The following is a 55152-nucleotide window of genomic DNA, read 5'->3' on the forward strand; positions in this document are numbered from 1 at the left end:
TCCTCGCGCTCCGGGCTTAGTTTATGAACTGGCTTACGGGGATCGTTCATAGGAATTGCTCCTGCTGAAATGACCGGCCGCGATCAAAGGCGTGATCCGGTTCGTTCATGATGCGAAGGGCGTCCAACATGCAGAGCGCTTCCGCTTCGTCATCGGTGTTGTATGACCAGCCCTCGCGATCGCAATAAGCTTTGGCCTGCTGCTTGAACCACTTGGTTTTCTCGGCCTGCTTGGCCTTCTTCATGCTGTCGGGAACCCGCAACTTGCCGTGGGTCTTAGAACGCCAAGTGGGGATTGCGATGAACTGCGGCTCCCTCAACCCCATTGAGTGGCATAGCGTCTGGGCGTGCGTCGGCCAGCCCGAAGAGAATATGACTTGCTGCGCATCGATGGCGGACTTGCCATCTTTCCCGTGATCGACAATGGTCATCAGTTCGATGCCCACCAGAGGGTCCGGAAGGTTGGCGAGCGTGCGCTTCAAGTATTGAACGAAGTTGGCAAAGGCCTCGCCGTGACATTCCTGGGTGAACTTCCACGTTCCATGGCGAATGTTCTCCCCTCCCGCCAGACAATAGGCGTACCCCATGGATCTGCCTGGATCGAGAACGAGGTAAGATTGCGGAGCCTTACTCATTCCGGACGCTCCGCATAGAGAAGGCGAGCTGGAGCGGGGAACAATGGCTTCGGTCCCCATACATACCAAGCGTGGTCCTCGGTTCCCGTCTGGCCATTGCCCTCCCACGAAATCCGGTCGACGAGAACGATCTTCGCGAGGAAGCGAGGGTTCTCGGCAAACAAGTGCTTGCGGGTTTTGCCGCTGTCGAACTTGGCGGTGAGAAGCAACGCAACATTGCCGGCGCAACGGGACAATGCCTTTCCGGCAAACTTGACGGCGATGCGGTTCTGCTTCCCGTAAGGCGGGTTGGTCACAATGGAATCGAAAACTTCGTAGTCGTCACGATCTGAAAGGAAGTCGAAGATTTCGTCGTGTTCGCGAGTGTAGGTCGCGATGTCAGAGGTGTGGACCTCAGCGCCGTTCGCTCGAAGCACATCAGCCATCTTATGGTTGCCTGCTGCCGGCTCCCACAAATTATATCCATTCACTGGAAAGAACTTGAGCAGGGCTTCGGTAGCCCATGCCTCTGTCTCGTACAGCTCATTGATTTTTCGGTCATATCCAGATGCCGTTACGGTCATATCTTCCTCCCGACGGCGCGCATCACGCGCTTTTCCATCAGTGCTAATCGTTTGTTGAGTTGCCTGGAGAACCAGACGAGGCGGTATCGGATTGGCTCGCCGGATCTCGGTTCGCTGATGAGCCGCATGAAAATGGCGTAGGGCGTTGAACCCTTGAGGCGATTGCAGGGAGCACACGCCGCAGCGATGTTGTCCTTGCTATCGAGACCTCCGGCAGATCGCGGCTTGATGTGCTCGCGGGTTGCCTGTTTGACTGTCAGTGGATCGAGACAGTAGATGCACTTGCCGCCTTGCTTTTTCAGCGCTGACTCTCGGTCGGCTCGGGCAAATGCTGCATCCAATTTGGATTGCTGGTACTTGGAAAGACGCTTCTTCGACATGCTTCACCATCGAATCCGTCGAAGAGCGCGAGGGTACGTATCCATCGCGAGAACCTTTCTAGGGAATGTGCAGGGTGTTCCGGCTTGGCCGGTAAGCTACGGCGCCGTAGCGCCGAGCTATCTCTCAGGTGGCATATTTGCCGGGTCGATATGATAAATCAGGCAGCGCGAAGGGCGCTCTCACCCCACCAGCTTTCCACCTGCCGTCCGTCGCCTGCCTTATAGCGGACCAAGTAATGCGGTTCGGTGTAGGTGTATTGTGCGCGGGCGATGATCTCGCCGGTCTCTTCACTTTCAACGAGCTTGACGCGATCGCGGAGATTAAAAACCAAAGTGTTCATCGTAATTTTCCTTATGTTGGCATGATTGCCGGGTGGTCGATTGCGTTCGTCTATATCAGTCGGGGGCTTGCTCGCTCACAGCCGCCGAGAGATCTTTGTTGGCGAGTTCAGTGCCGTCGTTCATGCCCTTTTGCCAGTTCTGGAACTCCTGAGAGCCAGGCTGATATGGATTTGTCGCGCTTTTGCGGCGACGACCAGAGGCGAAGCCCTCATCATAGGCACGATCTTCCTGCGGCGTGCGGTCCTTGTCGAGAATATCGAGCTGGCGACCGAGCTGGTGCCCAAACATCTTGGCAATGCGCAGCTTACGCTCGAAGTCGGCAATGACCTGACCAACATCCTTATCCTCAAGGGATTTCGCGAACTCGAAATCCTTCTTGGACCAGCCGAGGTCTTTCATCCGCTTGTACTCGGCGTTCATATCGCCCTTCGTGCCAGCCATTTCCGACTCCAATCCCTTCAGGGTTTGGAATCCTTCAAGGAACTTCTGCTCTTCGTAAAGTTCCTGATCTGTCTTGGTGTTATGGTCTCGCGTGTTCATGATTAGCCTCTGTCCTTCTTGATTTTCAGGCGGCGGCGAGCCTCGTCTATTGAAACCCCTGATTTCAGAAGGTCGTAGTAGGCGGACTCTTGGTGTTCAGGGACGTGAAAGCCCCTGTGAAACTTCTTGTAACTTTTGATATGCAAAGGAGGTTCGAACGACTTCTCGCAGCCGTCATCTGCTGCCAGTCCAAGCTTTTTTATACGCCTGATTACCTGGATTCTATGCAAGCCAAGCAGGTTTGCGATGGTGCGCTGAGGTGTCTTCTTGCGCACGAGGGAGCGGAGCTCACGGTCGAGATCTTCCGTCCAGATAAGGTTGCCTTTGCCAACCATCGGGGATCACTCCCCGTCAACGTTACGCAAATCAGCATCGCTAGGGATATCGAATCCTATCTCCTGCGCTGCAGCAAGACATGACAAAACAATGAGCCCGGTGCACCTAGTATCTCGTTTCGCCTCGGCCCTGAATATGGATACCTGCGAACTTCCAATACGTTCTGCGAAAGCTGTTTGGCTTTCGCCGAGCTTATTTCGAACGAACTTTATCTGACGTCCAGTCAGCATAAGCTGCTCAACTTCCGCCATAACTTGTTTGTATCGGGTCAGGATGTCGTGAAAATTGGTGGTGTTATCGCGCATTGTTATTCACTCCGTGTTAATTATGAAATACAATGCGAATTGACTGTGGTAAATACAAAACGTATTTAATTTGTCAGGAGACTTCGATATGAAGAATGCAGGACCGCATATCCGCCTCAAAGAAGCTCGCCTAAACGCCGGATACAAGTCGGCGACCGATGCTGCGCGGAGTATGGGCGTAAAGGTTGTTACATACACAGCGCATGAAAATGGCGGACGAACATTTGACCGCGAGCTGGCCCGTTTATACGCAAAGCATTACGGCGTTGATCCGGCGTGGTTGATCTTTGGGGAATCCAAGGCCGCTGAAGACGCTGCTAAATCCGATCCGTTCTTTCGACCTGCGCCTGAGCAAGGGTCTTCAGATCTCGACTCATTCTGGGAAATGCCGGACCACTTTCTTTCAAGTGGACTGGACATCGCTGGCCGAGGCGCTCGGGTCATGGAGATAATCGGCGATTATATGTACGACCCATCAAACCCAACCGCTCCAGGTTCTCTCTTCCCGGGTGACCGCGTCATTATTGACACGAACGATACACGACCGACGCCTCCAGGAGCGTTCGCGGTATTCGATGGCTCAGCGGTTTCAGTTAAAATGGTTGAAGTTATTCCGTCCGAAAACGCCTTGAACGTTCGTGTCACCGGTAGAAATCCAAGATACGAAAGCTACGAAAGGAACGCGAACGAGGTGCCAATTGTTGGCCGAGTAAAAGCAAAGGTGACGATGTTGTGAGCAGCTCACTTTCGTTTTCTTTCGTTTCGCTGCATTTTTTTCTGGAATGACCATTTAGATTATTAATTTTGAAGGCTTGAGCACTCCATATGCTCTCACTTGTATGCCTATCTATCCTTCACATACCTTGGAATAATTCTCTATGCTCGATTGAGAGATCGTCGTGACTCCCACAGACCAAGAACCCCGCCATGAAAATCATGGAAGGGTGCCTGGAGTAGGAGGGGAGAGTCCATGCCCAACCGAGCCGACCGCCGCTTATCCCACAGGTAACGGCGGTCTTGCTCGCCTTACCATCTTGGCCTCTTTTTCGTGAACACCCACGTCGATCAGGGCAGACCACCAGCATAACGCCGCCAGAAACCCTTTGAGCCAGATCGAATCCCGTTCCTTGCTCAAAAATACCTACTGTAGGGCCGAACCGGTTTCCGTCATACCCTGCAGCAGACTGGTCTGTGATGTTCTGCTTGAAAAAATACGTGACGTATGATACTCAAACGTCACTGGATTTTCTCGTCGGCAAAACGAATTTTTCCATCCAGTCGCGGCCCCGAGCATTTGGTAGATGCTGCGGGGCCTTTTTCTTATGCTCCCTTTTTTTATCGTTCGTCAATACGTTTCGTATTTTTTATGTTGACACATACGATGCGAATAGTATTAATCAATTCATACCGTAGAAATTTCGAGCCGACGAAATGAACATCAACATTCGAGAAGCAGCACGACGTGCGTCTGAAAGGCGCGCGCTGATGGAAGACGCCATTCGAGCATGGCACCGGGGGCAGAAGCTCACTCCAGAGCAGATGGACCTGGTTCATGAAGCCGGGGTGGTGACGTTTGCTAACTCGTTGGGACTTCACTTGTGACTGAAGAGCAGGAAATTCGAGCCGGCTTCGAGATCTACAAGCGCTTTATCCGCGATGGTTTTGGTTCCTGCATGGAGATCACCGTCAAGGGAAAAAAGATCCGGGAGACACCGGAACAGGCGTGCGTCCGCAGATGGCGCCGTCTCACAGATACCGTCCGCGACGATTTTATCGCGGAAGGCCGGGAAGCACTAAGAAAACTTGAGGTTTAATAATGAAAATTATCTCTTTGCAGGCCGAGAATATAAAACGCCTCGTTGCCGTTGAGATCAGGCCCGAGGGAAACCTCGTCGAGATCACGGGGAGGAACGGGCAGGGTAAGACCTCGATCCTCGATGCTATCTGGTGGGCGCTCGACACGAACAAAGTCGTTCAATCTAAGCCCGTACGAGACGGAGCTGACAAGGGCTTTATCGAGTTGGACCTTGGCGATTACATCGTCACGAAAACCTTCAAACTGAAGGACGACGGCGATGTCACAATCTCGCTAACGGTGAAGAACAAGGACGGCGCCAAGTACGACAGTCCCGTCAAATTGCTCGAGGGCTTCATTGGTGATCTTACCTTCGATCCTCTCGCTTTCTCCCGCATGCGACCGCAAGACCAACTGGTCGCGTTGCGTGCACTGGTGCCAAACTACGATTTCGCGGCAGCTGACAAGCTGAACAAGGATGACTTCGATGCTCGCACCGATGTCAATCGTACTATTCGCGATCTGAAAGCCCGCATCGAGGCAATCGTTGTGCCGGAAGATACTCCGGAAGAACGGGTAAGCGCTGAGCAGTTGATGGCGGATCTGGCATCCGCGATGGATCACAATGGCAAGATCGACGCTGCAGTTGTGAAACGCGACAACATTGATCAACGCATCAAGTCGGTCGAAAACATCAACGCTTCGCGTAGGGAAAGTATTAAATCGCTGGAGCAGGCAATTGCCGCCGACGAATTGGCGATTGAAGAACTGCGGGATGAGCTCGACGGCATCGATGTCAGCGGTGAAAAGAAGGACATCGACTCCATCCGTCTGCAAATAACGCAGGCCGAGGAAACCAACCGCTACGTCGAACGTAAGCAGCAACGCGCTACCTTGTCTGAGGAATTGAAGAGCGCCGAGGCGAAAAGTTCGGCCTTCACCAAGGCTATAGACGATCGGAAGGCTGCGGCTTCAACAGCCGTAAGGGAAGCGAAGCTCCCCGTCAGTGGCCTTGAGCTCACCGAAGACTCAATCCTTGTCAACGGCCAGCCTTTCAATCAGGCGAGTGATGCGGAACAACTCCGCGTGTCAATTGCGGTGGCTGGCGCCATGAACCCGAAGCTTCGAGTGATTCGTGTCCGCGATGGTTCGCTACTCGATGCGGATTCCATGGCTCTTTTGACTGACTATGCGCAAGAGAACGACCTGCAGGTGTGGATCGAGACCGTATCGTCCGGCCGCGAGAGCGCAGTTATGATTGAAGAGGGCCTCGTCGTCTCCAATTTGGAGGCAGCAGAATGAAAATCATCGCTGCAACAAACGGCGCGTACCTCGTTGAAATGACAGCGAGCGAGGTCGCTAAGGCTGCCGGGTTCTACGCCACGCACACCGACGGGTGGATCAGCCAGAATAAGGGTCAGCGCGAGCCGATCATCGGCTCTGAAATCAACGTCATGGCAGCCTACGACTTCCATTCGCGGATCTCGTCGGCACAGGACAAGTGCACGCAGTCGGCCGGTTTCCTTAGAGGCCTGGCTGACATGATCGAGCGATCCCTGCCAGACGTCATCACCCATCCGCAAGAGGCGGAAGCAGAGGAGGCGCAATCGTGAGCACCCTCAACTTTATTCCGAATGCCGATGGCACCTACACCCTTCCGCCTGGGATCTACTTCGACCTGCCGGAAGGCATCTACCACGCTGATACGGCGCTTGGTTCAACGTCCATCAAGGAGCTCGCATCCAAGCCGTGCAAATGGCAGTACGACCGCCTGCGTCCTCGTCAGGAAAAGGAACAGGAGTTCCTTGTATGGGGCAGCGCGTGGCACTGCCGCGTCCTTGAGGGCAAAACAGCTTTTGAGCAACGCTATGCAAAACCACCGAGGCCCGAGGATTACCCGGAAGCTCTGAATACGACGGATCAGATCAAAGACATCCTGCGTATGCACGGACAAAAGCTCACCGGAAACAAGCCCGAACTGATTGCGCGAGCGAAGGAACTCGACGAATGTCCACCATTCTTCGATGACATCCTTGCTCACTGGAAACTTGAGCATCCCGATTACGTCGAGCTCACCGAGCGGCAGGTGGTTGAGATCGAGGATTCCGTGGCGAACATGGAACGTGATCCAATCCTCACCTCTGTCATGACGGCCGGATCTCTGGTCGACGGCGCAGCTGAAATGTCCATCATCTGGATTGATGAGCGCGGCATTCGTCGAAAGTGCCGCTTCGACTATTCACTTGCTCCAGCCGGAAGCCGCGTCAAGTCTCTCATCGTCGACCTGAAATCGTTCTCGTCATACCGGGGCGGGTCCGACGAAGAGGCGGCAATCCTGAAGGTCCACGACATGGCGTACGACGTGCAGGTCGCGGCCTATATGGAAGGATACTTCGCCGCCCGAGCACTGCTCGAACAGGGCATGGTCTTCGGCACTCCGCCCCGCGACCTCTACCTGCAATCCTTCCTTCTCGCGGATGGAATCGATTGGGTGTGGGTGCTGATGCGCCGGGATAATGGCATGGTTCCAATCATCCTTTCCGTCGATACCGAAGACAAGATGTTCGACCACGCCAAGCGGATCGTGGCCGACGCCCTCGAAACCTACCGCTTTTACATGGACCTGTACGGACCGGATCGTCTGTGGACGCCGCCGCCGAAAGCCCCGCTGCGTCTGAACCACACCGTCATGCCCACTTACAACCGAGGAATCCAGTATGAGCAACCTAACCATCGCTAATCAGGCGTCGGATCTTATCGAGTCCGTCCGCGCCGACATCGAACCTTTGGTGATGGATAGCGGAAAGAGCTTTGACCGACTGCGTGCGGTGTTTGCAATTGCAGTCCAGCAAAACCCGGACATCCTGAAGTGTTCGCTTGACTCAATCCGTCGTGAGGTTGGCAAGTGTGCGGCAGACGGGCTCGTGCCTGACAATAAGGAAGCTGCGATGATCCCGTACAAGGGGATCTTGCAATACCAGCCCATGGTACACGGCGTTATTAAGCGCCTGCGCGAACTCGGTGGCGTCTTCTCCATCACGTGCAAGCTCGTATATGCCCATGACCAGTTCATTCTTAACGAGGCAGATCCAGACAGCCTTGTGCATAGCTCCGATCCCTTCTCCACGGATCGCGGAGCCATCGTCGGCGGATACGCCATCTTCCGTGATGACCAGAAGCGCGTTCTCCACCTCGAAACCATGTCTCTCGAAGAGTTTGAGAAGGTGAGGAAGGCATCGAAGGCACCAGACTCCCCGGCGTGGAAGAACTGGAAGGAAGAGATGTACCGCAAGGCCGTCCTTCGTCGCGGCTCCAAATACATCTCGGTCAACAACGACAAGATCCGTGCACTCCTTGAGCGCCAGGACGATATGTTCGACTTCAGCCAACCGCGTCAGACTGAACGCTTCGACCCATTCACCGGTCAGGTGATTGAGCAGACAGCGCAACCGGCCATCCAGCACCAGCCGCAGCAGACGGTACAGATGGACAAGGCGGCAGCCCAGGAAGGCGAGAAGGTAGAGTCGGCCAAGGATCAGAAAAAGGGAAATGTTTCATCGAAGCAGGCGGCGGCTCAACCGAATGGTGGAAAGCAGGACGCCGACCAGAAAGAAAAGCAATCTGGACCTCCTAGCGCGCCTGAAGACATTATCATCCAGCGTGAACACCACGATGTCATCCTTGAAGGGTGTGAGAAGTTGCTCGGTATCGCACTCGATATGGGCATCGATGCCCCTGATCGTCGTGGCGTTCTGAAGCAAGCAGCCCAACACTGGTCATCCGCAACACCGGAATATGCGAAGCCGCTCATGAAGGCGTGTATCGACATGTCGGATTGGTCGATCAAACGGGATGCCGATGGCGTTGCATGGACTGCGGACCACGCAATGTTCGTCCACAAGGTTAAAGATCTTCTCGGCGTCGAGAAGCTTAACGTCGGCAAGTACCCGTAAGCATTGCAGCCAATCGTGGCGCTGCCGAACGGCGTCACGGTAATTCCTTCAATATTGCCTTGAACAACGATTAGGACTTACCCATGAATACTTTCGGACAAGAGGCCGAACGCCTTGCGAAGGAAGTCTCCGACAGAGAAGAAGACCTTCGCTTAATTACAAATCTCAAGGTGAGTGGCGGTCAGTTCCGTCTCGCTGTTGACTGCGATCATACCGATCCAGCGATTGCGGAAGCAGTCCGGCGTGTATCCGATCAAGACACGCTCAAACTAAACCTGATGTCCGCTATTACAAACATCGCTCGTCTCAATGTCGACAAGGCGCGGGTGCGTTTGCGCGACCATGTATCAGCGTCGTCCAAGGTGCAGGAGTCCGCTCAATGAAAATGAGATCCACCGATTTTGAGACCACCGGTCAAGCCGACGATAAACGCAAGGGTAAAACCGTCGGTATCGTTGAAATTGGGTTCACCGATGTAGATGGCAGTACAGGGGCGGTTTCCAAACCTGTCTCCGCTCTCGTCAATTGCGGCATTCCAATTCCACCAGAAGCCCGCGCTGTGCATCATATCTCTGATGCAGACGTCGCTGAAGCAATCACTCCGGACAAGGCGCTTGCCATGTTGATGGACGGGATGGAACCGGGCGACATCTTCGTCGCTCACAATGCCGAGTTCGAGAAGACTTTTTTCTCCGGAGGTACATACCCGTGGATCTGCACGCTGCAGTCCGCCAAGCACTTGTGGGACGATGCGCCCGGTTTCAGCAATCAGGTGCTGCGTTACTGGCTTGGCATTGATGCTGATCTCGAATGGCCGGAATTGGCGATGCCTCCGCATAGAGCCGGGCCGGATTCCTATGTCACGGCTCACATACTATCGCGAATGATTAAGGATAAACATCCGTCAGTTCTCATTCAACTGACCAATACGCCGGTTCTTTTGAAAACGGTGAACTTCACCAAGGATCATCACGGCAAGCTCTGGTCCGACATGGATCGCGGATTCCTGGAGTGGTGCCTCGATCCCCGCCGGGAGAACTTATCTCCAGAGATCCGACATACCGCCCGTCACTGGCTCAACAAGTTGACGATGTCCGGAACCCCTTTCGCGTAGGTGCAGTAAAATGACATATCAAGTTCTTCCAGTTTATCTGCACGGTTCGCATGCAGAAACCCAATATTACGTGGCCAATGAAACCGTCACGGCAAAGCAGATCCTTTCGGGCGACGACAGTGGTGTCGTCTGCCTAGTCCTACAGCCGGAAAAGGCTGGACTGATCGCCGAGCTGCTGAATGCCGCCAGTGAGCGAACAACAGAAACTCCGCAAAAGAATACCTGACCGAGTCAAGCTGGAGGCCGCGCTTCGCAGGTTCGGCCTCAAGGTTGAAGACGTACAGTTCGACCACAATCCAGCCCTTGCACTCAGGCCCATCAACGAACTGACCGGCGATACAATTCCGCCGGCCAATGACCCTGCGCACATCGATATGCTCCTCGTCGACGAACACAAGCTCAAGACCTTCGGTCGAGGCGGCGAGAAGCGGATTACCACCGCCGATGGCGACATCGGAAAGATCGCAAAAGTCCGCAGGGTTTCCAAAAAACAAGAGGCGTTCCGACAGCGCCTCCTCGCGAAGGATACCGGCAAAGAACCGGCACCGCGCAAGAGCAAATGGCACAGCCGCCCATTCAACAACCGACGTAAGCCCATCGAGGAGAAGGCAGAAGAATGACGACGTTTCGCGTTCACACCCGGACAGCTGGAAACATCGACGTCGAGGCAGACGATCCGAACCATGCTCGTAAGATCGTTCAGGCGCAGCATCCGAAGGTGATTATCAGCAAAATCAAAATCGTGAAGGAAGGTAACCAATGAGCACCGTGGAATTGGCAGAAACCAAAGCGTTCGCTCCAGCCGTCCTCAGCTACACCAACTATCGCGGAGAAGTATCAATCCGCAGGATCATACCGCACCGAGCATATTTCGGCGCAACCGAGTGGCATCCGGAACCGCAGTGGCTTCTGTCAGGATTTGATGTCGACAAGGGTGCGGTTCGCGATTTCGCGTTAAAGAATTTCGGTCTCTCGATCGACCGCAACAAGTTGGTTGACATGATCGCCGAGCTGCTCAGCGGCAGCTACGACTGCACCCGTGTTTGGGACGCTTGGCGTCATGGCACGATGACGGCAGATGATTTCACGCCGGTTGAGAATAGGGCGGACGAGATCGCCGACGCCATCCTTCTCGTCCTTCAGGCTTCCCCGACACGGGCTCCGGTCATCCCGCGACTTCCTGAGATTGACATCCATGCTGAGGTCGAGGGGTACGAATGGCGTGGGGACGGGGACTACACACCGAATGACCGGGAGAAGGCCCTCCTCGAGGACTTCGGCAACGGCCTGATCGGCATGATCGAAGAGCGTCTCGGCCTTGCGAGCAAGGTCAGTCGCTTGGCCTGCACCGCGGATCTCGGTCAGGCTTTGATAAACGAGGGGCATGCCCGTTACGCGCACCTCCCGCCGCTCCACCTGACCAAGTCGGAGTTCGACGCTCTGGACGAATACAGCGCGACCCTACCGACAGGGACCACCCCGGGCAAGCGGTGGAAGCGGCACGACGGCGCCTTCGACAAGGCCTGCGAAGAGCCGTTCTGGCTGATCGGCGAGTACGATCCGGAGGACGACGGCAAGGGCACGACAATCAAGGTGAACTGGTACGTGCCTGTGATCAGGCTGGATGCGCCATTAAGCGGAGGCTCGAAATGAGACGTTGCACACCGCCATACGTAGCTCGTCGGCTTCGGCGGCTCGTAGCTCTTATCGAGGACGGCACCAGCCATAAGGCTGACGACCTCGCGGTCATTCTCGATACTTCGCCTCGCACGATCTACCGAGACATTTCACTTCTTCGTCGTCACGGTTGGAACATCCCGGGGGAAGCGGGCGTGGGTTACATCTTTAAAGGGAAGGGGTCTTTCGACGTCCTGTCCGCAGCGGGAGGCGCATGATGGTGGCTCATTTAAAAGCTGTTCCCACCCTGATCGTCAATACGACCGAGGGCGTCTGCTCCGTCAAAGTAACCGAGCCGTCGATTGAGACGGTTCTTCTCTCATTTATCGCCGGTTGGCTCCAGGACGGGCAGGCAAGGCTCATTCGCCTTCCCTCGAATGTACTTGTCACTGCCTCAATCGTCGACTGCCCACCCGAGGAGGAGGTTACTCGTGCCTAGATGCGACATCTGCAACGGACACTCTGCATACGTCAACGAGGTCCGCGACATCTACCGGACCGATGAAATCAGAGACATCTGCTCTGGCTGTGAAAAGATCGTCAACAAGCAGCTCGGCAAAATCCAGGACTCGCACGGAAAGGCTCAGCGGTCTTTGCTCAAACGGTTCATGGCGACGTTGCGCGGGAAGAACTTCAAAGGAGTCGACAATGAATCCGAATAACGACGCCTTGCAGGCAGCGTGCCAATGCGTTTCAGTGTCCTGGCCTCTGTCTCGTGATCAGGTGCTCCGTTTGTTCAATGAGGTCACGGCTGCCTTGCAGCACACCTTACCGGACGCAGCCGTTCAGGCGGCAATCCGCGCGTGGTTTGAGGACACAAGACCTGAGACGGTAAATGTAAGCCCTCTGCCAGAACAGGCGCGGCGTATGCGCCTCGCACTTGCTGCTGCAATACCGTTCCTTCAATGGGTGGACTGTACGGATGACCTTCCGTTCCGTCATGACGATATCAAGCGTGGGCTGATCCTTTTCCGCACGAGTAACAACGCACACGGCTATACGAACTTCGTCTCTTTGACAGCCAAGGTCGACGCGCTCCCGCAGGTTGCGAAGGACGAACTGGCATGTCTGATGCGGAATATTGCCAGTGAACTGTCCCCCGTTGCTCCCGTATCGCCGGATGCTACCGGCAAGTGCGGGGAGTTGGCGGCGGTCGATCCACTAGAGCGAAAGATCGGCTTCTATTGGGTCAAGGAAGCAGACGGCTGGGTCGCATGGAAATGGACGCCGAAAGGTTGGACAAACGACTATACCACCGCCTATTTCGATGACGAAGATATAGGCGAAATTGGTCCATATATTCCTTATCCCGACGAACTCGTCGCCAGCTCGCAGGCTGTGGAGCTATTGGCGGCGAAGGACTTGCGGATTTCAGATTACATCGCCGCTCGTGACGCCTACGAGGACGCCACTAAACCGAGCGGAGCATTCGGGCAGCCGAAGCAACTTAAAGCTTGTGATCCTATCGTCGTTCGTTACCGCGAAGCTCGCGCCGCGCTCACAAAGGTGCAGCTATGACAGCCTTTTCCACCAAAGCTTTACAAGCAATCACAACCTTGGCGGGGTCTGTTGATGGCGCTCATAGCATCATGCTGAAACGCCACGAGGGTTTCATGCCAAAGGGCAAGCGTCAACCTTACGAGGGCCCAACCGTTCGCGGCGTCAAATTCGAATGGGTGGATCAAAGCGGCGGCGGTTTCTCTGGAGATGACTTCTACGGAACTGTCACCTTCGAACTCGATGAATTTCACCTGATCGTGAGTTACTCGTCATGAGCTATGCAGAAAAGACAACCGTATCTGTCGAGCGATCCGAGGCGGAAATTAAAGCGACCATCAAGAAGTACGGAGCTACCAGCTTCGCATCGTTCGAAAGCGGCACCGAGGCGCGCATCGCGTTTGAAATGGCAGAGCGGCGGGTTGTATTCCGCTTGCCTCTTCCTGATCCTAAGTCGGCCGCTTTCACGCGCACCCCCACAGGGAAAACCCGGTCAACGGCTGAAGCAATGAAGGCTCACGAGCAGGCGTGCCGTTCCAGATGGAGAGCGCTCCTACTATCGATAAAGGCAAAACTCGAAAGCGTTGAAGCAGGGATCGAAAGCTTCGAACAAGCATTCCTCGCTCATATCCAAATGCCAGACGGTCAGACTGTTGGCGAGCATGTTCAATCTCGTATCGCCGACGCGTACCAGCACGGCACCATGCAGCCCCTTCTGCCAGGCGCCGACCGTCCGTCGAAAGGAGATGCATGATGCAGTGGTCTCCACAACAGAATGAAGCGCTTTCCAAGGCCGGGGCGTGGCTGCGCATGCGGTACGCACCGACCTTCTATCTCGCTGGATACGCGGGCACTGGCAAGACGACACTTGCCATACACCTCGCAGACCACGCGAGTGGTGAGGTTGCCTTTGCAGCGTTCACCGGCAAGGCTGCCCAAGTCATGCGGTCGAAAGGGTGTCGAGGCGCAAAAACCATTCACTCGTTGATCTACGATACTCAGATCGACGAGAATACCGGCGAAGCGAAAGTCACGCTTAAATCACCGGGTGCCCTCGATAAATACTGTCTCATTATTATCGACGAATGCTCAATGGTGAACGAAGAGATGGGAAAGGATCTCCTATCGTTTGGCAAGCCAGTCCTCGTGCTCGGTGATCCTGCTCAACTTCCGCCTGTCTCGGGCGGCGGCTACTTCACGGCACGCGATGCAGATTACATGTTGACGGAGGTGCACCGTCAGGCTGCAGAAAGTCCTATTGTGTGGCTCGCTACGGAGATCCGGGAAGGCCGTTACAGGGGTGACGAAGTCAGCACCGACGGCTTGATTGTCACCACTCGGAAGAATCTTGATGCTCAGCTCGTCACCGACGCAAGCATCGTTCTGGTCGGACGCAATGAAACGCGCCAGAAATACAATCGCCGTCTGCGAGCGCTCGCCGAGAAAGACGATCCATTCCCGCTACGAGGCGAGCCGCTTATCTGTCTGCGGAATGATCGATACGCCAAGATATTCAACGGCGATATCCTGATCGTTGGAAAGAAGAGGGTGGGGAAAAAGGCAGTCCAACTCTGGATGGATGACCCGGAGGGAGGTCGTCCGACTACGAAAGTCACCGTCAGAAAAGAGTTCTTCGAAGACGACGTGGCTGCATCAAAGCTGCCATTCAAAGAACTCCGCGGCACTCAGCAGTTCACGTTTGGGTATGCCGTAACCTGCCACAAGTCGCAGGGTTCACAGTGGGACAGAGTCTGTGTCTTTGATGAAAGCCAGGCATTTCGGGAAGACCGGGACCGTTGGCTTTATACGGCAGTAACGAGAGCGGCCGAGCACCTCACGCTCGTCATATAAAAGGACAACGCAATGACAGTTTTATCTGCACAATCAATCCGTAAGCGTAAAATCTTCGAGCCGTTTCACGAGCGGACTTTGGCAAACGGAATGACCTTCGGACTCGGCCCGTCAGGGTACGACGTACGGATCGCCGAAACGTTGAACCTTGGACACCGTCAGATTGCATCAGTCAGGCACGATCGACACATTAGGTCTGCCCTTGCGAGCACGATCGAGCACTTCACTATGCCGGACGATTGTGTGGCCTACGTGAAAGACAAGAGCACATGGGCTCGTCAGTTTGTGCTTGTGCAAAACACCGTCATCGAACCGGGCTGGCGTGGCTACTTGACCCTTGAGATTACCTATGAGGGTGAGATGCCGATCACCATCGAGGCTGGATCTCCGATAGCTCAGATCGTTTTCCATAAGCTGGATGAACCGACTGAGAACCCGTACTCGGGCAAGTATCAAGATCAGAAGGCAGGACCTCAGCCAGCGTTGGTCGAGATAAGGTAAGCGTGATGGCTGACCGTATCGGATGTTGCATCCCATTCTGCAAGAGGACACGACACAACCGCGACGACACTTCTGAATGGATATGCGGCAAACATTGGCGAATAGTCCCGCAACATTTGAAGCGGCGCAAATACAAGCTCTTTCGCATTTACAAGCGACGGTATGGAGCTAACAGCTTTTGGGCTTACCCCGCCGGATCGCCAAGCCGCATTGCAGCCTACAAGCTCGACAAACTATGCGGTCTGGCGTGGGAGCGCTGCAAAACATCTGCCATCGAGCAGGCCGCAGGACTCTCCTGAAATACTTGAAGGGCGTTTAGCCCTTCGCCCTCTCCAAGTATGGAACAACGGAAATGAAAACGAACAAGCCTGTGACAGCTGAACGCATTGAAGCCGCCCTCGACCGCCTGGCGCATGCCATGGTCGCGGTCGGTGACATAGGGATCAAGGCTCTTCCAATCTACGAACGGCTGGAGCGTGAGCTGGAAACGCTCCGTTCCGCCGATGCAAAGATGGCTTCGGTGCGCGCGCGCCTCACACGATTGAGGGGTCAAACGGAAGGGCAATCTGCTTCATAGCATCGAGGCGCAACTTCAATGATCCGCCTTCGCCGTACTCCGGCCGGTCGATCGAATGACCCATAAGGATCTTTCGCAGCTCGGCATCAATGTGAGCATCCTTCATACGATCCTCGAAGGAATGCCGGAACGAATAGACCGAATGCTTTGTCGACGGCAGCAGCTTATTATCACGGAGGTACTTATTGAGGGCAGCCGAAAGGCTGTCCTCTTTGTCTTTGTACTTCGGGAAACCGTTCGGGTGCTTCTGCATGGCTGCCAGTGCTAAGCCGGTAAGAGGCACGACACGGATAGAAGATTCAGTCTTGATCTCTCTCGGATCATCCGGATCGTCTCGTGGTTCAATTATCAGGTGGGGGATTTTGTGATTGAGCACGATGTGATCTGGCGTCAAGTTGCAAATCTCGCTCGGTCTTGCTCCAATGTCGGCGACAGTAAGGACGATGGCTCGCGCTTGGTCGTTCATGGTCGCGAGATTGCCGGGCTTCAAAATCGTCCCGGTTATCCAGTCCAATGGGAAGGAAGGCCGCTTGCGCTTGCGCTTCGTCTTTTCCCTAAAACTCATTCCGTCAAAAGGATTGCGTCGGTCTGGCTGACCTAAATGCTGGTAATATTCACGATAGAGCACACGCAGATCACCGACCCGGCGATTGCCAGACGAGGCCGTATGCGTAGGTGCACCTTCCTTCGGGGCGATCTTCGCCATCCAGTAGTCGTAGTATTTGCGTGCGTCCTCCCGGGTGATCGCATCGATCATGAGATCGCCGACCACTTCGGTGAAGCTGTCCAGAGCAAGGCGCTTCACATTCGCCCACCGCTTCTTCTGTCCAGCGCTCTTGCCCCGTATCTGATGAGGCGCGATCTTTTCCAGATAGACATTGAAGGCTTCCGAGAGCTTGAGCTTTGGCTCGTCGACGGCGCCGATGGCTGCTTCGATGACCGGCTTAGGTGCACCCGGCCGCAACATTGTTTCGATTCTCTCGAGGATGGTCTCGACTGGCTCACGGGAAATATCGACTGCAGACCGGTAGGAGAAGCCCATAGCCCGCACTCGTTTCACTGCGGCCTGATAGCGCTGATGTGCTGCCCCTACGTCACCGCCACTCGCCATGGAAAACCATAGCTCATCATCTGCAGCTTCGTAGGCATCGCGAAGGGACCGGGCCTTAGCAAGGTCTGATGTCTTGAGGGAGATCTTTATGAGAGGGCCGCGTCCGTCCGAATCACGCAGCTCTGTCGGCACCCGACGGCGGTAATAATAATTGCCGTTAAGGGAAAAAATATAGCGGTCCTGATCCTCTCGGCCTTTGCGAAGGCGGCCCATGTCTCACCCGTTTGTGTACCAGTTTATAGCCTATTTTGTGGCCTAAAAACCAGACTTAATGCAAGTGGTATTTTTTGATAGGGTGATAAAGCGTTTAAATTCAACCGCTTAATAGCAGAGCTCAAAAGAGCTTATGGTGCGGTCGAGAAGACTCGAACTTCCACGGGTTGCCCCACAGCGACCTCAACGCTGCGCGTCTACCAATTCCGCCACGACCGCCCGTGGTAGGAGCCGAACTCCGTCGGCGAGTGGGCATTTAGCAAATCACTTTGGGGTGCACAAGCCCCATCTGCATCTTCCGGCAATCTTTTTGAAAAAGAATGTGAAAAAGCCGGCACGCAATCATCGAAGACATCGTTGAAACCCCGAATTTCCGGGCTTTTTCAAAGGCTTCCGTAAATCAAAAAAAATTCCGAAAAACGTCACCGAACGAGAGTGTAGCGGTGGAACAAAGGGCTGCCAGGGGCAACAAGAGCGAATCCGACGAATCCGATTCATTCGGATTCGCCTCAATCGCCAAAAAATTATCCGGCGATGCCCTGCAAGCGCTTGATATCCTCAAGACGCTTCAGCGTTTCCGTGTATCCGGCGTCGATTGCCTCGGATGCGCGATGGAAATCGGCAAGCCCGATCTGTCCCACAATCGGCATAAGCGTGACATCCGGTGGATCGCCGGCCATGCGGGCTCGCGAGATGCGGTCCTGAATGATGTTGAAAGCTTCCATCATCACGCCCGTAATGCCAAGGCGCGCTTCCTTCTCGCCATGAATTGCCTCAGCCAGACCTTCCTGGCGTGATTGCGCATGTTTGATGACTGCAGCGCGACCATACTGGTCGTAATGCAGGTTCACCGCAAGGACGAGGCGCTGCTCGTAAGCACGGCACACAGATACGGGAACAGGGTTGACCAATGCGCCATCGACCAGAACACGCTCCTGCCAGCGCACGGGCTCGAAAACACCGGGCAGGGCATAGGAAGCACGCATGGCATCAATAAGCGGGCCAGATGACAGCCAGATTTCGTGACCGGTGCGTAATTCGGTGCAGATGGCAACGAAGGGACGGTCCAGTTCCTCGATGCGCAGCCCGTCCAGATGCTCGCGCAGGCGACCATCGAGTTTCATCCCGCCGAACAGCCCGCTGCCGCGAAAGGTGATGTCGAGAAGATTGAACATGCGCCGCCGTGTGAGGCTGCGGGCGAAATCTTCCAGTTCATCGAGCTTTCCGGCCAGATAACAGCCACCGACAAGCGCGCCGATGGAAGTTCCGGCAATCATCTCGATATCGATATTGGCTTCGTCCAGCGCGCGCAGAACGCCGATATGCGCCCAGCCACGCGCAGCTCCGCCGCCCAGCGCCAAGGCTATCCGGCGCGGCTCACGCTTGATTTCAGGTTTTTCAACGATTTCTTCTGTCGGCGGTGCAAGGTCGTTATTCGCAGCCTTCCGCCTCTGCCCCCATGCAAGCATCACGATGGATACCTCTTCGTCTCGATTTGGAGCATTTCCGACAAAAGACTCAAGCGGTTTGCGTCAGGAAATGCACAGACAAATGGCTAAAACGATTCCGACAACTCCGTTTGAATGGAACCGCTTCAGATTAGCGAAACATAGTATCCAAAGAATAAATGCTGCGAATTGATGGCGCGACTCATATTCGCGCCATCACATCCTTTTGACCAAGATTAATGCTCGTGATCGCAAGCGCCTTCAATAGCCAGCGATATATCGCCGTTCTCGGCAACAACCTGCCGATAGAAGCAGGAGCGGCGGCCTGTATGGCAGGTCGGCCCGTCACCGGCGACGCGCACTTTCAGCCAAAGCGCATCCTGGTCGCAATCCGTTCGCAACTCGACAACGCTTTGCAGATTGCCCGACGTCTCGCCCTTCTTCCAGAGCTTGCCGCGCGAACGGGACCAGTAATGCGCAATTCCCGTTTCGAGGGTAAGGCGCAAGGCTTCCTCATTCATATGGGCGACCATCAGTAACTCGCCGTCACGCGCATCGGTTACAACGGCTGTGATGAGACCCGATGCATCAAAGCGCGGCATGAATGCCGCACCTTCCTCGATGGCCTTCTTGTCGGAAGGCTGGACAGGAAAGAAGCTCATAGTCTGCCGCTTATCTGCGGGTCAGGGTCATGAAGCGAACCTGTTCCTCCGCATTCACCTGCATTTCGCCGGTAAAAGTGGTGGTGATGGTCGTCGAACCCTGCTTGCGGATGCCGCGCATGGCCATGCACATGTGCTCGGCCTCGATCATGACGGCGACGCCACGCGGCTTCAAAATGCGCTGGATGCTATCGGCGATTTGTGCGGTGATGCTTTCCTGTGTCTGCAGGCGGCGCGCGAAAATATCCACGACGCGGGCAATCTTGGAAAGGCCAACCACCTTGTGATCAGGCAGATAGGCGACGTGCGCCTTGCCAATGATCGGCACCATATGGTGCTCGCAATGCGAATGGAACGAAATATCCTTCACGAGGACAAGATCGTTATAGCCACCGACTTCCTCGAACACTGTGCCGAGGACTTCTTCCGGGCTTTCCGTATAACCTGCGAACAGTTCCTTATAGGCCTTGGCAACGCGCTTCGGCGTTTCCAGAAGACCTTCACGCTCCGGGTCGTCTCCGGCCCAAAGCAAAAGCGTGCGTACGGCTGCTTCTGCATCGGCCTGCGTCGGCTTGCCATGCAAAAGAGTTACATCTGCCTGCTTGTTCGGCAGGCCGGATTCGTCATCTTCTTTGAGGATGCGAGCGTCCATCAGTATTCTCCAGTAGTCTCCTTCAAGGAGGAGACGAGTTAAACGGACAATACAACGATGCGCTTTGCGAGCGGGCGATGTATTGATCCGGCGCTTGAGGCCACCGGACAGGTTTTCGTGCGACTGCCCCCGGGTCTGTGCTAATGTTACCCATAGCGCAGACGCTACCTGCCTATTATATAGACATTAAATTGCAACTTCAAACCGCAGTCGGACGACAAAATTATGTTTTTCTCCGGCACTGCGGAAGGTTCGCCTCCATGATCGATGATATTTATAACAAACGTATTCTGGAATTCGCTGGAAACATGGAGCGTCTGGGGCGCCTTCCTGAGCCCGATGCCGTTGCCAAAGTGCATTCCAAACTGTGCGGATCGACCGTTACCGTCTACCTGAAAATGGTCGATGGCGTGGTGACGGATTTCGCGCATGAGGTGAAAGCCTGTGCACTTGGGCAGGCTTCTTCGTCCGTGATGGCGCGCAATATCATCGGCGCTTCCGCAGAGGAACTGAAAGCCGTCCGCGATGAAATGTACAAGATGCTGAAGGAAGAAGGTCCGGCGCCGGAAGGGCGTTTTGCCGACCTCAAATATTTCGAACCTGTCCGCGAATACAGGGCTCGCCACGCATCCACGCTGCTTACATTCGATGCGGTTGTCGATTGCATCCGGCAAATCGAGGAAAAGGCCAAAGCTGCCTGATGTGCTCTTGCGGCAAGAATCACGCAGGCGAGGGCGCACCAAAGCGCTATAGCCGGAATTTTACAGATCCGTGGCGCAAGACACCCGGAAGAGTGATCGGCACTTCGTTCGTGCGCTTCTATCAGGTGACATTGTCGTCTCTCATCGGCAATTCCTGCCGCCATCTGCCGACCTGTTCCGAATATGCCTATGAAGCCATTGCTCGCCACGGCCTGTGGAGCGGCGGATGGATGGGGCTTTTTCGCGTCGTGCGTTGCGGGCCGTTCGGAACCCACGGTTTCGATCCGGTGCCGCGTGCACTCTCCAGCGATCTCAAATGGTATCTGCCCTGGCGGTATTGGCGCTGCTCGGCATCTTAGATGCCTGAATCAAAAAGCGGCCTGTGTGTGCGAAAATGGTGATTTTCGAGTACCGGAGCGGAGTGTACTTTTGGGTACATGAGCACCAGCACGCAGATAATCGTCATTTGCAGCCACACAGGACGACTTTTGGAACAGGCATCTTAGGGCGCGATGCGCTTTATCAGAGCCGTCTCCCAGTTTCCCCGAATTACCCCCAGCTGTGAATTCTGACAGTTTTTTGTTAGCTGATTATAATTCATTAAGGATATCAACGTTTCATTGAGAATTGGAATTTAAGGCAGTGCTGTGGTCTTTTTCGGGCCGCAATTTGCCTGCATGTCCCCCCGGCGTCCCTATTCCTGTGAGCTGTTATGCTGAAATCATCGTCCCGTCTTTCACGTCTCATTGCATCCTTAGCGCTCGGTGCGAGTGTGCTTTGTACGTCTGTGGCGATGGCGAATACGTCCTGGGTTGTTTTCGACGCCGATAGCGGGCGAATCCTTGGGCAGGACGATGCGAATGTGCAGCGTGCACCAGCTTCACTGGCCAAGATGATGACGCTCTATCTCGCCTTTGAAGGTCTCAAGACCGGCACGCTGCATTGGGACGATGCAATGCCTGTATCGAAAAATGCGGCTGCAAAGGTTCGCATGAAGCTCTGGCTGAAGCCGGGTGAGACGATTACCGTCCGCGATGCGATCAATGGCATGATTATCGTGTCGGCCAATGATGCGGCGACGGTCATGGGCGAATATATCGCCGGATCGGAAGCGGCTTTTGGCCGGTTGATGACGCAGCGTGCGCGCCAGATCGGCATGAAGAGCACTTTCTTCGTCAATCCGTCGGGACTGACCGCGAAGTCAACCCAGCTGACCACAGCGCGGGATATGGCCGTGCTTGGCATGTCGCTCCGCCGTGACTTTCCGGAACAATATGAGTTGTTCTCGCAGCGCTCCTTCACTTTCCGCGACCGTGTTCGCAACGGCCACAACAATCTGATGTATCGCTATCAGGGCGTCGATGGCATCAAGACCGGCTATACGGATGTATCCGGCTACAACCTCGTTTCCTCAGCCGTCATCAACGACAAGCACCTTGTCGGCGTTGTACTGGGGGCTGGATCGGCGCGGCAGCGCGACGACCAGATGGCGAAACTGCTCACCCGGTTCGGCACGGAAGGCACTGAGGCCACGGGGCAGCTCGTTGCAATGGCAAAGCCGCAGCCTGTCGCCAAACAGGCAGCTCCGGCCCAGCCGAAAGCAGACGCAGTAGCAGACCTGATCGACGATTCCCGTATCGAGCAGGGCGACGGTGGCTTCCTGATCGCCTCAGCCGCTGGAGCATCGGCCTGGACGATTCAGCTCGGCGCTCCACCGACACTTTCCGGTGCCAAGGAGCTGCTGGCCAAATATCGTCCGGCGGTCGACAAAGTCGCACCGGGTCTGAAAGCTGAAATTTCGCCTGCAGAAAAGCGCCGCAAGGTCTATCGTGCGCGTTTTTCCGGTTTCAGGGACTCTGCATCCGCCGAAAAGGCATGCTCGCAGTTGAAGCAGCAGAAGATCGACTGCCTCCCGATTCGGAACTGATTTCATTTCAATTGCACAGATGAGCGCGACCTGACGCTGTCAGTCTGTCGCGCTTTACTGGCTGGGCAAAAAAGACTAGAACCCAACCTTCATTTTCATACGCATGAACCCACCCGCAATCGTTGGCGGGACTGGATAAGGATGATCAGAATGTCGAATACCGTTTCCATGCAATTTCCCGATGGCTCTGTGCGTGAATACGATGCGTCGATGACCGGCGCGGGCCTCGCTGAATCGATTTCCAAATCTCTCGCCAAAAAAGCTGTTGCCTATGCCGTCGATGGCACCGTGCGCGATCTTTCCGATCCTCTCGGCGCTTCCGGCAAGATTGAGATTCTGACCCGCGAAGACCCGCGCGCGCTCGAACTCATTCGTCACGATACGGCGCACGTACTGGCAGAGGCCGTGCAGGAGCTTTTTCCGGGCACGCAGGTTACCATTGGCCCCGTTATCGAGAACGGCTTCTACTACGACTTTGCGCGCAACGAACCGTTCACGCCCGACGATCTTCCGGTGATCGAAAAGAAGATGCGCGAGATCATTCAGCGCAACAAGCCTTTCACCAAGGAAGTCTGGTCGCGTGAAAAAGCCAAGCAGGTTTTTGCCGACAAGGGCGAGAACTACAAGGTCGAGCTGGTGGAAGCCATTCCTGCCGGGCAGGACCTCAAGATTTATTATCAGGGCGACTGGTTCGACCTCTGCCGTGGCCCGCACATGGCTTCAACCGGCCAGATCGGCAATTCCTTCAAGCTCATGAAGGTCGCCGGGGCTTACTGGCGCGGTGATTCCAACAATCCGATGCTGACCCGCATCTACGGTACGGCTTTCGCCAACGACAACGATCTTCAGGCCTATCTCCATATGCTTGAGGAAGCCGAAAAGCGCGATCATCGCCGCCTTGGCCGTGAAATGGACCTGTTCCATTTCCAGGAAGAGGGACCGGGCGTTGTGTTCTGGCACGCCAAGGGCTGGAAGATGTTCCAGAATCTGGTGAGTTATATGCGTCGCCGCCTCGACAGCCATGGCTATCAGGAAGTGAACGCGCCGCAGGTGCTCGACAAATCGCTTTGGGAAACCTCGGGCCACTGGGGCTGGTATCGCGACAACATGTTCAAGGTAACCGTTGCCGGTGACGAAACCGATGACGATCGTGTCTTTGCGCTGAAACCGATGAACTGTCCCGGCCATGTCATGATCTTCAAGCATGGCCTCAAGTCCTATCGCGACCTGCCGATCAAGCTTGCGGAATTCGGTAATGTGCACCGTTACGAGCCGTCAGGCGCGTTGCATGGCCTGATGCGCGTGCGCGGCTTTACGCAGGACGATGCGCACATCTTCTGCACAGAAGAGCAGATGGCTGCCGAATGCCTGCGCATCAATGACCTGATCCTGTCGGTCTACAAGGATTTCGGTTTCGAAGAGATCACCATCAAGCTGTCGACCCGTCCTGAAAAGCGTGTCGGCTCGGATGAGCTCTGGGATCGTGCCGAAAGCGTGATGATGTCGGTGCTGGAAAAGATCCAGCAGCAGTCCAACAACATCAAGACCGGCATTCTGCCGGGCGAGGGTGCGTTCTACGGTCCTAAGTTCGAATATACGCTGAAGGACGCCATCGGTCGTGAATGGCAGTGCGGCACGACGCAGGTGGACTTCAACCTGCCGGAACGCTTCGGCGCCTTCTATATCGACAAGGATTCTGAAAAGCGCCAGCCGGTGATGATCCACCGCGCGATCTGCGGCTCGATGGAACGCTTCCTCGGCATCCTGATCGAGAACTTCGCCGGTCACATGCCGCTATGGTTTGCTCCGGTGCAGGTTGTCGTCGCCACGATCACCTCGGATGCCGACGAATATGCGGCGCAGGCTGCGGCAAAGCTGAAAGCCGCCGGACTGCAGGTCTCGACCGATCTGCGCAACGAGAAGATCAACTACAAGGTTCGTGAGCATTCCTTGCAGAAGGTTCCGGTGATCCTTGTCTGCGGCAAGCGTGAAGCCGAAGAAAACACGGTCAATATGCGCCGTCTCGGTTCGCGCGATCAGGAATCCATGACGCTCGATGAAGCCATTGCACGACTGGTGGAAGAGGCGACCCCGCCCGATCTGCTCCGCCTCAAGAATGGTGGCTAACAATAAAAAGGCCGCGCATTGCGCGGCCTTTTGCTTTTGAAGATAGTTTAAACTCAATCCATGCTGTCTTGAACGGATTCGGATTCGCCATTGGCGACGACTTCGACTTCCTCGTTCTTGCCGGATGAAACCTTGAAATCGCGCTGATAAATGCGGTCCTTGTTCTTGGCGACGGCAACATAATCGCCTTCGATAAGGACCATCGACGAATAAGCGCCAGCACTTTCGCGTACCACGTCGCCGGAAGCGTTCAGAATTGACCATGACGTATCGGCAAGCGCTTCGCCGCCGCGCTCGCGCACAAGCTTCAACGTCACTTCCGCGGCCCGATGCTGAACGGTCGCTTCCGTCAGTTTTCCGGCTTCCACGCGAATATCGGCCCGAATGGTGGCATTGGCCGTGCCATAGTTGGAAACAACATGATAAGTGCCGCTGTTGAGGCGAATGATCGCGTTCGGCTTGACGTCGGGCACGATCAGCGAACGATCATTATTGTCTTCGTCCGCATAGATCGAGAAACGCAGGAGATCGTCATTAATCTTGCCGCCATCCGGCAGAATCGCACTGAGCTTCATCCCGCCCGCATCGAGCATCATCACTTCATGACGGGTCGCGTTGCCCACCGTGATCCGCTTGGTAGCACCGGCGCGCCCATAGGCGACATGCACCAGATAGCTGCCCTCGGGCAGATTGAAAACAGCGCTGCCGCCCTTTGCACTTGCGATCAACGGCAGTTGACCATCCGCTCCGACATCCGGCGAGAACACGCGCCATACAAGCCCCGCCGGAATGTCACCGCCACCTTCACTCAACCGCGCCTTGAGATCGAGTTCACGCGTCTGGACGAGCGGATTGTTCTCCGGGCTGGATGGGGCGGCATAAGTGTTCAGTGTCGGAAGATCGAGCGCTGGCTGCGGCAAGTCTGGCAGGCCAGTCGTGGTGGTCTGCAACTGTGGAATATTTGTCTGCGGATCTAGGCTCTGAGCCAACGATGGCATTGCACTGACGGCAAACGCGAACGCCGTAAAAAACGATCCTCCGCGCAGGGCAATTTTTCTCTTTGGGTAAAACAGGTTCAAGCGATCCGACATGTTGTATTTTTGAGCCCATGCGGGTGGCGAATTCAAGGCCAAATCGCTTCCGGCACCCGCATTTTTCCAACTTCTGTTGATTAATCGTTTCTGGAATTTTGACTTTACAGTACGGATGCAAAGGGCGAGAAGAAGCAGCCCCGAATAAGTGGAGCAATATAAGCAGCATTTTAGTGACGAGGTTATCCGTGGCCCATCCGATCTTCGATTTTCTGGCACAGCGCAGTTCCACACCGATTTCGGCAATTTCCGGACCAGCACCCGAGGGCGAGGAACTTGCAGCCTTGCTGAAAGTTGCAGCACGTGTGCCTGATCACGGACGCCTGACGCCCTGGCGTTTCATCCTGTATCGCGGTGATGCACGGCTGAAAGTCGGCGAGTATCTGGCCCAACGTGCCGAAGAAATTGAAGGTCCGATGCCGGAAGGACGCAAGGAAAAAGAGCTTACGCGTTTCTCGCGTGCGCCGCTCGTCGTCGGTGTCGTGTCGGCGCCTGTCGCGCATGAACGCATTCCGGAATGGGAGCAATTCCTTTCGGCTGGCGCTGTCGCAATGAACCTTTGCACGGCTGCGAACGCGCTTGGTTATGCCAGCAACTGGATTACAAACTGGTATTCGGACGACGCTTCCGCCCGCGCTTTTCTGGGACTGGCACCCAATGAACGTGTTGCCGGGTTTGTTCATATCGGAACGGCGGCAAACAAGATGCCGGAACGCCCGAGAGCCGACATGGACAAGATCGTTACCGAATATTCCGGCCCATGGACGCAAGCTTAGAACTGACTTCAACAAGACTTTCTAATCAGCGGATAAACATATGTTTTATGAACCGAGGGAAGGGCACCCGCTGCCCCATAATCCGTTCAAGGCAATCGTTGCACCACGCCCCATAGGCTGGATCGGGACGAAATCGAAGGAGGGCGCCGTCAACCTCGCGCCCTACTCCTTCTTCAACGCGATCTGTGACACGCCGCCTATGGTCATGTTCTCATCGAGTGGTGTGAAGGACAGCGTTTCATTCATCGAAGAAACCGGCGAGTTCACCGCAAATCTGGTGAGCGATCATTTGAGAACCCAGATGAATGCATCATCTGTCGACGCGCCTCGCGGTATCAGCGAGTTCGAATATGCCGGACTAACCCAGACGTCGAGCAGGCTTATCGCAGCCCCACGCGTCAAGGAGGCCTATGCAGCGTTTGAATGTGTCGCGGTGGAAATCAAACGATTGCAGGACAAAGAGGGCAGGCCGACCGACAATTACATGGTGATCGGTGAGGTTGTCGGCGTGCATATCGATGAACAGGTCCTGACCAACGGTCTCATCGATATCGCGAAAGCCAGACCTGTCAGCAGACTTGGCTATATGGATTTTGCCACGACGGAAAGCGTCTACCAGATGTTCCGTCCAAAATGGGAAGATGAGAAATAGACCGATTGCACATTCCAGCGAAAGTGTGAAACGGTTTTGCGCCCGGAAATGCTTAAAAACAAATAGTTAGAGGCCTTTTTTCTTGGCTTCGCCCCAGATTGCTTCCATTTCATCGAGAGTAGCGGCGTCAAGGTCGCTTCCGGTTTCACCGAGCGTTTTTTCGATGAAATGGAACCGCCGCTTGAACTTCTCATTGGCTGCGACGAGCGCGGTTTCCGCATCGATCTCAAGATGGCGGCCCAAATTGACCATAGCAAACAGCAGGTCACCATATTCCTCTTCGATATCCGCGCGCTCCTTCGCCGCCATAGCTTCCTTCAGCTCTGCGGTTTCTTCGGCGATCTTGTCGAGGATCGGTGCTGCCTCAGACCAGTCGAAGCCGACTTTGGCGGCTTTCTGCTGAAGTTTCAAAGCACGAAGCAGGGCAGGGAAGGCGTGTGGAATATCGTCCAGAAAACCGTTCTTCTCGGCCGTTTCAAGTCCGAGTTTCTCACGCCGTTCGGCCCGCTCGGCTTTTTCCTCAGCCTTGATGCGATTCCACGAGCCCTTGGCCATGCCTGCATTTCTGGCTTCAGCGTCACCGAAAACATGCGGATGCCGACGTATCATCTTGTGCGTGATAGCTTCGACAACATCGCCAAATGCAAAGCTGCCCTGTTCTTCGGCCATGCGCGAATGGAACACCACTTGCAACAACAGATCGCCAAGTTCTTCGCGCAGATCGTCCATATCATTGCGCTCTATGGCATCGAGGACTTCATAAGTTTCCTCAAGCGTATAGGGCATGATGGATTCGAAACTCTGCTCCACATCCCATGGACAGCCGGTTTCGGGGTCACGGAGCGCTGCCATGATTTCCAGAAGGCGATCAATATTGCGGGATGGTTTCATCATCGCTCCGTCAAACTTGGCTGATCTATTGCAACCATTCAAGAGAATCGCACCGGATGGCTTGAAGTCTGTTACTGATTTTGCATAGTCAGCCGGGGATCGCACATCAGGGCGGTATGTTCAACAAGCGGATACATAAACGATGACAATTCTTGTGACTGGCGGCGCTGGTTATATCGGCTCGCACACCTGTGTTCAGCTCATCGAGGCAGGCCACGACGTCGTTGTGGTCGACAATTTTGACAACAGCCACCCGGAAGCCCTGCATCGCATCGAAAAGATTACCGGGCGCACGCCGCGCCGGGAAGCAGGTGATATTCGAGATCGCGCTTTTTTGGAACAAGTGATCCGGCATCACAAATGCACTGCCGTCATTCACTTTGCCGGTCTGAAGGCCGTCGGTGAATCGAGCGAAAAGCCGATGCTCTATTATGATTGCAATGTGGTGGGCACGCTCCGCCTGTTGCAGGCCATGGAAGCAACCGGCGTCAAGACACTGGTTTTCAGCTCATCAGCCACGGTCTATGGCGATCCGCAGAAATTGCCAATCACGGAAGACCAGCCGCTATCGGCAACCAATCCCTATGGTCGGACCAAGCTCGTCATCGAAGACATGCTTCGCGATATTTATAACGGCGACAACAGCTGGAAGATCGCCATCCTGCGTTATTTCAACCCGGTTGGCGCACATGAGAGCGGCCTGATCGGCGAAGATCCAAAGGGCATTCCGAATAATCTGATGCCGATCATCGCGCAGGTCGCGACCGGTCGTCGCGAAAAACTGAATGTCTGGGGCAATGATTATTCAACGCCCGATGGCACCGGCGTTCGCGACTACATTCACGTAGTGGATCTGGCCGCCGGCCACTTGAAGGCACTCAAGAAGCTGGATGAGCCGCAGTGTTTCGAGGTGAATCTCGGCACGGGGCAGGGCTATAGCGTTCTGGACGTCGTGAAGGCCTTCGAGCATGTTTCGAACCGCGAGATCAAATACGAGATTGCGCCGCGCCGTCCAGGCGACGTTGCTGAATGTTACGCTGATCCAACCTTTGCCCGCGATTTCCTCGGCTGGTCCGCAGAGAAGAACCTCCGCGAAATGTGCCAGGATATGTGGCACTGGCAGTCGAAGAACCCCAACGGTTACGAATGAACCAGCTTGGATTGTAAATTGGAAGCCACATCTCAAAAGTGTGAGCTATCGCGCCATATCGGGAGGATTGAAACTCCTCCCGAGAGGTTTATGAACGAATGTGAGTTTTGAATGAAGCGGGCGTCGCGCTCCGCAATGCCTGCAAGATTGGACGATATGATGCGCTTCCTGCCTGACAAATTCACCAGCATGCTGATCGTGACCATTCTGCTTGCGTCCGTGCTCCCCGTGCACGGTGATTTTGCGGACTGGTTTGCGCTGGCAACGAAATTTGCTGTCGGGCTTCTGTTCTTTCTGCATGGTGCAAGGCTCTCGCGTGAGGCCGTCGTTGCAGGCATAACGCACTGGAGGCTGCATCTGGCAGTCCTGTCATCGACGTTCGTCCTGTTTCCGATCCTCGGTCTGGCGGCAGGCTGGACCATTCCCGGCTTGTCGCAATCAGCTTTCTACACAGGTATCCTCTTTCTTTGTGTTTTGCCTTCGACGGTACAGTCGTCCATAGCCTTCACCTCAATTGCAGGCGGCAATGTTTCAGCGGCAATCGTATCAGCATCTGCGTCGAACATTTTCGGCATGTTTCTCACGCCCTTGCTGGTCGGCTTGTTGTTCGCAGTCAAAGGCGGTGGTGGAATATCGGTCGATGCGCTCGAATCCATTCTGTTGCAGCTGCTCGCACCCTTCGTACTCGGACAAATTCTGCAGCCATGGATCGGCAGTTTCATGCGGCGGCACAGCAAAGCACTCGGCTTTGTTGACCGAGGCTCGATCCTGATGGTCGTTTATCTGGCTTTCAGCGAGGCTGTGGTTGAAGGTCTTTGGCGTACCGTTTCATGGCACGATCTCGGCATGATGGTGGGCGTCAACATCGTTCTGCTGGTCGTTGTGCTGCTGGCCACCTGGTACGGCAGCAAGTTGCTCGGTTTCAATCGTCCCGACCGCATCACGATCATGTTCTGCGGATCAAAGAAGAGCCTCGCCAGCGGAGCTCCAATGGCAAGCGCGATTTTCGCCGGTGCGAATGTCGGCAGCATCGTTCTGCCTTTGATGCTCTTTCACCAGATCCAGCTTATGGCCTGTGCTGTGATTGCACGAAAGCTGGCGGATCATAAAGGACAAGACGAGCGCGTCACAGCAGCTGCCGAGTAGGGAACCATCTGATTGCAGCGACCCCGCTTGCGAGATTTTCCAGATAAGCGTAGGAAGCGGGGAGGGATACTCTTGCTCTACGCGCTCGAATGTCCACCAAAGTAAGAAATTATAGATTTTACAAACACTTACATACCGCATCTAACAGATGCCAAGAACAGAAGAAGGGCCGATCTTTATGGCTGAGAATGACCAACCAGCTTTTGATCAGGAAGCGCTTGCAGAAGCCTATGAGCGGGCGCTTGCACTGGAAAAAGCTGGCGATTTCGATGCCGCTGCCAAGGCCTATGAAGATGTGCTGCGGATCGATCCTGATGACCATGGCGGCGCAGCCGTGCGGCTTGCGAGCATGGGACGCGGCGCGGTACCTCTAAAGGCACCGGATGCCTATGTGTCGACACTCTTCGATCAACATGCCGAAATGTTCGACACGATCCTTGTTGACCAGCTCGGTTATGACGTTCCGCTGCAGCTGCGGGAAATGCTCCTCGACATGAACGACGAGTTTTTCGCTGAACGCATGCTCGATCTGGGCTGCGGCACTGGCTTGTCAGCTGATGCGCTCGATGACATGGCCGGACATAAGACCGGCGTCGATATCTCGGAGAACATGATCGAAGTCGCTTACGAGAAAGGCGACTATCAGGTGCTGTTCGTCGGCGAAGCCGTTCGTTTTCTCGAAACCACGAGCGAACAGGATTGGGATCTGATCGTGGCTACCGATGTTTTGCCATATATGGGCGAACTCGACAAATTCTTCACGGGCGTTGCCTCGCATCTGTCATCAGGCGGACATTTCGGCTTCTCCAGCGAGACGCTGGACGATACAAGGCTTGCCGGGCGTGCATTCATGGTCGGAGACTATCAGCGCTTTGCACACGCACAAACCTATGTGCGTGCAATGCTCGACAACCACGGAATGGATTGTGTGCGTTGCGAAGATATCGTCGTTCGCAGCGAACAAGGAGCGCCAGTTCCAGGCCATCTCTATATCGCTCAGCGTCGCTAGTACTCTGGGCTGATATTCAGGGTTCACATCTAAGTCTCGAAGGAGCTCAGATGTCGACAGCGCCGCAAGCGATTGTCGCGATGTTTCAAGACAGATGGATATGGGTTGGTTCCATAATCTATCTTATGTGATCGATGTACGTCACTAAGCATTAGCCGATTGTATCCTGCCCTTCACACCGATTGGACGCGCAGCAGCCTGCTTTACATCGTTGATTTCAATCATTTCGAAGAATCGCGTGACGTGAGAAACACGACCAGTATCACAGCAATCTGTCTTGGCATCTAAGACCAAAGCATGCGTGTACTGTCGGTCCATATAGGCTATTACCCGGGCGGCGCCGTATTTCGCAGATGGTCGGTAGCGATATCTTGCTTTCGAGACGGTGAGCGCCATTTCCGGCTCAAGTCCGGATGGGAAGGAAGGTAGATTTAAAGATGTTGGAAGCACGTATTCGAAACACTTCGCTTCGAGACAAGATCATTACCGCTGAACAGGCCGCGAGCCTTATCCAGGACGGTATGGTCGTCGGCATGAGTGGATTTACCCGCGCTGGCGACGCCAAGGCTGTACCCGTTGCCATGGCTGCCCGTGCTGCGACAGATCCCTTCAAGATCACGCTGATTACTGGCGCTTCCCTCGGCCACGACGTCGACAAGATTCTTACAGAAGCACACGTGCTCTCGCGGCGCATGCCGTTTCAGGTCGACAGAACCCTGCGTGCCGCGATCAATCGCGGCGAAGTGATGTTCATCGACCAGCATCTTTCCGAAACTGTAGAGCAATTGCGCTCAAACCAGATCGGTCCTATCGACTACGCCGTGGTCGAGGCTCTTGCCATCACCGAGAGCGGCGGAATCATTCCCACGACATCGATCGGCAATTCGGCAAGTTTTGCCATTCTGGCCGATAAGGTCATCGTTGAAGTGAACCTTAATCAGCCTATGGCGCTTGAAGGTCTGCACGACATCTATATTCCAACGAAGCGCCCTTCCCGCGACCCTATACCGGTCACGGCGTGCGACAGCCGCGTCGGCCTGCCCTATATCCCGATCCCACCGGAAAAGATCGCAGGCATCGTCATCACGCAGGAAAATGACAGCGCCTCGACCGTGGAACCGGCCGACGGTGAAACAATAGCCATTGCGGGCCATCTGATTGAATTTCTGATGCAGGAAGTCGCTGCCGGACGTCTTGATCTGACGCTCAATCCGCTTCAGGCTGGCATCGGCACCATTGCAAATGCCGTATTGAACGGTTTTGCCGATAGCCCGTTCCACAATCTGCGCATGTATAGCGAAGTGCTGCAGGACAGCACCTTCGACCTGTTCGATGCCGGAAAGCTCGACTTTGCATCAGGATCATCGATCACGCTCAGCCCCACCTGTGGAGAGCGTGTCTTCAACAATATCGACCGTTACCGCGACAAGCTTATTCTGCGCCCGCAGGAAATCAGCAACCACCCGGAAGTCATCCGTCGTCTCGGCATTATCGGTATCAATACAGCGCTCGAATTCGACATTTATGGCAATGTGAATTCCACGCATGTCGACGGCACGCATATGATGAACGGAATTGGCGGTTCAGGCGACTTTGCCCGTAACGCCTTCATCTCGATCTTCGTGACCAAATCCGAAGCCAAGAACGGCGCGATATCGTCCGTCGTTCCGATGGTCACGCATATCGACCATACGGAGCATGACGTGGACATTCTGGTAACGGAACAGGGCCTTGCCGATCTGCGCGGCCTCGCCCCTCGTGAGCGGGCCCGTGTCATCATCGACAACTGTGCGCACCCGGATTATCGCCCACAACTCAACGATTATTTCGACCGCGCTTGCGCACGTGGCGGGCATACACCTCATCTAATTGAAGAGGCTTTCAGCTGGCATCAGCGCCGCCGCGAGACGGGCAGCATGCGTAGCTGAATATCTGAAAAATCTTGCACTGTTCGGCGCCAGTTTGATTTAAGTTATTGCTTACAAAGCGGAACCTTCTTTTCCTTGGAACGTTAACCGGCACATCGTTTTTGGATTGGAGACGATGTGCCGCTAGCAAGAGCCCTGCTCTTTCTTTCGGTTTGAACGGGCTCAATCGGCGGCGTCGAGGAACGGTCGTCGGTTAGGCAACGCAACCCCAAGTTCCGGGAAGGATCAGACCGCCTATGTCCATCCTCATCAGCCTTCTGATAACAATTCTTGTTATCTTCCTCGTACTTTATCTCATCAACATGCTGCCTCTGGATGCCAAGGTCAAACAGATCGCTCAAGTTATCGTGATCATTATTGGCATCATTTCGCTTCTGAAATATTTGGCGGTCTTCTGATTCAAGCCATCAGCAGTCATAGTGCCGGCGAAATCCCGGCCAAAATCCCGGAGTGTCAGGCCGCTCCGGGATTCGTTACAATGCCTAACCCAGGGTATTTCCTGACTTATATTAGCCACTTACGATTTATGTCTCATTGAGACGGTTCTTTTAAACATAGTTGTGCTTAATTACATTTCCTCGTAACATATATTCGCTATGCTACCTGTGATTGTGTCAATAATGGCACTCATAGACAAAAAATTGCAAGAAGCGCATGGTGGTATCTTTCCCCTCTCCGGCGTTCCTTTTATAAGGCCCACAAAATAAATGCCCGTTCTTAATAGGGATCAGGCGCGGGTCGTAGATCATCCTCACTCAGGGTTGGGAGCGCGAGGAAATGAAGAAGACTGCTCTACTAAAAGCAGCCTTGATAACGTTGTCTGTCGTGTTGTTCTCTCTCGGGGCAACCTCGATAGTGGCGTTCACTTCTGGCGTCACGCCTGGCATCGTCGCGCTCGGCCTCAGCGCGGGCATTCCCGCAGCCACGGCCTTCCCTTCTCTTGCCTATATTTTTCATCAACATAGCAAGTTGCAAGACGCATATCTCCAGCTTGAAAAAGCGCATGTCGAACTGCAGGCACGGTCACGGATCGACCACATGACTGGTCTTCTCAACCGTGAAGCGTTGTTCGAAGCCATGAAGATCAGCCGCTCCCGTATCGAAACCGGCACCTTGCTCGTTATCGATGCCGACCATTTTAAGGCGATCAACGATACGTTTGGCCATGGCGTCGGCGACCGTGCCTTGAAGCTGATCGCATTCGCGCTTCAGAATGTGACGCGAAAAGGCGATCTTGTCGGCCGTATCGGTGGGGAGGAATTCTGCGTTTTTCTGCCGGGTGCCAGTGGAGAGACCGGTATGCGGGTTGCACAACGCATACGCGCAGAAGTAGAAAATACGCCGTTTCACACAACGGAGTATCAGGTCTATCCGTTGACGATCAGTATCGGTGTTGCCTCTGCGCCGAAAAATGAGACGAACTCGCAGGTACTCAGCCGCGCTGATCGCTGCCTCTATATTGCGAAGCAGCGCGGACGCAATTGCGTGGTCTTCGATGAAGAAAGTGGGCGCCTTGCCAGCGCATCTGTCGTTTCTATCGTAAGTGCTCGCGAAGTGGCGCGCGGATAGCGCCGCGCTTCATTCCCAGGGTTCTATTACCTCTTCGGACCAACCGACCGGCACGAATCCCATTTTTTGATAGAGTTGCAGAGCACGCGGGCTGTCGAGTGTATTGGTATGGATCGTCACCTTTTCCGGTCCATGCGCCCAGGCTGCGGAAATGGCCTCACTCAGGAAAAACTTTCCGAGACCCCGCCCCTGAAAATCATCGATGAGACCGAAATAGACAATCTCGGCAGCCTCCGGCAGAGCGGTCAAGTCGAGTTCGACAAATCCAGCGGGACAGCCTTCTGCATAGAGAACGTGGATTTCAGTCGTATCTGCATGAATTACGGCTGCAACTTCCGCATCCGTCTGAACACGGCGCATCATCCAGTGATGCTTACGCCCGATCTGTTCATAGAGATAGCGGTAGTAATGGACCGGCATGGCACCCGCGCGCATCATAGCGAGGCGGATACCAGACGGCACCGGCACCTGAACTGCCTGACGGGCAGACATTTCCAGGTGGGTGATGCGGGCGGTCAGTTTTCCGGTCATGCTTATTCAGCTTCACCGGTGACAACTGGTGTATCCTGCCGGCTTCCCCATTCACTCCAGGAACCGTCGTATAGACGATTATCCTTGTGACCGACCGACGCCAATGCAAGCATGATGACCGCTGCGGTAACGCCAGAGCCACAGCTCGTAACGACCGGTTGTGAGAGATCAACACCGGCCTCGTCGAAAATCTTGCGCAGGCTTGCAAGGTCCTTTAGCTCACCGTTTTCAGACAAAGTGCCAACGGGAACGTTGCGTGCACCGGGCATATGGCCGGAGCGCATGCCTGCCCGCGGCTCGGCATCGCGTCCGGTGAAGCGTCCGGCTGCGCGTGCATCGGCGATCTGCGAGCGTCGCTCGTCCACAATTTCGCGCATCTGCACGAAATCGACCACTGCGGCCTCGTCGAATGATGGCGTGAACAGCGTTGGCGCAATCTTTGTAGCTTCTTCGGTCACCGGATAACCAGCCTTTTTCCAGCCGTCGAAGCCGCCATCAAGTACATAGACATTCTTCACACCCATCACGCGGAACATCCACCAGACGCGCGGTGCGGAAAACATGCCGACTCCGTCATAGACAACAACTGTCTCATCAGCCGTAACTCCCATGGCACCGACATGCTGCGCAAAAAGCTCTGGCGACGGCAGGGTGTGCGGCAGACCGGATTCCTTGTCAGCAATCTTGTCCTGATCGAAGAACACAGCGCCTGGAATATGTGCAGCGTTGTATTCTTCCTGCCCGTTGCGTCCAGCAGCCGGGAGATACCAGGAGGCATCGACAATCGCGATGCCCGGCTTGCCGAGCCGTTCTTTCAACCAGTCCCGTGAAACGACGAAGGCGCTTTTCTCTACCATGGGTAAACACTCCTCAAGCATGTTTCGTAAAACCGGGAAACACGCAGAAAAAAATGGGTTCAGGCTTCTGGCAGGGAGCCAAAGCGAATGCGGAACCGGCGGTTTTCCTTGCCCTTTTTCTCGATCTTGCCGATGTGGATTTCACCCACTTCCTGCGTTTCGGAAACGTGCGTACCACCGCAAGGTTGCGAATCCACCACGCCGTTTTCACCGATAAGAACAAGGCGTATGCGACCGAGCCCCGCCGGAGGACGCACATTCTTCGACTTTACGATATCCGGATTTGCAAGGAATTCTTCATCGCTGATCCAGCGAATGGCAACCGCGTCATTGGCATTCACCCGCTCCATGAGCCTTTCGGTCACGAATTCCTTGGTGTAGCTCGGATCGGGAAGATCGAAATCAACGCGACTTTCATCCTCGCCCACCGCAGCGCCGGTAATCGGAAACGGGCAGACAACGGAAAGCAGGTGGCAGGCCATATGCATCCGCATCAGCTTGTAGCGACGCGGCCAGTCAACATGCAGGACCAGCTTTTCACCGACAGTGGGCGAAGCCTGTCCTTCTGCCGGAACATGAATGATTTCGTTCTTGTTTTCGCCCGTAACGGTTGCTGAAATCTCGATACGAGAACCATCCGCGCGCTCGAGAAAGCCGATATCCCCCGGTTGGCCGCCGGAGGTCGCATAGAAGTTTGTCTGGTCGAGAATAATCCCGCCCGTCTCGGTAATGGCGAGTACCGTGCCCTCCGCCGTTGAAAGATAGGAATCTTCGCGGAAAAGCGCTTCGGTCTCGTATGCCATGATTATCCCTCGAACGGTATGTCTATCTCGGTCTTCCTCTCCAGCCATCCCGGCACTGGCAGGTTCTTGCCACGCAGGAAAGCAGGATTGAACAGCTTGGACTGGTAACGATTACCATAGTCGCAAAGCACCGTCACAATTGTGTGGCCCGGCCCGAGATCTTTTGCAAGCCGGATTGCGCCTGCAATATTGATACCCGAAGAACCGCCGAGGCAAAGTCCCTCATTTTCCACGAGATCGAAAACGATATCGAGCGCCTCCGCGTCGGAGAGGCGATAGGAGAAATCGGGGGTGAACCCCTCAAGATTGGCGGTGACACGCCCCTGCCCGATGCCTTCGGTGATCGAGTCGCCTTCGGCTTTCAGCTCGCCCGTCGTGTAGAAGGAATGGAGTGCGGCTCCATATGGATCGGCAAGTGCGATCTTGATATCAGCATTGTGGTCCTTCAGACCGAATGCGGTGCCGACAAGCGTTCCACCTGATCCGACAGCGGCGACAAACCCATCCACCTTGCCGTCGGTATCCCGCCAGATTTCCTGCGCCGTGGTTTCGATATGGGCCTGCCGGTTGATCGGATTATCGAATTGATTGGCCCAGACCGCGCCGTTCGGCTCGCTTCTGGCAAGTTTTTCGGCCAATCGTCCCGACAGGCGCACATAATTGTTCGGATTGCGATAGGGGGCGGCTGGAACTTCAATCAGTTCGGCGCCAAGCAGGCGCAGCGCGTCCTTCTTTTCCTGGCTTTGCGTTTCGGGAATAACGATAACTGTCCGATAGCCAAGCGCTTTCGCGACCATCGTGAGGCCGATGCCGGTATTGCCGGCCGTACCTTCAACGATGACACCACCGGGTTTCAGAAGCCCACGCTTTTCGGCATCGCGAATAATATAGAGCGCTGCGCGGTCCTTCACCGACTGTCCGGGATTGAGAAACTCGGCCTTGCCATAAATTGCGCAGCCGGTAAGTTCGGAAGCCTTTTTCAAATGGATCAATGGCGTATTGCCGATTGCGTCGAGCACCGATTGGAACATGGCTTCCGTCCTTCCTGTTTTGAAGAGGAAATTATGAGGAACGGCCCTGCCCTTCAAGCAAGCATGGAATATTTTTCCAAGCCATTACGCAAATTGAAACCCATCCTGCGCTCATAAATAGAAAAGCCGCCCGAAATGGGCGGCTTTTTGAAAAAATATTCAAGGCAAGCTTACGCTGCGCGCTGTCCGCCATTGCCGTTGGCATTGCGGCGCTTGCGGCGGAACGGACGCTTCGCTTTCGGAGCGGCTTCACCTGCTGCGTGACCGCCTGTACGATGGTCGCCTGACTTCGGGGCTGCACGACGCGGCTTCTGCGCCGTTCCGCCCTTGCGATGCTGGGTCTTCTGCGGGCGTTCGCCCGGAGCTGCCGCACGCGGTGCCGGAGCAGGTGCAAGCTCCACAGGTGCATCCTTGATCGGAAGCTTGTTACGCGTCACACGCTCAACGGCTCTCAGCTTGGATTCTTCCGCTGCCGGATCATAGAGCGTGATCGACGCGCCGCTGGCGCCATTACGGCCGGTACGGCCAATACGATGCACATAGGTTTCCGGCTCGTCAGGCAGATCGTAGTTCACGACGTGGCTGATACCCGGCACGTCGATGCCGCGAGCAGCAATGTCCGTTGCGATCAAAATCCGCAGCGATCCATCACGGAATCCGTTCAGCGCACGCTGACGTGCATTCTGCGACTTGTTGCCGTGAATGGCGGCGACTTCATAGCCATCGCGTTCCAGATGACGGACGACTGCATCGGCACCATGCTTCGTACGGGTGAAGACGATGACCGAACGCATAGCCTTGTCACCCAGCAGCGCGGAAAGAAGACGGCGCTTCTCCTTGGTGTGCACAGGATGCACAACCTGCGTGATTTCAGCAGCCGTCGTTCCCTGCGGAGCGACTTCCACACGAACCGGATCACGCAGCAAGCTTCCTGCCAGCGACGCGATTTCCTTCGGCATGGTGGCCGAAAACAGCGCGGTCTGACGATCAGAATGCGTCGCTTTTGCAATGCGCTTCACATCGTTGATGAAGCCCATGTCCAGCATACGGTCCGCTTCGTCGAGGACGAGCCAACGCGTCTGCGAGAGGTCAACCAGACCGTCACGCATCAGATCGGTCAAACGACCAGGCGTGGCGATCAGAACGTCGATGCCCGGTGCGATGCGCTTGATCTGGGACAGCTTGGAAACGCCGCCCAACACAAGCGCTGTCGAGATATGCGCGTGTTTGGAAACATTGCGGATCGTCTGTTCAATTTGCACGGCGAGTTCACGCGTTGGCGCCAAGATCAGCGCGCGTGCAGTTTTTGGACGGCGCTTGTCGCCGAGGCCGATGATCTTCTGCAGGATCGGCAGGCTGAAAGCTGCGGTCTTGCCGGAGCCCGTCTGCGCGATACCAAGAATATCGCGGCCTTCAAGCTGGTGTGGAATCGCCTGCAACTGGATCGGCTTCGGCTCGGTCATGCCAGCGGCTTCGACGCCCTTGAGCAAAATGCCGGTAACGCCGAGAGCGGCAAAGCCGCCCGTAATTTCTTTTGTCAATTCAATCTCTTTCGGCGGCACCATGATGTCATGGTCCGCATACAAATGCCGGTCAAGCGCAACTTGCCGAACTCTATCTGTTCAATGATAACGACGGGACGCCGAAGCTTATAAACTCCAGGCGACTTGCGCTGCCGTGCCCGAACATTTTCTCGGGTCTCCCCGCTTCCGGACCATTCCGGAAGACAGAGGCGAGACGCAACAAGTCCAATGCCGGGAAAGCCGACGAACACGTCGGCCCATGCGCCTGACGCGGCATATGGGGTGTTTTCGTCGAAAAAGCAACTGATTTCGCTTAAGGCACCGAAATCAGATGATGAAATCAGCGAGCACCTGATTGTCCGTTATGTCCTGATAGGCCCAACCGGCTTCTGCGAATTTCTTTTCCAGAAGCTTGAAGTTCGCCGCGTTCTTCGTTTCGATGCCGATCAGCACAGAGCCGAAATTACGCGCCGATTTCTTCAGATATTCGAAACGCGCAATATCATCTTCAGGACCCAGAAGATCAAGGAACGACCGAAGGGCGCCCGGCCTTTGCGGGAAGCGGAAGATGAAATATTTCTTCAAGCCTTCGAAGCGCAGTGCACGCTCACGAACATCCGGCAGGCGCTCGAAGTCGAAATTGCCGCCCGAAACAACAATGACGATGCGCTTGCCTTTGAGGTCGCTCTTCTTGAAGTCCTTCAACGCATCAATGCCGAGCGCGCCCGCTGGTTCAAGCACGACGCCCTCAATATTGAGCATTTCGATGATTGTTGCGCAAAGCCGGTTTTCCGGAACCGTTATAACAGTTTTCGGATCGAACCCTTTGAGAAGCTTGAAGTTTTCTTTTCCGATCTCGGCAACAGCTGCACCATCGACGAAATTGTCGACATGCGTAAGTTTGATACGCTTGCCTGCTTCAAGGCTCCCTTTCAGGCTCGCAGCGCCCTGTGGCTCGATAAAGCGGAAACTCGTCTTCCAGCCCAGATCTGAAACATATTGCGTAACGCCGCCGGACAATCCGCCGCCACCGACAGGCAGCAGAATAAAGTCGGGCTTCTTTCCCTCCGGCAACTGCCGCTCGATCTCAAGCGCCACCGTCGCCTGCCCCTCGACGATACCGGGATGATCGAAAGGTGGCACCATCACGCCCTTCTGGCTTGCGGCAAACTCCTGCGACGCGGCATAGCAAACGTCGAAAATATCGCCCACCAGCTTGATTTCAATGAATTCGCCGCCAAAAGCGCGGGTCTTGTCGATTTTCTGCTGCGGCGTCGTAACCGGCATGAAAACGACACCCTTGCGGCCAAAATGGCGGCAGACGAATGCAAAACCCTGTGCATGGTTGCCTGCGGAAGCGCAAACGAACACCGCATTCTTGTCGGTCGTTTCGACTGCCTTGGAGATGAAGTTGAAAGCGCCACGAATCTTGTAGGACCGGACCGGTGTGAGATCTTCGCGCTTGAGCCAAATTTCCGCACCGTACTTCCGTGAAAGGTAATCGTTGAGCTGCAGCGGCGTTTCAGGAAACAGCGCGCGCATTGCCTTTTCGGCCTCGGATACGGATTTGACGAAGGCGGTCATTATTCGACTTTCTGCATTTCCTGCTGGTTTTCCGCCCATGGCTACATGGGTTTGACAATGCAGACAAGGTTGAAGCTCGTCAGGTCGCCAAATCAACGATTTAGAGTAAGCATATATTCGGCAATACTAACTGTTGATGTTAACAGGCTTTGTGGCTTGAATTCGTGACACAAATCATGACATAGACGAGGGTAATTGCTGCGGTCGTGGCGAAATTGGTATACGCAACGGACTTAAAATCCGTCGTCTTTTAGACTTGCGGGTTCAAGTCCCGCCGACCGCACCACCTCCTCCTTTTGCGCTCAGTTTTCCCATATCCGCTCCAGGCAACCTCGCCTTGACAATTTGCTGCCCTATCCTCCAGTTTTCCCCTACTCGAAACAGATGCAGACGGAACAATGGAAGAGCAAGCCACACAGTTGATCGCAAATACAAACGCATTCGTTCTCCAGATGTACGACCTTCTCATACGATACTCAGTCTCCACACTCGGTGCGCTGATTATCCTTTGCGTCGGCTGGATACTGGCCGGAATCCTTCAAAAATGGACCATACAGTCGCTGTCGAAAATTCGCGGCTTCGACCAGACTCTGGTCGGATTCTTCGGCGCTGTCGTCCGCTACAGCATACTCGTCATCATTCTGGTCATGGTTCTCGGGCAATTTGGCGTCCAGACCGCGTCCATTCTCGCAGCGCTAGGCGCCATTGGCCTTGCTATCGGCCTCGCCCTTCAAGGTACGTTGCAGAACATCGCAGCAGGCATCATGATTCTGGTCCTCAGGCCATTTCGCGTTGGTGAATATATCAGTGCAGGCACCGTCGTCGGCACCGTGCAAGACGTCGGCTTGTTTGCGACGGAGCTCAAAACCATTGATGGCCTTTACGTGCTGGCACCCAATTCTTCTCTTTGGAATACGCCCGTCACCAATTACAGCCGCATGAAAACCCGCATGCACGAGTTCAAGGTGGGGATTGGCTACGAAGACAATATCGATCAGGCCTTCGCGATCATAAAGAAGGTTGTCGAAGATCAGAAAGGTGTTCTCTCAACACCCGCGCCGGCCTATTTCGTATCGCAACTGGGCGACAGTGCCGTTGTTCTCAGCGCCAACTACTGGATAAACAGCGCCGATTATGCGCAGGTGTCGCGCCACACGATCAAAACGGTGAAGATCGAATTTGACAAAGCCGGGATCAACATCCCTTATCCGCAAATGACTTATCATGTCATTGAAAAAGATAATAAAACAGAAACAGTTAACTGATCTTTCTAAACTCTTTTTTCAGAGAAGCCGCAGATTGAATCTGCGGCTTTTCAATAGCTGCTACTCCGCTCAACTGTTCAGCTTGGCAGTGATTTCCGCAACACGCTTGCCCTGAAACCGCGCCCCGTCCAGTTCCTGTTCCGAAGGCTGGCGCGAACCGTCGCCATCTGCAGTTGTCGTCATCCCATAGGGAGCACCACCGCGCACCACATCATTTCCCATCTGCCCCTGATAGGCATAGGAAAGCGGGACGATAATCATGCCCTGATGCTGCATCTGCCACTGTGTGGAAATCAACGCCAGTTCCGCGCCACCATGCTGCGTGGCTGTGGAAACCATCACCGACCCGACCTTGTTAATGAGGGCACCCTTTGCCCAGAGACCGCCGGTCTGGTCGAGGAAATTCTTCATTTGAGCCGCCATCATGCCATAGCGGGTAGCAGTGCCGATGATGATGGCGTCGTAATCCGCGAGTTCAGCCGGCGTGGCAATCGGCGCATCCTGATCGATCTTATAGTGCGAGGCTTTCGCGACATCCGGCGGAACCAGTTCCGGCACCCGTTTGATCGTGACCTCCGCGCCGCCTTCGCGCGCACCTTCAGCCGCCGCCTTGGCCATTTTTTCCATGTGACCATAGGCCGAATAATACAGCACCAGCACTTTAACCATGTGACGTCTCCATATCCCGATTTGTGAGGCCCCAACCTCGACAGGTTCAATTAGGGGAGCCGCCTTCTTTGGGAAGGCACAACTTCTCGCGCCCAAATAAAATGCTGCAATAAAGCAGTTGCAGCCTTGTCCTGCTGGCGCTTAACTGATGCCAGAAAATGGAGTCTGGATATGACCAACAATCCGCAGCAAGCCGTCAAGGCAGCCATGCTGGCAATTGGCGACGAGCTTCTCTCAGGCCGCACCAAGGACAAGAATATCGGACATCTCGCTGATGTCCTGACAGCGGCGGGCATTGATCTCAAGGAAGTACGGATTGTTCCGGACGAAGAAAACGCCATCGTCGCCGCTCTGAATGCACTGCGACCGCATTATGACTATGTTTTCACGTCCGGTGGAATTGGCCCTACCCATGACGACATCACCGCCGATGCGGTTTCTGCGGCCTTTGGCGTGCCTTGTATCTATGACGAAAAAGCCATGAAACTGCTTGGCGACAATTATGCAAAGCGCAGGCTGGAATTCACCGACTCGCGCAAGCGCATGGCGCGTATGCCGCAAGGTTCTGAGCATATAGCGAACCCGATCTCCGCTGCGCCCGGCTTTCATATCGGCAATGTCTATGTGATGGCAGGCGTGCCATCCGTGTTTCAGGCAATGCTCGACAATGTACTGCCGACACTGAAGACCGGCCGCAAGCTTCTGTCCAGATCGGTGCTTTGTCCTTTTGGCGAAGGCGTGATTGGCGCTCCCCTGACGGAAATCCAGAAAGAAAACCCCGATACGATCATCGGTTCCTATCCGAAATTCGAGAACGGGCGCTTCAGCACGGAACTTGTCGTCCGCGGGAGCGATCCTCAAAAAATCGATACGGCAATTGATGCAATCGAAAAAATGATCTCGTCGCTCGAAACAAAAGGTGCCGCTTAATCCTTTGCAACCTTTTGCCCGCGCAACTCGTTGCACTATATGCTAAAATAGAAACACAGCCGGAAGGAGTTCGGTCATGTCCTACAAGACGGTGGTTGCCTATTCTCGCAGTGAATCCGAGTTGAAGCGGGTTGTGTCCGCCGTTGGACTTCTAAAGCAGAAGGTGCCCGATATTCACGTCATCGGGCTTTATTCAATCCCTTCGCCCATCGTCTATGCCGACCCGAACGGCTTCATCGATCCGGGAATGTTCGAACTGCATGACAAGCAGCACAAGGAGCTTTCCGAAAGGCTGAAACATCTCTTCGAGGAAGAGATGCGCCGTCAGGGCACCAACTATGAATATCGCATCACGCGGTCCGAAACCGGCACCGCTGCTGATGGCGTGCTGACTGCTTGTCTTGGAGCCGAATTGCTGGTCGCCGGGCAACCCGACCCCGACGATCCGGCCACCAACGACGAAACCGCCGATACGATTGTTTTCAATTCCAGCTGCCCTGTTCTGCTGGTTCCCTATGCACCGGTGCTGCAGATGATTTCGCTCGACCGGATCGTCGTCGCCTTTAACGGCAAGCGGGAAGCGGCCCGGGCCGCTTTCGACGCCCTGCCCTTGATGAAACATGCCGACAGAACGGAAATCGTTTGGGTCGATCCACCGGAAATTGAAGGCGAGGATCAGGCTTTGGCGAGCCACGATATTGCGGAATCACTGTCTCGGCATGGGATTGATGTGACGACCACAGCACTGGCATCCAACGGACGTTATGCGCAGGATGCCTTGAGGGAACATATCATCGCTGAACGCGCTGATCTTTTCGTGATGGGCGCTTACAGTCATTCCCGGTTGCGTGAACTCGTCTTTGGCGGGGTGACGCGCTCCATGCTGAACGAGCTGCCCATTCTCACGCTTTTCTCGCGTTAGAAGACACGATTGAAGCCAGTTTGATCCGGCAATTGGCCAACAACTGGCCGACAACTAGCCTGTGATGACACGACACGCTTGCAAGAACACCATTTTTGCGGTTATCAGCATCACCCGGCGCTGACTGTGCCGGGTGGAGAGCCTTTTCCTCTCTTGCCGCCCGCCTGAAAGGGCGCAGACGAAGAAAAGCCGCAGATCCTGACAGTTACAGCGCTTGGCAATCCGTCATAGCGCATTTTTGGTTTTTAAAGGTCCGGAGAACGAGCTCCGGATCGTTCCACGGAGCGTTTCGATGTCCTTGCCAGATAAAGCCTTCCCAGTTTCATGGGATCAGTTCCACCGTGATGCCCGCGCCCTTGCCTGGCGGATTGCCGGTATGAATCGTGATTGGCACGCAATTGTTGCCATCACGCGTGGCGGTCTGGTCCCTGCTGCCATCGTCTGCCGCGAACTCGGCATTCGTCTCATCGAAACCGTCTGTATTGCCTCCTATCACGACTACACGTCGCAAGGCGACATGCAGATCCTCAAGGGTGTGAGCGAAACACTGCTGGAAAATGGCGGCGACGGCGTCATCGTCGTAGACGACCTGACCGACACCGGCAAAACCGCAGCCATCGTGCGGGAAATGATGCCGAAGGCCCATTTTGCGACTGTTTACGCCAAGCCGAAAGGCCGTCCGCTGATCGATACCTTCGTAACGGAAGTGTCTCAGGACACCTGGATCTACTTCCCTTGGGATATGGGCTTCACCTATCAGGAACCGATCGCAGGCGACAAGCGCGGCTGAAGCCCGACAGACTTGAAGCCATAAATCCATCGAATGCACTTCCGATAAAACTGGCGGATTCACATCCGCCAGATCAAAACGCTGCGAAACGAAAACAAACGAACGCGATTGCGGTGACATTTCCGCCGCAATCGCACCTTATGGAAAACGCAACGAAATAACGCTGATCGAGGGCGGATAGCGTTTTCAAAGCTGCCATCCCACCCTGAAATTTCAGTAATACCTTTAAAATAAAAGCTTTTTTCGGATACTTTCAAAGGTCTGTTGCCTAACTAATCAGTTGTTATTTTGGCGAATCGGATCATGCTATAGATAAAAAGGGGATTTTCGCGGTGAAGTCGCAGGCCAAACAACTGATTGCAACCGAAAAGCGTATTTTGACGCCTTCCGGTCGTTTGCAGCAGGTTGCGGCGCTTGTCTATCGTCGCGACATGGGCATCCTCAAGGTTCTCGTCATTACGAGCCGCGGTACAGGCCGCTGGATCATCCCCAAGGGCTGGCCGCAAGTTGGTCGCACTCTGGCGGATACTGCTCTTCGTGAAGCTTATGAAGAAGCAGGTATTCGTGGTGAGGTCTCACCAGTACCAATCGGCAGTTTCTGCTACTGCAAGACCGACCTACCGCCTGAACGCATAAACCAGTTCACGGCAGCAGTATTCGCGGTGCAGTTCACCGGGCAGGAGAAAGATTGGCCTGAGCGGGATCAGCGCATCTGCGAATGGGTGTCGCCACAGGAAGCGGCCAATCGCGTCGAAGAGACAGAACTGAAGCAGTTACTGAACCATTTTGGTGATTCGGGCATTGCCGCTGCTGCTGAGTAAGCAACCGGCAAGCCGTCTTCAATGCAGCATTCCCCCGGATTATGATCCTTTTGCAGGGATTTTCTCTTTCGACAGTCGACACTGCCGTGCTTGTTCCTCTAACTGCTAGTAATAGCGGCTATCCAGGCTCCCCAAATCACATAGCCGGCTTGGTTCGCAAAAGTGTCGCTTCTCCCCGTTATCCACATTTGCCCCAAGCTGTTACGCACAATATCTAGATGCTGGAGCGTTACAACAAACCATTGCTTGACGCTCGAAGCCGAGTCGTTTTTTATGATACTATCGTTGCGTAAGTAGCGTGATCGGGCGTTGTAATCTGCCGGTCCTTTTTTCGGTCAAGTTGAGTATCGAACGAGCGTTGCGCTTTGAAAGTGCGGTTTTCGCTCGGTGCTTTCTTGCGCCCAAATTCTGGGTGCGCCCTTCTCTGGAGAAGCAGATGCAACATCGATCAGAAACAGCGTTAACACTAGATTTAGTATTTGCGCTCATGCTTCTTACAAGATAAGGTATTTTTCGTTCCGCCGATTTTTGATCGCGATCGCGCTAGCAAGGTTGCAATTAAGCTCCCCTGAGGCGTTTTTTCGTGGGCTTTGATGAGGTGGAAGCGGATTTCCGGGAGTTTTCTCCCCAACAAGACGCTCCTCCCCGCAGAAGAGCTGTTTTGACAGAGACGCGATACAGACAGGCCGTGGCTGAAAACCGTCACTAGAGCTACTATATATAGAACGTTTGGATGGGACAGATGAAGATCGAACGCCGTTTCACGAAAGAGAATCAGTCGGCCTATGCGGACATCGCGTTCCGGACTGCGACCAGCGAGATCAAGAATCCCGATGGATCCATCGTATTCCGTCTTGAGAACATCAATGTGCCCGCGCAGTTCAGCCAGGTCGCTGCGGACATTCTTGCACAGAAGTACTTCCGCAAGGCTGGCGTTCCCGCACAGCTGAAGAAGATCGAGGAGAACGACGTTCCCTCATGGCTGTGGCGCTCGGTCGCTGACGAGGACGCGCTTGCCAAGCTGCCTGAAAATGAGCGCTACGGCTCCGAAATGGACGCCTGCCAGGTTTTCGACCGTCTCGCCGGCACCTGGACCTATTGGGGCTGGAAGGGTGGCTATTTCGCCTCTGAGGAAGATGCCCTCGCCTTCCGCGACGAGCTTGCCTATATGCTCGCGACCCAACGTGTGGCTCCAAACAGCCCGCAATGGTTCAACACCGGTCTGCATTGGGCCTATGGCATCGACGGTCCCGGCCAGGGCCATTTCTATGTCGACTGGCAGACCGGCAAACTGACCAAGTCCAAGTCGGCCTATGAACATCCGCAGCCGCATGCCTGCTTTATTCAGTCCGTTGGCGACGATCTCGTCAATGAAGGCGGCATCATGGATCTGTGGGTCCGTGAAGCGCGCCTGTTCAAGTATGGCTCCGGCACGGGCTCTAACTTCAGCTATCTGCGCGGCGAAGGTGAAAAACTTTCCGGTGGTGGCAAATCCTCCGGTCTGATGAGCTTCCTGAAGATCGGCGACCGCGCCGCAGGTGCGATCAAGTCGGGCGGCACGACCCGCCGCGCCGCCAAGATGGTCGTCGTCGACATCGATCATCCGGATATCGAGGAATATATCGACTGGAAGGTCAAGGAAGAGCAGAAGGTTGCTTCGCTCGTCACCGGTTCCAAGATCGTCAAGCAGCATCTGACCGCCATCATGAAGGCTTGCGTCAACTGCGAAGCGGACAATGATGATTGCTTCGATCCGGCGAAGAACCCTGCCCTGAAGCGCGAAATCAAGGCCGCAAAGAAGAACCAGGTTCCGGAAAACTACGTCAAGCGTGTGATCCAGTTCGCGCGTCAGGGCTACACCGACATTCAGTTCAAGACCTACGATACAGACTGGGATTCGGAAGCCTATCTCACTGTTTCGGGCCAGAATTCCAACAATTCCGTTTCGCTGAAGGACGAATTCCTGCGCGCTGTCGAAAACGACGGCGACTGGAACCTGACAGCTCGTCGCGACGGTCGCGTCATGAAGACGCTGAAGGCGCGCGATTTGTGGGAAAAGATCGGTTACGCCGCCTGGGCGTCCGCTGATCCGGGCCTGCACTACAACACGACCATGAACGACTGGCACACCTGCCCGACCGCCGGTCCGATCCGCGCTTCCAATCCGTGCTCGGAATACATGTTCCTTGACGACACGGCTTGCAATCTGGCGTCGATCAACCTGCTCACCTATCGCAACAAGGATGGTTCATTCGATATTGCGGCTTACGAGCACACGGCACGCCTGTGGACCATCGTTCTCGAAATCTCGGTGATGATGGCGCAGTTCCCGTCGAAGGAAATCGCCCGTCTTTCTTATGAATACCGCACGCTCGGCCTCGGCTACGCCAATATTGGCGGCCTGTTGATGACTTCCGGTATTCCTTATGACTCCGACGAAGGCCGTGCAATTTGTGGCGCGCTGACGGCGATCATGACCGGTGTGGCCTATGCCACCTCCGCTGAAATGGCAAAGGAACTCGGAACCTTCCCGAGCTATGAGCCAAACGCCGAGCATATGTTGCGCGTCATTCGCAACCACCGCCTCGCAGCCCATGGCCAGACGGAAGGTTATGAAGGACTTGCTGTCAATCCGGTTGCACTGATTGCCGAGGATTGCCCGGATCAGGATATGATCACCCATGCACGTGCTGCCTGGGACAAGGCGCTGGAACTTGGCGAAAAGCATGGCTACCGCAATGCACAGTCCACCGTCATCGCGCCTACCGGCACGATCGGCCTCGTCATGGACTGCGACACGACCGGCATCGAGCCTGATTTTGCGCTGGTGAAGTTCAAGAAGCTCGCTGGCGGTGGTTACTTCAAGATCATCAACCGCGCCGTACCGGAAGCACTCCGCACGCTCGGTTATTCGGAAAGCCAGATTGCTGAAATCGAAGCCTATGCTGTCGGTCACGGCAACATCAATCAGGCTCCGGGCATCAACCCGTCTTCTCTGAAGTCCAAGGGCTTCACCGACGAGAAGATCGAAGCCCTGAATGCTGCTCTCAAAAGCGCATTCGACATCAAGTTCGCTTTCAACAAGTGGACGCTGGGCGAAGACTTCTGCAAGGACGTGCTAAAGCTCACCGATGAACAGCTCAACGATTTCTCGTTCGAGATGCTCCCGGCGCTGAGTTTCGCCAAGAAGGACATCGAAGCTGCCAACATCCATGTTTGCGGCGCAATGACCCTCGAAGGGGCGCCGTTCCTCAAGGAAGAGCACTACGCCGTGTTCGATTGCGCCAATCCTTGTGGCAAGATCGGCAAGCGTTATCTCTCGGTGGATAGCCACATTCGCATGATGGCAGCCGCACAGCCGTTCATTTCGGGTGCGATCTCCAAGACGATCAACATGCCGAATGACGCAACCGTCGAGGACTGCAAGAACGCCTATATGCTGTCCTGGAAGCTGGCGCTCAAGGCCAATGCGCTTTATCGCGACGGCTCCAAGCTTTCGCAGCCGCTCAACGCCGCCCTCATCTCGGATGATGAGGACGAAGACGATGCAGTCGAGGCACTGATCGAAGCCCCTGCTGCAGCCCGCGCCGTTCAGGTAACCGAGCGTATCGTCGAAAAGGTTGTCGAAAAGATCGTGCATGAGCGCGAAAAGCTGCCGAACCGTCGTCAGGGTTATACGCAGAAGGCAGTCGTTGGCGGTCACAAGGTCTATCTGCGCACCGGCGAGTTCGGTAATGGACGTCTCGGTGAAATCTTCATCGATATGCACAAGGAAGGCGCTGCTTTCCGTGCAATGATGAACAACTTCGCCATCGCCGTATCGCTCGGCTTGCAGTACGGCGTACCGCTCGAGGAGTATGTGGAAGCCTTCACTTTCACGAAATTCGAACCGGCAGGCATGGTCATCGGCAACGATGCCATCAAGACCGCAACGTCGATCATCGACTATGTCTTCCGTGAGCTGGCGGTGTCCTATCTCGGACGCAATGACCTCGCCCATGTCGACACAAGCGATTTCGGTAATACGGCGCTCGGCAAGGGTATCAAGGAAGGTAAGACCAACCTGGTCTCGACCGGTTGGACGCGTGGTTACAAGCCCACTCTGGTGACCAACTCGACTAACGAAGCCAAGGGATCGACAAATTCTGCGCCGCAGGCTTCCAACGTCACAACCTTGAAGTCGACCACGCCGACGGGCAATCGCCCCGCAACAATCGGTCTGGTGACGGATGGTGCGACCGCCTTCAAGCGGGAGTTGGAAGAGCAACCTGCTCCGGCACAGCAGCAGGAAAGCACATCGGCAACGGCAACCGAACTTTTCTCGGATAAGGCTGCAGCAGACGCTGCTTCCGCCCGCGCGGAAAGTGCGAATGCCGCCAAGAAGCTGGAAGCTGACCGTCGTATCAAGTCGATGATGCAAGGCTATACCGGCGACAGCTGCACCGAATGCCAGAACTTTACCATGGTTCGCAACGGAACGTGTCTCAAGTGCGACACTTGCGGTGCAACGAGTGGCTGTAGCTAAGTCTAGTTCGTTGAATACGAAGATAAAAAAGCCCGCTTTATGCGGGCTTTTCTTTTCCATAAGTATTTCAAAGAAAAATTATATAGAATTATATTTCTATGATGAAATATTGAGATTCAACAAATTTCGGAACGAACCGACTATTTCCACGTTCAACCTAAGCAACCGAACGTATAAAGGAGATAGTTATGTTCAGGACTACACTTCTGACGACGACGTGTGCATTGCTGATAGGTGGCGCTGCTTATGCTCAGACAACTGCACCAACGCCAGCACCTGCCGAGCCACCGGCTGCGGCAGAGGAAATGCCGGTTTCGTCCAAGGACATGTTTGGCAATCCCACATCGGGTGAGACCGACAAGGTCGGCTTTCTGGAACCGAAAGAGGGCCAGCTTCTCGTCACCTCTTTCATCGGACAGAACGTCTATGAAAGTGATGCTGCTGACGCCCAGACTGTCGGCAAGCTGAATGATCTTATCGCCAGCCCCGAAGGTGACATTGAAGCTGCGGTGATCGGCGTGGGTGGTTTTCTTGGAATCGGCGAGAAGGACGTCGCTGTAAGCCCGGATCAACTGCAGCTTGCAACCCGCAGTGACGGCAAAAAATGGCTGGTCATAAAGGCGACCAAACAGCAGTTGACCGATGCGCCGGCATTCGATCGCTCGAAGCTTTTTGTGGACGGTGTAGCCGACCCATCAGCAGCAAACGAGACCAATGCCCCGACGACTGATGCCCCGGCAAGCGATACAGCTCCGGCATCACCACCTCCAGCCCAATGATACGGTCTCGATGAGCAATACGACAAGTCTACCCCCCGGCCTTATGGCCGGGGTTTTGATGCAAATAACCATTACTCGCGGTTGAAATATTCATATGGCCGCCTTAATTCCTGGTAGAACATGATACAAGCATCGCAACACGGCCCCCAATTTTCACCAGGTTAATCTCAGGAAAGTCTATTGTCCGAATTTTTTATTGCTCATCCCTGGGCGGAAACCCTTGTGGCGCTTGGAGGATTATTTCTTTCAGCTTTCATTGCAAACTTTCTAATCAAGGCGATTTTGCTCAAACTACTCGAACGTCTTGTCCAGAAAACCTCTTTCGGACAAGACGAAGAGCTTAAAAGACACAGTGTCATCAGCCGTCTTGCCAATATCGTTCCGGCGTTGATTATTTCATCCGGGATCATGGCGGTGCCGGGCCTGCCCGAAGGCGTGATCACCGTTATTCGGAATGTAGCGATAGCTTTCATCATTCTGACGCTGGCTTTGGCGGTCAATTCAGTCTTTGGGCTGATCGATACGCTCTATCATCGCCGTCCCGAAGCCAGATACCGCCCCATAAAGGGCTACATTCAGGTGGCCAAACTTGCTGTCTACATCGTGGCGGCAGTCCTTGTCATTGCGACACTGCTGGACAAGTCGCCGGTTATCCTTCTTTCGGGTGTCGGTGCTATGGCCGCAGTGCTGATCCTTGTCTTTCAGGACACATTGCTTTCTCTGGTCGCCAGTATGCAGATCGCCTCGTCCAACATGGTGCGTGTCGGCGACTGGATCGAAATGAAGAATCTCGACGCCAATGGCGATGTCACGGAAATCGCGCTCTATACCGTCAAGGTCCAGAATTTCGACAAGACGATCACCACCATTCCGATCCGCAAGCTCATCACCGAGCCGATGAAGAACTATCGCGGCATGCAGGAATCCGGCGGGCGTCGCATCAAGTGCGCGCTTTATATCGATCAAAACACCATTCGTTTTCTGTCGGATGACGAGCGAGCCAGACTTGGCACAGTTGATTGGCTGGCGGATTATCTGCCCAAGAAGGCCAAGGAAATCGCCGAATGGAACCAGAAGCTTGGCGACCGCGCCAACAATCCGGTCAACAGGCGTCAGTTCACCAATGTCGGTACGTTTCGGGCCTATGTAGACAATTATCTGCGCAATCACCCCGGCATACACAAAGGCATGACATTGCTGGTGCGCCAGATGGACCCTACTCCCGAAGGACTGCCGCTGGAAATCTACTGCTTTACGAACACGACCGTCTGGGCGTCATTCGAACAGATTCAATCAGATATTTTCGATCACCTTTACGCGGTGTTGCCGGAATTCGGCCTCAGCGCCTTCCAGAATCCGAGCGGTAACGATTTTCGCAAACTGACAATCAATGCGCCTGTCGAGCAGCCTCAATCACCTTGGCGTTCAAACGTTGAACATTATAGCGTGCCCGGGACGGTGTCAGGCCAAGACGGACGACAGCAAGATGCATTGAAGGAACGATCATGACGCTTTGCCCGTCATGGCCCGACATCCAGAATGCGTCTTCCGGAATGCCATCCTCACCTGCCTTCACACCGCTAATCTGCAGCCAGACTTGAGCGGAACCATAGCGCCCTTCGGACTCGGGCCTGGGTTTGCGCATAAATGAAATATAGTCCGCAGGCAGGATCGGTTTTCCGTACAGGTTTCCACCGTCCGCGAGAAACGCGCCCAACCGAGCCCAATCACTGGCGGTAGCGTACATATAGGAAGAACCGGCAAAGACGCCTGACGCATCCGTCTCCAAAATGACGCTGTTCATGCCAAGCGGACCGAATAGGGCAAGCCGCGGATAAGCCAGCGCCTCCTCGCGGCTGTTAAAACTATCCATGAAAAGCTCTGACAGAATATTCGCCGTTCCACTGGAATAATTGAATTTCGTCCCTGACGCCGCCTCCAGCGGCAAAGATGCAGCAAACCCGGCCATATCCGGCTCCAGATAAAGCATGCGCGTGACATCCGTTACTGTGCCGTAGTCCTCATCGAAGCGCAGACCGCTATTCATCGCCATCAGATTTGCGAGAGAAATCTTTGCCCGCTCATCGTTCTTCCATTCCGGTAAAAGGGCTGTGCTTTCCAAGCTCATGCGCCCTTCAGCAATGCGCATGCCGATCAGTGTCGCGATGACGGACTTGGTCATGGACCAGCCCAGCAAAGGCGTATCCGCATTAAAGCCCGGACCATACGTCTCCGCGATCAGCTTGCCATCGCGAATAACTGCGATTGCACGCATTCCCGGCCCGGCCAGAGCCTGATCCTCAATCACAGCCTGCACCGCTGGATCGGTCTCAATCCGGATCGGTTCTGCGGGCACCTGCGGGCCGGTCGGAATTTCAACGCGCAAATCATCTTTCTGGATATTCGCGCATCCCAGCGCTGGGCGATAGATTGCGGTACTTGGTGCAAAGAAGCCGAAAATCCGCACCGTCACACTGCTATTATTCTTGTCGAGAGAGGCATTCAGAAACCGCAGCAGCGGGTTTCCCGGTGCCTGAACATCGTCTGCAAGGACGGCATCAGCATCCCGACCGGCAATGAAAACATTTGAACAGACAATCTTGGCAGCATAGCCGGTGCCGACACGCAACAGCTCAGGCGGCCGAACCGCCAGCCAGAGAATTGCTCCCAGCACGATGACGAGCAGAAGACCACCGACAAACTTCAGAATACGCTTCATGCTGCCCCTCGCAAATAGTCGTTACGTCAATCATACGAAGCCGAGATAACTTGCCAACTCCCGCGCGGCGGCACCACCTGCCCTGTTTGCACCGATGGTCGAGGCAGATGGGCCATAACCAACAAGATGAATACGGGGATCGGCGGCCACCTGTGTTGCCAGGCGTCCAGTCATGAGAATACCGGCTTCCGCATTGCGCAATTGCAGCGGGGCAAGATGGTCGAGCGAACTGCGAAATCCTGTGCACCACAAAATAACATCAAAGGATTGTTCACTTCCATCGTC

Annotated in this window: 63 protein-coding genes, 2 tRNA genes and 1 pseudogene (2 of these 66 only partly in view); 41 read left to right on the top strand and 25 right to left on the bottom strand. The window is 54.8% G+C overall.

Annotation, left to right across the window (positions count from 1 at the left end; all coding sequences use genetic code 11):
• The 8 genes from AC1RHM_RS01190 to AC1RHM_RS01225 form a co-directional block, all read right to left on the bottom strand.
• On the bottom strand, positions 1 to 50 hold the 5' portion of the coding sequence (locus AC1RHM_RS01190; RefSeq protein WP_492332412.1) for a hypothetical protein. The gene continues 295 nt to the left of window position 1, outside the view; 50 of the gene's 345 nt are visible here — the first part of the coding sequence; it begins with the start codon at positions 48 to 50; its stop codon lies off the left edge, out of view.
• Positions 47 to 634, bottom strand: coding sequence for a hypothetical protein (locus tag AC1RHM_RS01195; RefSeq protein WP_492332413.1), 588 nt, complete (start codon positions 632 to 634; stop codon positions 47 to 49). The genes AC1RHM_RS01190 and AC1RHM_RS01195 overlap by 4 nt, the downstream gene beginning before the upstream one ends.
• Complete coding sequence (locus AC1RHM_RS01200) at positions 631 to 1197, bottom strand: hypothetical protein (protein ID WP_492332414.1); 567 nt, start codon at positions 1195 to 1197, stop codon at positions 631 to 633. The genes AC1RHM_RS01195 and AC1RHM_RS01200 overlap by 4 nt, the downstream gene beginning before the upstream one ends.
• Positions 1194 to 1577 carry an HNH endonuclease gene (locus AC1RHM_RS01205; protein ID WP_492332415.1) on the bottom strand — a complete coding sequence of 128 codons (384 nt, stop codon included), beginning with the start codon at positions 1575 to 1577 and terminating at the stop codon, positions 1194 to 1196. Before AC1RHM_RS01205 ends, AC1RHM_RS01200 begins: the two co-directional genes overlap by 4 nt.
• A gap of 158 nt (positions 1578 to 1735) precedes the next feature.
• Positions 1736 to 1918, bottom strand: coding sequence for a hypothetical protein (locus tag AC1RHM_RS01210; RefSeq protein WP_492332416.1), 183 nt, complete (start codon positions 1916 to 1918; stop codon positions 1736 to 1738).
• A gap of 55 nt (positions 1919 to 1973) precedes the next feature.
• Entirely contained in the window at positions 1974 to 2459 is a 486-nt protein-coding gene (locus AC1RHM_RS01215; RefSeq protein ID WP_492332417.1) for a hypothetical protein, read from the bottom strand.
• A 2-nt stretch (positions 2460 to 2461) separates the two neighbouring features.
• A complete protein-coding gene (locus AC1RHM_RS01220; RefSeq protein WP_492332418.1) occupies positions 2462 to 2794 on the bottom strand; it encodes a hypothetical protein in 333 nt (110 codons plus the stop codon).
• A gap of 6 nt (positions 2795 to 2800) precedes the next feature.
• On the bottom strand, positions 2801 to 3100 hold the full coding sequence (locus AC1RHM_RS01225) for a hypothetical protein (protein WP_492332419.1): 300 nt from the start codon (positions 3098 to 3100) through the stop codon (positions 2801 to 2803).
• Positions 3101 to 3188: 88 nt separating this feature from the next.
• Between AC1RHM_RS01225 and AC1RHM_RS01230 the strand changes: the two genes are divergently transcribed.
• From AC1RHM_RS01230 to AC1RHM_RS01325, 20 genes are all read left to right on the top strand, one after another.
• Positions 3189 to 3836, top strand: coding sequence for a LexA family transcriptional regulator (locus AC1RHM_RS01230; RefSeq protein ID WP_492332420.1), 648 nt, complete (start codon positions 3189 to 3191; stop codon positions 3834 to 3836).
• A gap of 862 nt (positions 3837 to 4698) precedes the next feature.
• Positions 4699 to 4914: a hypothetical protein gene (locus tag AC1RHM_RS01235; RefSeq protein WP_492332421.1), complete on the top strand. Its 216-nt coding sequence runs from the start codon at positions 4699 to 4701 to the stop codon at positions 4912 to 4914.
• Between the two features lie 2 nt (positions 4915 to 4916).
• A complete protein-coding gene (locus tag AC1RHM_RS01240) occupies positions 4917 to 6197 on the top strand; it encodes an AAA family ATPase (RefSeq protein WP_492332422.1) in 1281 nt (426 codons plus the stop codon).
• A complete protein-coding gene (locus tag AC1RHM_RS01245; RefSeq protein ID WP_492332423.1) occupies positions 6194 to 6508 on the top strand; it encodes a hypothetical protein in 315 nt (104 codons plus the stop codon). The genes AC1RHM_RS01240 and AC1RHM_RS01245 overlap by 4 nt, the downstream gene beginning before the upstream one ends.
• Entirely contained in the window at positions 6505 to 7635 is a 1131-nt protein-coding gene (locus AC1RHM_RS01250) for an SAP domain-containing protein (RefSeq protein ID WP_492332424.1), read from the top strand. The genes AC1RHM_RS01245 and AC1RHM_RS01250 overlap by 4 nt, the downstream gene beginning before the upstream one ends.
• On the top strand, positions 7613 to 8848 hold the full coding sequence (locus tag AC1RHM_RS01255; protein WP_492332425.1) for a RecT family recombinase: 1236 nt from the start codon (positions 7613 to 7615) through the stop codon (positions 8846 to 8848). Before AC1RHM_RS01250 ends, AC1RHM_RS01255 begins: the two co-directional genes overlap by 23 nt.
• Before the next feature lie 83 nt (positions 8849 to 8931).
• Complete coding sequence (locus AC1RHM_RS01260) at positions 8932 to 9231, top strand: hypothetical protein (protein WP_492332426.1); 300 nt, start codon at positions 8932 to 8934, stop codon at positions 9229 to 9231.
• Positions 9228 to 9962, top strand: a complete 735-nt coding sequence (locus tag AC1RHM_RS01265; protein WP_492332427.1) for an exonuclease domain-containing protein — start codon at positions 9228 to 9230, stop codon at positions 9960 to 9962. Before AC1RHM_RS01260 ends, AC1RHM_RS01265 begins: the two co-directional genes overlap by 4 nt.
• 10 nt (positions 9963 to 9972) lie before the next feature.
• The gene (locus tag AC1RHM_RS01270; RefSeq protein ID WP_492332428.1) at positions 9973 to 10188 is read left to right on the top strand and encodes a hypothetical protein; all 216 of its coding nucleotides are present in this window, start codon (positions 9973 to 9975) and stop codon (positions 10186 to 10188) included.
• The gene (locus tag AC1RHM_RS01275) at positions 10151 to 10582 is read left to right on the top strand and encodes a hypothetical protein (RefSeq protein WP_492332429.1); all 432 of its coding nucleotides are present in this window, start codon (positions 10151 to 10153) and stop codon (positions 10580 to 10582) included. Before AC1RHM_RS01270 ends, AC1RHM_RS01275 begins: the two co-directional genes overlap by 38 nt.
• Complete coding sequence (locus tag AC1RHM_RS01280; protein ID WP_492332430.1) at positions 10579 to 10725, top strand: hypothetical protein; 147 nt, start codon at positions 10579 to 10581, stop codon at positions 10723 to 10725. The genes AC1RHM_RS01275 and AC1RHM_RS01280 overlap by 4 nt, the downstream gene beginning before the upstream one ends.
• Positions 10722 to 11615: a hypothetical protein gene (locus AC1RHM_RS01285; RefSeq protein WP_492332431.1), complete on the top strand. Its 894-nt coding sequence runs from the start codon at positions 10722 to 10724 to the stop codon at positions 11613 to 11615. The genes AC1RHM_RS01280 and AC1RHM_RS01285 overlap by 4 nt, the downstream gene beginning before the upstream one ends.
• Complete coding sequence (locus AC1RHM_RS01290) at positions 11612 to 11857, top strand: HTH domain-containing protein (RefSeq protein WP_492332432.1); 246 nt, start codon at positions 11612 to 11614, stop codon at positions 11855 to 11857. Before AC1RHM_RS01285 ends, AC1RHM_RS01290 begins: the two co-directional genes overlap by 4 nt.
• Entirely contained in the window at positions 11857 to 12078 is a 222-nt protein-coding gene (locus AC1RHM_RS01295) for a hypothetical protein (RefSeq protein ID WP_492332433.1), read from the top strand. Before AC1RHM_RS01290 ends, AC1RHM_RS01295 begins: the two co-directional genes overlap by 1 nt.
• 209 nt (positions 12079 to 12287) lie before the next feature.
• Positions 12288 to 13157 carry a hypothetical protein gene (locus AC1RHM_RS01300; protein ID WP_492332434.1) on the top strand — a complete coding sequence of 290 codons (870 nt, stop codon included), beginning with the start codon at positions 12288 to 12290 and terminating at the stop codon, positions 13155 to 13157.
• Positions 13154 to 13414, top strand: a complete 261-nt coding sequence (locus tag AC1RHM_RS01305) for a hypothetical protein (protein WP_492332435.1) — start codon at positions 13154 to 13156, stop codon at positions 13412 to 13414. Before AC1RHM_RS01300 ends, AC1RHM_RS01305 begins: the two co-directional genes overlap by 4 nt.
• Complete coding sequence (locus AC1RHM_RS01310) at positions 13411 to 13890, top strand: hypothetical protein (RefSeq protein WP_492332436.1); 480 nt, start codon at positions 13411 to 13413, stop codon at positions 13888 to 13890. Before AC1RHM_RS01305 ends, AC1RHM_RS01310 begins: the two co-directional genes overlap by 4 nt.
• Entirely contained in the window at positions 13890 to 14987 is a 1098-nt protein-coding gene (locus AC1RHM_RS01315) for an ATP-dependent DNA helicase (RefSeq protein ID WP_492332487.1), read from the top strand. The genes AC1RHM_RS01310 and AC1RHM_RS01315 overlap by 1 nt, the downstream gene beginning before the upstream one ends.
• 12 nt (positions 14988 to 14999) lie before the next feature.
• A complete protein-coding gene (gene dcd / locus AC1RHM_RS01320) occupies positions 15000 to 15488 on the top strand; it encodes a dCTP deaminase (RefSeq protein ID WP_492332437.1) in 489 nt (162 codons plus the stop codon).
• Between the two features lie 352 nt (positions 15489 to 15840).
• Complete coding sequence (locus AC1RHM_RS01325; RefSeq protein ID WP_492332438.1) at positions 15841 to 16065, top strand: hypothetical protein; 225 nt, start codon at positions 15841 to 15843, stop codon at positions 16063 to 16065.
• Here AC1RHM_RS01325 and AC1RHM_RS01330 read toward each other — a convergent pair.
• From AC1RHM_RS01330 to folE, 5 genes are all read right to left on the bottom strand, one after another.
• Entirely contained in the window at positions 16022 to 17389 is a 1368-nt protein-coding gene (locus AC1RHM_RS01330) for a DUF6538 domain-containing protein (protein WP_492332439.1), read from the bottom strand. The genes AC1RHM_RS01325 and AC1RHM_RS01330 overlap by 44 nt on opposite strands.
• A 134-nt stretch (positions 17390 to 17523) precedes the next feature.
• A tRNA-Leu gene (locus AC1RHM_RS01335) sits at positions 17524 to 17608 on the bottom strand.
• 305 nt (positions 17609 to 17913) lie between these two features.
• Positions 17914 to 18861, bottom strand: coding sequence for a patatin family protein (locus tag AC1RHM_RS01340; protein ID WP_010660105.1), 948 nt, complete (start codon positions 18859 to 18861; stop codon positions 17914 to 17916).
• A 212-nt stretch (positions 18862 to 19073) separates the two neighbouring features.
• Entirely contained in the window at positions 19074 to 19499 is a 426-nt protein-coding gene (gene hisI, locus AC1RHM_RS01345) for a phosphoribosyl-AMP cyclohydrolase (protein WP_010660104.1), read from the bottom strand.
• A 10-nt stretch (positions 19500 to 19509) separates the two neighbouring features.
• Positions 19510 to 20151, bottom strand: coding sequence for a GTP cyclohydrolase I FolE (gene folE / locus AC1RHM_RS01350; protein ID WP_006466810.1), 642 nt, complete (start codon positions 20149 to 20151; stop codon positions 19510 to 19512).
• Positions 20152 to 20411: 260 nt separating this feature from the next.
• On the opposite strand from folE, the gene AC1RHM_RS01355 reads away from it, so the two are divergent.
• The 4 genes from AC1RHM_RS01355 (at position 20412) to thrS (ending at position 24906) form a co-directional block, all read left to right on the top strand.
• Positions 20412 to 20852 (top strand): iron-sulfur cluster assembly scaffold protein, encoded by a 441-nt coding sequence (locus tag AC1RHM_RS01355; protein WP_029924835.1) that lies wholly within the window; start codon positions 20412 to 20414, stop codon positions 20850 to 20852.
• Positions 20852 to 21211 carry a membrane protein insertion efficiency factor YidD gene (gene yidD / locus AC1RHM_RS01360; RefSeq protein ID WP_010660102.1) on the top strand — a complete coding sequence of 120 codons (360 nt, stop codon included), beginning with the start codon at positions 20852 to 20854 and terminating at the stop codon, positions 21209 to 21211. The genes AC1RHM_RS01355 and yidD overlap by 1 nt, the downstream gene beginning before the upstream one ends.
• 353 nt (positions 21212 to 21564) lie before the next feature.
• Positions 21565 to 22779: a D-alanyl-D-alanine carboxypeptidase gene (locus tag AC1RHM_RS01365; RefSeq protein WP_151576358.1), complete on the top strand. Its 1215-nt coding sequence runs from the start codon at positions 21565 to 21567 to the stop codon at positions 22777 to 22779.
• A 150-nt stretch (positions 22780 to 22929) separates the two neighbouring features.
• On the top strand, positions 22930 to 24906 hold the full coding sequence (gene thrS, locus AC1RHM_RS01370) for a threonine--tRNA ligase (protein WP_029924832.1): 1977 nt from the start codon (positions 22930 to 22932) through the stop codon (positions 24904 to 24906).
• Positions 24907 to 24959: 53 nt separating this feature from the next.
• On the opposite strand, the gene AC1RHM_RS01375 is transcribed toward thrS, so the two are convergent.
• The gene (locus AC1RHM_RS01375) at positions 24960 to 25904 is read right to left on the bottom strand and encodes an RgsD C-terminal domain-containing protein (protein WP_373366444.1); all 945 of its coding nucleotides are present in this window, start codon (positions 25902 to 25904) and stop codon (positions 24960 to 24962) included.
• A 281-nt stretch (positions 25905 to 26185) separates the two neighbouring features.
• Here AC1RHM_RS01375 and AC1RHM_RS01380 point away from each other — a divergent pair, with 281 nt between their 5' ends.
• On the top strand, positions 26186 to 26773 hold the full coding sequence (locus tag AC1RHM_RS01380; protein ID WP_010660098.1) for a nitroreductase family protein: 588 nt from the start codon (positions 26186 to 26188) through the stop codon (positions 26771 to 26773).
• Positions 26774 to 26813: 40 nt separating this feature from the next.
• The gene (locus tag AC1RHM_RS01385; protein ID WP_151576357.1) at positions 26814 to 27425 is read left to right on the top strand and encodes a flavin reductase family protein; all 612 of its coding nucleotides are present in this window, start codon (positions 26814 to 26816) and stop codon (positions 27423 to 27425) included.
• Between the two features lie 66 nt (positions 27426 to 27491).
• Here the strand turns inward: AC1RHM_RS01385 and mazG are convergent, their stop codons facing one another.
• A complete protein-coding gene (gene mazG, locus AC1RHM_RS01390) occupies positions 27492 to 28316 on the bottom strand; it encodes a nucleoside triphosphate pyrophosphohydrolase (protein WP_029924824.1) in 825 nt (274 codons plus the stop codon).
• 142 nt (positions 28317 to 28458) lie between these two features.
• Here mazG and galE point away from each other — a divergent pair, with 142 nt between their 5' ends.
• The 3 genes from galE to AC1RHM_RS01405 all read left to right on the top strand — a co-directional run bounded on the left by galE (position 28459) and on the right by AC1RHM_RS01405 (position 31621).
• Positions 28459 to 29466 carry a UDP-glucose 4-epimerase GalE gene (gene galE / locus AC1RHM_RS01395; RefSeq protein WP_010660095.1) on the top strand — a complete coding sequence of 336 codons (1008 nt, stop codon included), beginning with the start codon at positions 28459 to 28461 and terminating at the stop codon, positions 29464 to 29466.
• A gap of 159 nt (positions 29467 to 29625) precedes the next feature.
• Positions 29626 to 30612: a bile acid:sodium symporter family protein gene (locus AC1RHM_RS01400; protein ID WP_492332488.1), complete on the top strand. Its 987-nt coding sequence runs from the start codon at positions 29626 to 29628 to the stop codon at positions 30610 to 30612.
• A 178-nt stretch (positions 30613 to 30790) separates the two neighbouring features.
• Positions 30791 to 31621: a class I SAM-dependent methyltransferase gene (locus tag AC1RHM_RS01405; RefSeq protein WP_010660093.1), complete on the top strand. Its 831-nt coding sequence runs from the start codon at positions 30791 to 30793 to the stop codon at positions 31619 to 31621.
• A gap of 144 nt (positions 31622 to 31765) precedes the next feature.
• Here AC1RHM_RS01405 and AC1RHM_RS01410 read toward each other — a convergent pair whose 3' ends face one another.
• Complete coding sequence (locus tag AC1RHM_RS01410) at positions 31766 to 32017, bottom strand: hypothetical protein (protein ID WP_029376105.1); 252 nt, start codon at positions 32015 to 32017, stop codon at positions 31766 to 31768.
• Positions 32018 to 32058: 41 nt separating this feature from the next.
• On the opposite strand from AC1RHM_RS01410, the gene scpC reads away from it, so the two are divergent.
• From scpC to AC1RHM_RS01425, 3 genes are all read left to right on the top strand, one after another.
• Positions 32059 to 33549 (top strand): succinyl-CoA:acetate CoA-transferase ScpC, encoded by a 1491-nt coding sequence (gene scpC / locus AC1RHM_RS01415; protein ID WP_010660092.1) that lies wholly within the window; start codon positions 32059 to 32061, stop codon positions 33547 to 33549.
• A 236-nt stretch (positions 33550 to 33785) separates the two neighbouring features.
• Complete coding sequence (locus tag AC1RHM_RS01420; protein WP_010660091.1) at positions 33786 to 33947, top strand: Thivi_2564 family membrane protein; 162 nt, start codon at positions 33786 to 33788, stop codon at positions 33945 to 33947.
• Between the two features lie 379 nt (positions 33948 to 34326).
• Positions 34327 to 35118 carry a GGDEF domain-containing protein gene (locus AC1RHM_RS01425; protein WP_012092042.1) on the top strand — a complete coding sequence of 264 codons (792 nt, stop codon included), beginning with the start codon at positions 34327 to 34329 and terminating at the stop codon, positions 35116 to 35118.
• Positions 35119 to 35127: 9 nt separating this feature from the next.
• Here the strand turns inward: AC1RHM_RS01425 and AC1RHM_RS01430 are convergent, their stop codons facing one another.
• From AC1RHM_RS01430 to ilvA, 6 genes are all read right to left on the bottom strand, one after another.
• Complete coding sequence (locus tag AC1RHM_RS01430; RefSeq protein ID WP_010660089.1) at positions 35128 to 35649, bottom strand: GNAT family N-acetyltransferase; 522 nt, start codon at positions 35647 to 35649, stop codon at positions 35128 to 35130.
• A 2-nt stretch (positions 35650 to 35651) separates the two neighbouring features.
• Positions 35652 to 36506 carry a 3-mercaptopyruvate sulfurtransferase gene (sseA, locus tag AC1RHM_RS01435; protein WP_010660088.1) on the bottom strand — a complete coding sequence of 285 codons (855 nt, stop codon included), beginning with the start codon at positions 36504 to 36506 and terminating at the stop codon, positions 35652 to 35654.
• Between the two features lie 59 nt (positions 36507 to 36565).
• A complete protein-coding gene (locus AC1RHM_RS01440; protein WP_010660087.1) occupies positions 36566 to 37309 on the bottom strand; it encodes an alanyl-tRNA editing protein in 744 nt (247 codons plus the stop codon).
• 2 nt (positions 37310 to 37311) lie between these two features.
• Positions 37312 to 38340, bottom strand: coding sequence for a cysteine synthase A (locus AC1RHM_RS01445; protein ID WP_010660086.1), 1029 nt, complete (start codon positions 38338 to 38340; stop codon positions 37312 to 37314).
• Positions 38341 to 38510: 170 nt separating this feature from the next.
• Positions 38511 to 39905, bottom strand: coding sequence for a DEAD/DEAH box helicase (locus AC1RHM_RS01450; protein ID WP_036563724.1), 1395 nt, complete (start codon positions 39903 to 39905; stop codon positions 38511 to 38513).
• Positions 39906 to 40190: 285 nt separating this feature from the next.
• Positions 40191 to 41450: a threonine ammonia-lyase IlvA gene (ilvA, locus tag AC1RHM_RS01455; RefSeq protein WP_029376102.1), complete on the bottom strand. Its 1260-nt coding sequence runs from the start codon at positions 41448 to 41450 to the stop codon at positions 40191 to 40193.
• 197 nt (positions 41451 to 41647) lie between these two features.
• Between ilvA and AC1RHM_RS01460 the strand changes: the two genes are divergently transcribed.
• Together AC1RHM_RS01460 and AC1RHM_RS01465 are read left to right on the top strand one after the other, a co-directional pair.
• Positions 41648 to 41733 (top strand) — tRNA-Leu (locus AC1RHM_RS01460).
• A gap of 112 nt (positions 41734 to 41845) precedes the next feature.
• Positions 41846 to 42712: a mechanosensitive ion channel family protein gene (locus tag AC1RHM_RS01465; RefSeq protein ID WP_010660083.1), complete on the top strand. Its 867-nt coding sequence runs from the start codon at positions 41846 to 41848 to the stop codon at positions 42710 to 42712.
• A 69-nt stretch (positions 42713 to 42781) separates the two neighbouring features.
• On the opposite strand, the gene wrbA is transcribed toward AC1RHM_RS01465, so the two are convergent.
• Positions 42782 to 43381, bottom strand: a complete 600-nt coding sequence (gene wrbA, locus AC1RHM_RS01470; protein WP_010660082.1) for an NAD(P)H:quinone oxidoreductase type IV — start codon at positions 43379 to 43381, stop codon at positions 42782 to 42784.
• 171 nt (positions 43382 to 43552) lie between these two features.
• Between wrbA and AC1RHM_RS01475 the strand changes: the two genes are divergently transcribed.
• The 7 genes from AC1RHM_RS01475 (at position 43553) to AC1RHM_RS01505 (ending at position 53657) form a co-directional block, all read left to right on the top strand.
• Positions 43553 to 44311 (top strand): competence/damage-inducible protein A, encoded by a 759-nt coding sequence (locus AC1RHM_RS01475; RefSeq protein WP_010660081.1) that lies wholly within the window; start codon positions 43553 to 43555, stop codon positions 44309 to 44311.
• Between the two features lie 76 nt (positions 44312 to 44387).
• Positions 44388 to 45233, top strand: a complete 846-nt coding sequence (locus tag AC1RHM_RS01480) for a universal stress protein (protein ID WP_010660080.1) — start codon at positions 44388 to 44390, stop codon at positions 45231 to 45233.
• Between the two features lie 292 nt (positions 45234 to 45525).
• Positions 45526 to 46023: a xanthine phosphoribosyltransferase gene (gpt, locus tag AC1RHM_RS01485; protein WP_010660079.1), complete on the top strand. Its 498-nt coding sequence runs from the start codon at positions 45526 to 45528 to the stop codon at positions 46021 to 46023.
• A gap of 332 nt (positions 46024 to 46355) precedes the next feature.
• Positions 46356 to 46844 carry an NUDIX hydrolase gene (locus AC1RHM_RS01490; protein ID WP_010660078.1) on the top strand — a complete coding sequence of 163 codons (489 nt, stop codon included), beginning with the start codon at positions 46356 to 46358 and terminating at the stop codon, positions 46842 to 46844.
• 742 nt (positions 46845 to 47586) lie between these two features.
• A complete protein-coding gene (locus AC1RHM_RS01495) occupies positions 47587 to 51369 on the top strand; it encodes a vitamin B12-dependent ribonucleotide reductase (RefSeq protein WP_010660077.1) in 3783 nt (1260 codons plus the stop codon).
• Between the two features lie 188 nt (positions 51370 to 51557).
• Complete coding sequence (locus AC1RHM_RS01500) at positions 51558 to 52148, top strand: PRC-barrel domain-containing protein (protein ID WP_010660076.1); 591 nt, start codon at positions 51558 to 51560, stop codon at positions 52146 to 52148.
• A gap of 180 nt (positions 52149 to 52328) precedes the next feature.
• On the top strand, positions 52329 to 53657 hold the full coding sequence (locus AC1RHM_RS01505; RefSeq protein WP_492332440.1) for a mechanosensitive ion channel family protein: 1329 nt from the start codon (positions 52329 to 52331) through the stop codon (positions 53655 to 53657).
• Here the strand turns inward: AC1RHM_RS01505 and AC1RHM_RS01510 are convergent.
• Positions 53554 to 54867: pseudogene (locus AC1RHM_RS01510) on the bottom strand (serine hydrolase domain-containing protein); the annotation flags it as partial. The gene AC1RHM_RS01505 and the pseudogene AC1RHM_RS01510 overlap by 104 nt on opposite strands.
• A gap of 30 nt (positions 54868 to 54897) precedes the next feature.
• Positions 54898 to 55152, bottom strand: the 3' portion of a protein-coding gene (locus tag AC1RHM_RS01515) for an NAD(P)-binding domain-containing protein (RefSeq protein WP_192798593.1). 873 nt of this gene lie beyond the right edge of the window; 255 of the gene's 1128 nt are visible here — the last part of the coding sequence; the start codon falls outside the window, past its right edge; it ends in the stop codon at positions 54898 to 54900.

It is taken from the genome of Brucella sp. GW823-FHT04E01, assembly GCF_058796175.1.

Excerpts from the sequence above, each read along its gene's own strand:
- AC1RHM_RS01195 (WP_492332413.1), bottom strand. The coding sequence starts at position 634 with ATGAGTAAGGCTCCGCAATCTTACCTCGTTCTCGATCCAGGCAGATCC.
- AC1RHM_RS01200 (WP_492332414.1), bottom strand. The coding sequence starts at position 1,197 with ATGACCGTAACGGCATCTGGATATGACCGAAAAATCAATGAGCTGTAC.
- AC1RHM_RS01205 (WP_492332415.1), bottom strand. The coding sequence starts at position 1,577 with ATGTCGAAGAAGCGTCTTTCCAAGTACCAGCAATCCAAATTGGATGCA.
- AC1RHM_RS01210 (WP_492332416.1), bottom strand. The coding sequence starts at position 1,918 with ATGAACACTTTGGTTTTTAATCTCCGCGATCGCGTCAAGCTCGTTGAA.
- AC1RHM_RS01215 (WP_492332417.1), bottom strand. The coding sequence starts at position 2,459 with ATGAACACGCGAGACCATAACACCAAGACAGATCAGGAACTTTACGAA.
- AC1RHM_RS01220 (WP_492332418.1), bottom strand. The coding sequence starts at position 2,794 with ATGGTTGGCAAAGGCAACCTTATCTGGACGGAAGATCTCGACCGTGAG.
- AC1RHM_RS01225 (WP_492332419.1), bottom strand. The coding sequence starts at position 3,100 with ATGCGCGATAACACCACCAATTTTCACGACATCCTGACCCGATACAAA.
- AC1RHM_RS01230 (WP_492332420.1), top strand. The coding sequence starts at position 3,189 with ATGAAGAATGCAGGACCGCATATCCGCCTCAAAGAAGCTCGCCTAAAC.
- AC1RHM_RS01240 (WP_492332422.1), top strand. The coding sequence starts at position 4,917 with ATGAAAATTATCTCTTTGCAGGCCGAGAATATAAAACGCCTCGTTGCC.
- AC1RHM_RS01245 (WP_492332423.1), top strand. The coding sequence starts at position 6,194 with ATGAAAATCATCGCTGCAACAAACGGCGCGTACCTCGTTGAAATGACA.
- AC1RHM_RS01255 (WP_492332425.1), top strand. The coding sequence starts at position 7,613 with ATGAGCAACCTAACCATCGCTAATCAGGCGTCGGATCTTATCGAGTCC.
- AC1RHM_RS01260 (WP_492332426.1), top strand. The coding sequence starts at position 8,932 with ATGAATACTTTCGGACAAGAGGCCGAACGCCTTGCGAAGGAAGTCTCC.
- AC1RHM_RS01265 (WP_492332427.1), top strand. The coding sequence starts at position 9,228 with ATGAAAATGAGATCCACCGATTTTGAGACCACCGGTCAAGCCGACGAT.
- AC1RHM_RS01270 (WP_492332428.1), top strand. The coding sequence starts at position 9,973 with ATGACATATCAAGTTCTTCCAGTTTATCTGCACGGTTCGCATGCAGAA.
- AC1RHM_RS01280 (WP_492332430.1), top strand. The coding sequence starts at position 10,579 with ATGACGACGTTTCGCGTTCACACCCGGACAGCTGGAAACATCGACGTC.
- AC1RHM_RS01285 (WP_492332431.1), top strand. The coding sequence starts at position 10,722 with ATGAGCACCGTGGAATTGGCAGAAACCAAAGCGTTCGCTCCAGCCGTC.
- AC1RHM_RS01290 (WP_492332432.1), top strand. The coding sequence starts at position 11,612 with ATGAGACGTTGCACACCGCCATACGTAGCTCGTCGGCTTCGGCGGCTC.
- AC1RHM_RS01295 (WP_492332433.1), top strand. The coding sequence starts at position 11,857 with ATGGTGGCTCATTTAAAAGCTGTTCCCACCCTGATCGTCAATACGACC.
- AC1RHM_RS01300 (WP_492332434.1), top strand. The coding sequence starts at position 12,288 with ATGAATCCGAATAACGACGCCTTGCAGGCAGCGTGCCAATGCGTTTCA.
- AC1RHM_RS01305 (WP_492332435.1), top strand. The coding sequence starts at position 13,154 with ATGACAGCCTTTTCCACCAAAGCTTTACAAGCAATCACAACCTTGGCG.
- AC1RHM_RS01310 (WP_492332436.1), top strand. The coding sequence starts at position 13,411 with ATGAGCTATGCAGAAAAGACAACCGTATCTGTCGAGCGATCCGAGGCG.
- AC1RHM_RS01315 (WP_492332487.1), top strand. The coding sequence starts at position 13,890 with ATGCAGTGGTCTCCACAACAGAATGAAGCGCTTTCCAAGGCCGGGGCG.
- dcd (WP_492332437.1), top strand. The coding sequence starts at position 15,000 with ATGACAGTTTTATCTGCACAATCAATCCGTAAGCGTAAAATCTTCGAG.
- AC1RHM_RS01325 (WP_492332438.1), top strand. The coding sequence starts at position 15,841 with ATGAAAACGAACAAGCCTGTGACAGCTGAACGCATTGAAGCCGCCCTC.
- AC1RHM_RS01330 (WP_492332439.1), bottom strand. The coding sequence starts at position 17,389 with ATGGGCCGCCTTCGCAAAGGCCGAGAGGATCAGGACCGCTATATTTTT.
- hisI (WP_010660104.1), bottom strand. The coding sequence starts at position 19,499 with ATGAGCTTCTTTCCTGTCCAGCCTTCCGACAAGAAGGCCATCGAGGAA.
- folE (WP_006466810.1), bottom strand. The coding sequence starts at position 20,151 with ATGGACGCTCGCATCCTCAAAGAAGATGACGAATCCGGCCTGCCGAAC.
- AC1RHM_RS01355 (WP_029924835.1), top strand. The coding sequence starts at position 20,412 with ATGATCGATGATATTTATAACAAACGTATTCTGGAATTCGCTGGAAAC.
- yidD (WP_010660102.1), top strand. The coding sequence starts at position 20,852 with ATGTGCTCTTGCGGCAAGAATCACGCAGGCGAGGGCGCACCAAAGCGC.
- AC1RHM_RS01365 (WP_151576358.1), top strand. The coding sequence starts at position 21,565 with ATGCTGAAATCATCGTCCCGTCTTTCACGTCTCATTGCATCCTTAGCG.
- thrS (WP_029924832.1), top strand. The coding sequence starts at position 22,930 with ATGTCGAATACCGTTTCCATGCAATTTCCCGATGGCTCTGTGCGTGAA.
- AC1RHM_RS01375 (WP_373366444.1), bottom strand. The coding sequence starts at position 25,904 with ATGCCATCGTTGGCTCAGAGCCTAGATCCGCAGACAAATATTCCACAG.
- AC1RHM_RS01385 (WP_151576357.1), top strand. The coding sequence starts at position 26,814 with ATGTTTTATGAACCGAGGGAAGGGCACCCGCTGCCCCATAATCCGTTC.
- mazG (WP_029924824.1), bottom strand. The coding sequence starts at position 28,316 with ATGAAACCATCCCGCAATATTGATCGCCTTCTGGAAATCATGGCAGCG.
- galE (WP_010660095.1), top strand. The coding sequence starts at position 28,459 with ATGACAATTCTTGTGACTGGCGGCGCTGGTTATATCGGCTCGCACACC.
- AC1RHM_RS01400 (WP_492332488.1), top strand. The coding sequence starts at position 29,626 with ATGCGCTTCCTGCCTGACAAATTCACCAGCATGCTGATCGTGACCATT.
- AC1RHM_RS01405 (WP_010660093.1), top strand. The coding sequence starts at position 30,791 with ATGGCTGAGAATGACCAACCAGCTTTTGATCAGGAAGCGCTTGCAGAA.
- AC1RHM_RS01410 (WP_029376105.1), bottom strand. The coding sequence starts at position 32,017 with ATGGCGCTCACCGTCTCGAAAGCAAGATATCGCTACCGACCATCTGCG.
- scpC (WP_010660092.1), top strand. The coding sequence starts at position 32,059 with ATGTTGGAAGCACGTATTCGAAACACTTCGCTTCGAGACAAGATCATT.
- AC1RHM_RS01420 (WP_010660091.1), top strand. The coding sequence starts at position 33,786 with ATGTCCATCCTCATCAGCCTTCTGATAACAATTCTTGTTATCTTCCTC.
- AC1RHM_RS01425 (WP_012092042.1), top strand. The coding sequence starts at position 34,327 with ATGAAGAAGACTGCTCTACTAAAAGCAGCCTTGATAACGTTGTCTGTC.
- AC1RHM_RS01430 (WP_010660089.1), bottom strand. The coding sequence starts at position 35,649 with ATGACCGGAAAACTGACCGCCCGCATCACCCACCTGGAAATGTCTGCC.
- sseA (WP_010660088.1), bottom strand. The coding sequence starts at position 36,506 with ATGGTAGAGAAAAGCGCCTTCGTCGTTTCACGGGACTGGTTGAAAGAA.
- AC1RHM_RS01440 (WP_010660087.1), bottom strand. The coding sequence starts at position 37,309 with ATGGCATACGAGACCGAAGCGCTTTTCCGCGAAGATTCCTATCTTTCA.
- AC1RHM_RS01445 (WP_010660086.1), bottom strand. The coding sequence starts at position 38,340 with ATGTTCCAATCGGTGCTCGACGCAATCGGCAATACGCCATTGATCCAT.
- AC1RHM_RS01450 (WP_036563724.1), bottom strand. The coding sequence starts at position 39,905 with ATGGTGCCGCCGAAAGAGATTGAATTGACAAAAGAAATTACGGGCGGC.
- AC1RHM_RS01465 (WP_010660083.1), top strand. The coding sequence starts at position 41,846 with ATGGAAGAGCAAGCCACACAGTTGATCGCAAATACAAACGCATTCGTT.
- wrbA (WP_010660082.1), bottom strand. The coding sequence starts at position 43,381 with ATGGTTAAAGTGCTGGTGCTGTATTATTCGGCCTATGGTCACATGGAA.
- AC1RHM_RS01475 (WP_010660081.1), top strand. The coding sequence starts at position 43,553 with ATGACCAACAATCCGCAGCAAGCCGTCAAGGCAGCCATGCTGGCAATT.
- AC1RHM_RS01480 (WP_010660080.1), top strand. The coding sequence starts at position 44,388 with ATGTCCTACAAGACGGTGGTTGCCTATTCTCGCAGTGAATCCGAGTTG.
- gpt (WP_010660079.1), top strand. The coding sequence starts at position 45,526 with ATGTCCTTGCCAGATAAAGCCTTCCCAGTTTCATGGGATCAGTTCCAC.
- AC1RHM_RS01495 (WP_010660077.1), top strand. The coding sequence starts at position 47,587 with ATGAAGATCGAACGCCGTTTCACGAAAGAGAATCAGTCGGCCTATGCG.
- AC1RHM_RS01500 (WP_010660076.1), top strand. The coding sequence starts at position 51,558 with ATGTTCAGGACTACACTTCTGACGACGACGTGTGCATTGCTGATAGGT.